Below are 56,377 nucleotides of genomic sequence, written 5' to 3'. Positions count from 1 at the left end.
ATATTTAGGCCAGACATAGCTTCTTTAAGTTGTGTTCTATCGTCGCCATCAATACGGCGAGAAATACCACCTGCGCGAGGGTTGTTTGGCATTAATACCAAATAACGACCAGCAAGACTGACAAAAGTTGTTAGTGCTGCGCCTTTGTTTCCACGCTCTTCTTTGTCTACTTGTACAACAACTTCTTGGCCTTCAGATAGTACATCTTTAATATTGATGCGCCCTTCACCGTGATTAGGCTTTTTAGAGAAGTAGGTTTTTGAGATTTCTTTGAGAGGTAAAAAACCGTGGCGGTCAGCACCGTAATCAACAAAAGCGGCTTCTAAACTTGGCTCGATTCGTGTGATGCGACCCTTGTAAATATTAGCTTTTGTTTGTTCACGAGAACCAGATTCAATGTCAAGATCGTACAGACGTTGGCCGTCAACTAAGGCCACGCGCAACTCTTCTTGTTGAGTTGCGTTAATTAGCATTCTTATCATTTATAAAACTCTGTATTGCTGAGTTAGAAAGCCAATTCCTCGTGCAGTGCTATGTCATGGTTGTTACACAACGCGTATTTAGTTGATCTTTTCTGTCTTTCATTTAGGCGCATAGAGGGTGCTTTTTACGTCCATTTTCCGCATACATATTCACGGGCTCTACTGGAGCGATTGAGTGCATTCATTGCCGTCATTCATAACAAAATCAATACTTATCAATGTTCTTCTACATATGAGCATAAGACCTGTTGATAAGTGTAAAAAATAGACACTTTCTACACTTGGAAGAGGAAATTTCCAAATCAAGTGGTTAAATTATTTAAGCTTATCTTTTACAGAGGTAAGATATAAACTGAAGTGTCGCTTCAGTGGGAGCTCTTTTTGGGGTTCTTTTTTAACTTCGAGGCGTTTTGTTTGCCTCTTACCCTCTGCGCATGTGAATATATCAGTAAAAACTAAGTGCTTCAATTATAAAGGAAACCATTCTTCAGTTATGTCAGATACGAAGAGTAATGAAAATGACCGTCCAAAGGTCAAAATTAATACAATCGATGAAAATAATCATGATCAAAGAATCGATAATTATTTAATGGCCCAGCTAAAAGGGGTGCCGAAAGGGCGTATCTATAACTTGTTAAGAAAAGGTGAAATACGTGTGAATAAAAAGCGGGTTAAGCCTGATACCCGAATTTATTCTGGCGATATTGTGAGGATAGCGCCTATTGTTGTTGAGCCACCTAAAGAGGCCTCAGCAGTTCCTCAGAAATTAATGCAAATAATTGAGTCTCGTATCGTGTATGAAGATGCAGGTTTGATTGTAGTAAATAAACCTTCTGGTTTAGCTGTTCATGGTGGTAGTGGCTTAAACTTTGGTTTGGTAGAAGTGGTTAGACAGCTAAGATCGAAAGAGAAAAGTGTAGAGCTAGTGCATAGATTAGATAGAGATACATCTGGGTTAATTATGATTTCTAAGAAGCGCTCTGTACTTAAGCAACTTCACGCTGCGCTGCGTGAAAAAGAAGGCGTTCAAAAAACCTATCAAGCTTTGGTTTATGGTTCTTGGCCTAAGCGTAAGCTGCAAGTTAATGCACCCTTGTTAAAAAATGAGCTTAAATCTGGTGAGCGTATAGTAAAGGTGCATACGGACGGTAAAGAAAGTCTGACTCGATTTAAATTACTGCGTCAGTTCGAAGGATACAGTTTGGTTGAGTGTGAGCCGGTAACAGGGCGAACTCATCAAATACGAGTACATACCTTGCATGCCGGTTATCCAATAGTCGGTGACGACAAATATTCACCATCAGAGCAAAATAAAGAGGCGAAGGCGCTTGGGTTTAAACGATTGTGTCTTCATGCTGCTAAGCTAGATATTATGCTTAATGATCAGCGTATTTTAGTTGAAGCGCCGATTGATGATGAGTGGCGTAATGCAATGAATCAAAATCTAACGGGTATTTATTAATAAATATTTAACACGTTATAAAAAAAAGACCGCGCTATAAAAATGAGTGCGGTCTTTTTGATTGGGATGCTAAGCTTTTGGAATCATAATGCAAGCTTCGCCTTTGATAACAACAGTATCACCGCATAAGCATTCGGTTTTTAGTGTTACACGGCGACGACGTTCATCTTTTTCAAGAACTGTGATGCGTGTCACAACTTCTGCACCGACAAAAACAGGAGCGCGAAATTTAAGTGCCTGTTCTAAATAGATGCTACCAGGCCCAGGAAGTTCGGATGCAATGGCAGCAGAAATTAGGCCAGCACCCAGCATTCCGTGTGCAATTGGCTTTTCGAATTGTGTTGTTGCTGCGAATTCAGCATCAAGATGAACTGGATTGTGATCACCTGTTAAATCTGCAAATGCTTGAACATCTTCAGGTGACACTACTTTAGTCACTTCGACACTTTGTCCTACCGTGATTTCTTCTAGGGTATAACCTTGGCTCATGTGAGACTCCATTTTTGTCTACCATAATAACTATATGGTGAATAATAAATTGTCAGAAATTGCGTCTGTGCATCTTCTTGATGTATCGAAATAAATTCTATCGGAAATGATGCTGTAAGTGGATAATTTATAGATAAATCCTATCTTGTTTCTTGTTATTTAGAGTATTTGTTGAACTGATAAGTGTTTTGTGAGTCTGTAGAGGAGGATTCACTCTTTAATGCTTGATATTTTTATGAGTGACCGCATATTCAAAAAGATATTGAATTTTAAATGCGATTGATAATTTATAGGGTGAAATTAGGTTATGGCTTGGACGGAAGATGAAGATAAGGTAATGAAAGTCCTTAATAAAGAGCAAGCTGATCAAGTAGATGAATCAAGTCGAACGTCATTGCAGGATGAAAAAAAGGCGGAAGAGAGTGTTCAAGTTTCATCATCTAAAGAAGGTGATAATAAAAGTACGGAAAAACTTTGGCAATTATTAGAAAGCACACTAAAAGAAAATCTAGTTGAGAAGCGTCGTGCGAGGCGCTGGAAGATCTTTTTTAGAAGTTTAACTTTTTCAGTGATTATTGCGATTTTTGTTGTGGCTATGAGTGAAGCTGATATTTCAGAGTTAGATGTTCAAGCTAATTATGTTGCTGTGATTCCAATGGAAGGGCAGATTGGGGCAGGGCAGCCTATTGATGCTAGTATCGTATTACCATTAATAGATGATGCTTATGCAAAGCCCGGTATTAAAGCTTTAGTATTAAAAATGAATAGTCCTGGGGGGAGCCCAGTTCACTCCGGTATTATTTATGATGCGATTCAGTTTAAACGTAAGCAGTATCCTAATGTGCCAACTTATGTAGTTGTGGAAGACCTTGCTGCGTCTGGTGGTTATTACATTGCTTCTGCTGCTGATCAAATATATGCAGATAAAGCAAGTTTGGTCGGGTCTATTGGTGTTATCTCAGCCGGTTTTGAGGCAACAGAGTTGTTGAAGAAAATTGGTGTTGAAAGACGTGTATTTACTGCGGGTGAAAATAAAGCTTTCTTAGATCCTTTTTTACCTATGGCACAATCTTCAATTGATAAATGGCAGGCCGTTTTAGATGAGACTCATGGGCAATTTATTAATGCCGTGAAAGAAGGCCGAGGTGACAGGCTTAAAGAGTCTTCAGACCTATTTACAGGAGCTGTGTTCACTGGTGCTCAAGCGGTTGACCTAGGTTTGGTTGATGGCCTTGCAAGTTTCTATCAGCTATTAAATACTGAGTATAAAGGGGTGGACGTTTTATATTTCACTGAAGATAAAGAGCCGTGGGAAGAAATTGTTAAGTCCTTTGGCGTCAGTGTCGCGAATACTTTCTTAGATTCTATGCGTCTACAATGATGATGTTTGGCTCTAGGCTATATGCTTAGAGTCAAATACCACCTTGTTTGCTTGTCTCTATTCCTACTACTTATTAGTTGGCTTGGTTTGTTAAAGGGTTAAGCCCAAAATTGCTAAGGGATTTACTTACTTTAATTAATGGCAGTCCTATTAATGAATTTGGGTCATCACCTTCCATTTTTTCAAATAGAGCCACGCCTAAACCTTCGCACTTAAAGCTACCTGCGCAGTCTAGTGGTTGCTCTGCGTCAATGTAGCCTTCAATTTCTACTAAATTTAACTTCCTAAAATAAACGCTATATAGGCTTGTTGAGAGATCAGCTTGTTTAGTTTTGCTATCAGTAACGCAAAGGCTTGTTAAGAACTCTACTTTTTTGCCGCTAAAAAGACTGAGTTGCTTAATTGCGTTATCTCTTGTTAAAGGTTTACCAAGAATTTGTCCGTCTAAACAGGCAACTTGGTCAGAAGTGATTATAATGCTTTCCTGAGTGTTTGGGATTTGCTCAAAAATGGCCTTAGCTTTTTCCTTTGCTAATCTTTCAACTAATGCTTTTGGTGCTTCTTTTACTAAAGGGGCTTCATCTATATCGGGACTGATGCACTCAAATGGGAGATTTAATCTTTCCAAGAGTGCTTTTCGGTAGCGTGAAGAGGAGCCTAAAATGAGTCTTTTTTGCACTGTTTATCCTAATAAAAATGAAAAACACGATTGATTTTAAAACTTTTTTAAGAAAGTTGAGGAAAAGTGTATAAAAACTGCTTCAAATAGCAATCAAACTTTGACAACTAGCATGCATATCCATATCATTTGCCGCCATGTTGAATAGCTCATTACCCATATATATAGACCCTCGCAAGTATGCCAATCACGAAATGGCACTTGAAGGACAAATTTCCCTTAACCAGCTTAAGGAGCTTTGTGCTGCCTTGGCGTCTGATGTTGGTGAAGTGACTGTTCATCTGAACTTTAAAGTTGATGAAGATAGGCGCTACATCGCGACAGGCAATCTTAAATCCCAGGTTCAACTCATCTGTCAAAGATGTATGGAACCGACCCCATATGATGTAGATATAGAATTGGCTTTGGCATTTGTTTATGACGAAGACCATGCTAAGAATATACCTGATGAATATGATCCGGTTGTAATGACTGAGGGTGAGATTGTTTTAGCCAAAATGATAGAAGAAGAGTTACTTCTGGCGCTACCAGTAGTTGCTTATCATGATCAAAGTGGTTGCAACCCAATAGCTTTAAAGTATGCATCGTCTACCGATGACGCCCCGGATGACGAAGAAAATCCGAATCCATTTAGTATATTGGCCCAATTAAAGGCCAAAAGTTAGGAGCTCCAAAATGGCAGTACAAAAAAGTAAAGTGACTCGTTCACGTCGCGGCCAACGCCGTTCTCATGATGCATTGACTGGTGCAGCTTTATCTGTAGAACAAGCTACAGGTGAAACTCATCGTCGTCACCACATCTCTGCAGACGGTTTTTACCGTGGTCGTCAAGTTATTACACCAAAAGGTGAGTAACTAGATACCCGTATGATTAGGGTAGCTATTGACGCTATGGGCGGGGACTTAGGTCCCTGCATTGCATTTGAATGTGCAAATAACCTCCTTTCAAAATACTCTGATATTGAGATTCAGCTCTATTATCATGAGTCTAGCTCTTGTAAAAACAACTCAACGAACCCATATCTATCAAAGTTCACCAAAGGTGCATCATCACGTTTAACTTTAGTTAATTGTCTTGATTATTATCGTGTGGATGAAGAGTTAGAGCGAAGTTTATTTAAACGAAAAGACGCTAGCTTATATCAAGCTTTATTAAGTATGAAGCAAGGTCGAAGTGATGTAGTGGTGACCTGTGGTAATACAGGGGTTATGGTTGCTTTAGCGCGTTATTTATTGGGGTTGATTAGGCCTAAGTTATATCCGGCTTTGATGAGAGAGCTTAGTGTTAAACCATTACGTTGCCTTGTAGATCTTGGTGCTAATGTGCATTGCCCGGCAAGTATGCTGTGCGGTTTTGCCGAACTTGGCTCGGCCTATGTTGAAGAAATGGGCAAAGAGACAGCGAAAGTTGGTTTGCTCAATGTTGGTGTTGAAGCAAGTAAAGGTAGCAACATAGTAAAACAGGTGGATAATTTACTTTCTAAAAGAGAGTGGCCGAACTACCTTGGATACGCTGAAGGGCATGAGCTTTTTACTGGCGATAAAAATGTCATAGTGTGTGATGGCATGGTGGGGAATGCTGTATTAAAAGCGTCAGAGGGTTTGTTGCACTTTTTGATGGGAAAAACAGCGCAATTGAAGGATTCGAATCAAGTACTTGAGTCTTTTTACCAAAGTGAGCGAAGGCATGGGGCTTGTCTCGTGGGAGTTCGTGGCAATTTGGTAAAAAGTCATGGGGATTCAGATGTGCCTGCCATGATGGGGGCGGTTGAATACGGAATTGATATAGCGCGAACTCAACTATCTAAAAAAATTGAGGCGCGATTGACTAGAGAGGAAATCGAATGAAAAACGAATTAGCTTTTGTCTTTCCAGGACAAGGTTCTCAGCAATTGGGTATGTTGGCAGATCTTGCAGAAACTCATAGTGTCATTGAAGAAACATTTGCTGAAGCATCTGAGGTGCTAGGTTACGATCTTTGGGCACTTGTACAAAATGATGCTGATAAATTGAATCAGACAGATAAAACTCAACCAGCCTTACTAACAGCAAGTGTTGCTTTGTGGCGTTTGTGGCAACAACAAGGTGGTGCGCAACCAGCTTATGTTGCAGGTCATAGTTTGGGTGAGTATTCAGCTTTAGTATGTGCAGGTGTAATGGCATTTGCTGATGCAGTAAACCTAGTTCGTTTACGTGGTGAATACATGCAGCAAGCGGTTCCTGCAGGTGAAGGTGCAATGGCTGCGATTATTGGTCTTGCTGACGATCAAGTTGTTGCAGCATGTGAAGGTATTGAGGGCGTTGTTAGCGCTGTTAATTTCAATTCACCTGGCCAAGTTGTGATTGCAGGGCATGTGGCGCCAGTAGAGGCTGCAATGGCTGCAGCAAAAGAAGCGGGTGCTAAGCGAGCTTTGCCACTACCAGTGAGTGTCCCTTCTCACTGTGAATTGATGATTCCGGCAGGCGAAAAACTTGCACTTGATTTAGAAAAAATTGAATTTAATGCACCTAATTTCACTTTGATTCAGAACGTTACAGCAAAAGCAGAGTCTGATCCTGCTAAATTGAAAGCGAATCTTTTAGCGCAATTAAGTGAGCCAGTTCTATGGACTCAAACTGTGGCTTTATTGTCTGACTTAGGTGTTACAGAGACATTGGAATGCGGTCCAGGAAAAGTATTGTCAGGTCTTAATAAGCGTATTGTTAAGGGCCTAAGTGCGGCAACAATTGCTGACCTTGCCAGCTTTGACGCAGCAATTTCAAAAAATTAATAATTGCTATTTTGAGTGTTTATGAATATAAACACTCCATATAACAACAATTTAAAAATTACGATAAGTAAACGACGGAGACAGTAATGAGTCTTGAAGGCAAAATAGCCCTAGTAACAGGTGCTACGCGCGGAATAGGTAAAGCGATTGCTTTGTTGCTTGGTCAACAAGGTGCAACGGTTATCGGTACGGCAACAAGCGAATCAGGTGCGCAAAGCATTTCTGATTACCTTGCTGACGCTGGTAATGCGGGTAAAGGCTATGTTTTAGATGTTGCAGATGCAGACTCAGTAACTGAAGTGGTTAAGGCCATTACAGCAGACTTTGCGGCGCCAACTATTCTAGTTAATAATGCTGGTATTACTCGTGATAACCTAATGTTGCGTATGAAAGAAGATGAGTGGGACTCTGTAATTAACACCAACCTATCTTCTGTATATCGTGTAACCAAAGCTTGTATGCGTGGTATGACAAAAGCAAAATTTGGCCGTGTAATTAGCATCAGTTCAGTTGTTGGCTCTATGGGTAACCCAGGTCAGGCGAACTATTCTGCTGCAAAAGCTGGCTTAGAAGGCTTTAGTCGTTCTTTAGCTTCTGAGATTGCATCACGTGGCATCACAGTAAACTGTGTAGCTCCAGGCTTTATCGAAACAGATATGACTAAGGTATTACCAGAAGAGCATAAAGCCGCTTTGACTGAAAAAGTCCCAGCGTCTCGTCTTGGTCAACCTGAAGAAATTGCGGCTGCAGTCGCATTTTTAGCATCTGAAGGTGCTTCATATATTACGGGTGAAACAATACATGTTAATGGCGGCATGTATATGGCGTAATTTGAGTTGAATTTTCTAACGATATCAACGAAAATAGCCATCCGGTTCATCTTGAGAATCACGTCGTAAAGACGGTTATACATTTTTATAAAGCTCAAATGAGCTAACAATGAGTAGAGTAGGAACTTCTAATGAGTAGCATTGAAGAACGCGTTAAAAAAATTGTTTGTGAACAACTTGGTGTTAAAGAAGAGGAAGTAGTTGCAACTGCTTCTTTCGTTGATGACCTAGGTGCAGATTCTCTAGACACAGTTGAGCTAGTAATGGCTTTGGAAGAGGAATTCGACACTGAAATCCCTGATGAAGAAGCTGAGAAAATTACCACAGTTCAGGCTGCGAATGATTACATCAACGCAAACCTGTAATTTGGTAAACTGAGTTTTTGGAGAAGCCGCTTGTCTTGTGCATAGCGGCTTTTCTTTTCTATAGCCCTTTTTAATAAACCCTCAGGGGTTGGGCGTACTTTTGGAGGAAGGATATGTCTCGTCGTCGTGTTGTTGTCACAGGTATGGGAATGGTTACCCCTTTGGGCAGCAATGTGAAAGATACGTGGGATAACGTATTGGAAGGAAAAAGTGGTGTATCTGACATTGATCTTTTTGATGCCTCGCAATTTTCTACACGCTTTGCTGCACAGGTAAAAGACTTCGATGTTGCTCAATACATGACAGCAAAAGAAGCACGTAAGATGGACCTCTTCATTCAATATGGCATGGCTGCTTCTATGCAGGCTTTAGATGATGCCGCACTTTTGAGTGATGATTTAGACTATAACCGAGTAGGCTGTGCAATAGGTTCTGGCATTGGTGGGCTTCCCATGATTGAAAAAAATGTGGAACTACTAAATAAGTCAGGCCCAAAACGAATTTCTCCTTTTTTTGTGCCAGGGGCAATCATTAATATGATCTCTGGACATGTTGCTATCAAATTTGGCTTTAAAGGACCAAACATATCAATCGTTACGGCTTGTACAACAGGTACGCACAATATTGGTATGGCAGGGCGTATGATCTCATATGGGGATGCAGACGTTATGATAGCGGGCGGTGCTGAAATGGCGATTACCCAGTTGGGAATTGGTGGTTTTGGCGCTGCAAGGGCATTATCTACACGCAATGATGACCCTAAAACAGCGAGTCGCCCTTGGGACAAAGACCGTGATGGCTTTGTCATGGGAGATGGTGCTGGCATATTAGTACTTGAAGAATATGAGCATGCTAAAGCCCGTGGTGCGAAAATTTATGCAGAGCTAGCTGGTTTTGGTATGAGTGATGATGCGCATCATATGACAGCGCCCCCTGAGTCTGGTATTGGTGCATTGTCTGCTATGTCTGCAGCATTAAAAGATGCCAAGTTAGAAGCGGCGGATGTGGATTACATTAATGCACATGGTACATCAACGCCAGCAGGTGATTTAGCCGAAACCAATGCCGTTAAATCCTTGATGGGTCCTGCTGCATCTGATGTGGCTATTAGCTCTACAAAATCCATGATAGGGCATTTGTTAGGCGCTTCTGGTGCTGTTGAGTCAATTTTTTCAGTGTTAGCAATTCGCGATCAACTGGCGCCACCGACGATAAACTTAGAAAACCCAGGTGAAGGATGTGATTTGAATTATGTCCCACATACACCGCAAAAGCGTCGTATTGATGTTGTTCTAAATAACTCATTTGGCTTTGGTGGAACGAATGGGTCGCTAGTGTTTAGTAAAGTATAGTGATTTCGTTAAGTATAAAAATAGGAGCAAGTGCTCCTATTTTTGTATCTTAAAGCTAAGCTGACCAGTTCAGTTAAAACAGATTTAGTGAGTGGTATTTGAATTATTTGTATCTAATTCTTGTCGCAAAGACTTGATTTGCTCATTTAAGTCCACATTAATGCCTTGGTTATCGAGTTGATACAAACGATCTTCTAGCTCCTGGTAAAAGCTAAGTTCTTCATCGCCAAGAAAATGTAAGCACTCGCCACCGATAAACCAAAGTAATTCGCGACGTACCAAAGGTACTAAGTTTGCGTAACAACGAATAAATCGAGACAAGATTTCTTGAGCGTCAAAACTGTAATCAGCCGCTTGATTTTCTATGTCCTGAAATAACTGATCCATTTTTTCGATTAGATCGGCTTCTTCTTCGTTTAAGGGTGTTTGATCAAAAGGGAAGTGCTCAGACATTCTACTTTTTAGATCTTTGAATGCATTCAATATGAAATCGTTACGAGAATCCACGTAATAGCCTTTTACAGTTAAATGTTCATGCCAGCCCAATGCTGGCAAAGATGAGTAATTATGACATATGCAATAGAAATTAGTGACTTAAAAAAACGTTATGATAATGGTTTTGAGGCCCTTAAAGGGGTTGACCTCAAAGTAGAGAAAGGGGATTTCTTTGCGCTACTAGGCCCGAATGGCGCAGGTAAATCCACAACCATAGGTATTCTTTGTTCTTTAGTGAATAAAAGTCAGGGTAAGGTCTCAATCTTTGGTGTTGATATCGATAAAGATTTTGCAGGTGCAAAACAATTTTTAGGTGTAGTGCCGCAAGAATTCAATTTTAATGTTTTTGAAACGCCTTTTAATATCATAGTTACTCAGGCAGGATTTTACGGTATTCCTTATGATGTCGCAGCGCCTAGGGCTGAAAAGTATTTAAAGCAGCTTGGATTATGGGAAAAACGCAATAATCCTTCTATGCAGCTTTCAGGTGGTATGAAGCGTCGTCTAATGATAGCAAGAGCGCTAATACATGAGCCTCAAGTTCTGATATTAGATGAGCCAACCGCTGGTGTTGATATTGAACTGCGTCGTTCAATGTGGGAGTTCATAAAAGAGCTAAATGATAATGGTACAACTATCATTTTGACAACTCACTATCTAGAAGAAGCAGAGCAGCTGTGTCGCAATATTGCCATCATTAATAAAGGCGAAATTGTTGAAAATACCAGTGTGAAGTCTCTGCTGAAAACACTTAGCCAAGAAACCTTTATTTTAGATTTGGCTACAAATATTGAATCCAACGTCAGTATTGATGGTTTTACCGTTAAAACACTGGCTGATGGTCACTCTATTGAAGTTGAGATTAACAAAGGCCAATCCATTAATGACATCTTTGTCGCATTGAATGAGCAAGGCTTGCAAGTGCAAAGTATGCGTAACAAATCAAACCGCTTAGAAGAGCTGTTTGTGAAGCTAACCAAGGGATAATTTAACACATGAAAAATACACAAATATTGGTGGCTTTCTTAACAATTGTTAGAAGAGAAATCCGTCGCTTTATGCGGATTTGGCCACAGACCTTATTACCGCCCGCAATTACCATGACTTTGTACTTTGCTATTTTTGGTAACCTAATTGGTTCACGTATTGGTGAGATGGGTGGCTTTAGCTATATGCAGTATATAGTGCCTGGTTTGATAATGATGTCTATCATTACTAACTCCTACGCCAATGTATCAGCATCATTTTACTCAGCTAAGTTTCAGCATAATGTACAAGAATTATTAGTTTCACCAACACCAAACTGGATTATTCTAATGGGATATGTGGTTGGTGGCGTTACTCGTGGTTTGTTTGTTGGCTTTATCGTGACACTTTTATCGCTCTTCTTCACGGATATGCACCTTGAAAATCTACTGATTACAGTTTTGGTAGTCTTCTTAACGGCTGTATTGTTTTCCTTGGGTGGTTTTGTAAATGCAGTATATGCAAAGAGTTTTGATGATATTTCAATCATCCCAACTTTTGTTTTAGTGCCTTTAACTTACCTTGGTGGCGTATTTTATTCGATTGATTTACTGCCAAGTTTTTGGCAAAACATGTCACTTCTGAATCCTGTTTTATACATGGTGAATGCTTTTCGTTTCGGTGTTCTTGGTGTGTCTGACATTAATGTAGGTTATGCCATTGTCATTATTCTGGCTTTTATCGCTGTTTTATTCACCTATGCGCTACGTTTATTGAATCGTGGGCATGGAATTAGAAGTTAATAGCAGCATAAGCAAGAAGCGAAAACTGCTGCTACAAAAAACGTTTTATTAGAATATTTCAACATTGTTAAGAGTTAAGTGAGGCTGTTATGGGTGCGTTACCGCTAGGTCAAAAAACCGAATACATTTCTGAGTATTCTGCAGAATTGTTATTCCCAATTGCCAGAGTCGATAAATGGCAAGAAATGGGTATAGAGTCTGAGCGCCTACCATTTTTTGGTGAAGATATTTGGAATGCTTATGAAGTATCTTGGTTAAACAGCAAAGGTAAGCCAATTGTTGCAATTGCTGAATTTAGGTTGCCCCATGACTCGCCAAATATTATTGAGTCAAAGTCTTTTAAACTGTATTTAAACTCATTAAATCAAATGCGTTATGAATCAGTTCAAGAGGTTGAGTCCATCTTGGTGAGAGATTTAAGTGCTGCTGCTGGTGCTGACGTTAGTGTTGTAATTCGTGATCTAGAAGCTATGCAAAACTTGGTTATTCAAACTGCGGATTACTGCATTGATGACTTAGATGTAGAGGCAAGCATTTATCATCCGGATGCTAGCTTGTTAGCCTTGGACGAAGATGCGGAGCAAGTCGAAGAGAAAGTTGTTAGTCATTTACTTAAGTCAAATTGCCCTGTAACAAACCAGCCAGACTGGGGATCTGTATTTATCGAGTACCGTGGTGCTAAAATTTGTCATGAGAGCCTACTTAAATATGTTATCTCTTTTAGAGAGCACACCGATTTTCATGAGCAATGTGTAGAACGTATCTTCATTGATATCATGCAAAAATGTGCACCAGACTATTTAGTTGTTAATGCGCGTTACGTAAGGCGTGGCGGATTAGATATTAACCCTTACCGTGCTTCAGAGCCGTTAACTTTGGGTAATGAAAGACTAAGTCGTCAATAAGTTATGACTAAAAAAACCAGCTAATTAGCTGGTTTTTTGACACTTGAATAAATTATTACTCTCCATACATTTTCTTACTGTTTTCAATTTGTTTTTTTTCTAAATCAATAATTGCTAATTGAAGCCTATCTAGTTCTAGATTTTTACGATTAAATTCATTTCTTAGTTCTCCAGTTTCGTCCTGATCAATACTTGCTAATAGTTGTTGCTTAACTTGGCTATGCTCAGTAAGTAGTTGCTGATGAATATTTTCGAGTTGCTGAAACTTATTATTTACATCGTCACTACTGTCTCTTCCAAAATCAGGGTTAACTGTTTTAATTGTATTAAGCATTTCAGCATTATTTTTTCTAGCTGTTTCTAGCTCAGACTCTAATAAAGTGACACAAGTTTCAGACTCTTTTAATAGTCTTTCAAGAGTGTCTGATTCCTTTTGTTGTTCAAGTATCAAGCCCTGCATTATATCGTTTTCAGGAGGGTTAGATAGATGGTTTTTCATATCATCTACATGAGATTGCTGGTTTTTTGTTGACTCAATAAATGAGTTCGCAGCTGTTTTTTTTGCGATAGATAACTGTTTTTCTTTTTCTACTAACTTTTTACTCTTTTGTTCTATTTCTGATTTAAGTGAGTTAATGGAGAGGTTTGTTGTGTTTAGTTCATTTTCAAGTTGTAGGATAAGGTTGTCAGATTCTTTAATCAGCTGTTCAATCCGGCCAATTGCAATCTCTTGTGATCCGTCGAACTCTAATTCACTCGATTTTTCTGTGTTACTTAGCTTCTCTCTCAATAAATCAATCACGATTTCTTGTCGTTTAGCAATTTGATTTAAGGCGCTGATTTGTTTATTGGCCTTGTGCTTAGCATGATCTGAATTTATGTCAGTGGTGTCTTCTTGTTTGGAACTTATTATTTCATCAAATTCATTATTATGTTCCAAATTTTGTAGAGCTTGTTTTAGTTGGTTTACATTTTTTTCAGCGCTAGCAAGTGTTTGTTCTAAGTTGTTATGTTCTCTTTGTTTAACTTTTAATCGATTAAGGTTTTTTTCAAGTTTCTCAATCTGAATTAATAACTCTTTTTTAATTGCGCTTTGTGCTTTTTCTAACTCTTCTTTGAGTTTTAGTACCTCATTAGACTGATTTGCTTCTTCCATTAGTTTTGCAAGCTTCTTTTTCAGTGCTTTAGTTTCCTCATTTTCTTTGTTGGCGCTAAAAATATTCGTTAAAATTTTAGAAAGTTGCTGCTGCAAAATTTTATCTGTTTCAGCTTTGTCAGGAGTATCTAATACTCTTGATTCAGCTTTTAGAAGTGTCCCCCAGAGTTTAATGAGCATTACTTTCTTTGGGTCTTCTCTTAACTCTGTTTTAGAAAGAAGTTTTTTTGCAAACAAAATTTGATTCTGGATGAAGCGTTTTAAGTCTTTAAGGCTAGAATCATCTGATTGGTTGGTTTTTATGGCTTGTTCAGGTTGGTCGTCAGTGCTGACTGGATCTGTATTGCCAGAGGGTGTGTTTTCAGGTTCATTATCTTTTTCTAGACGCCTTTTAAACCATATCAATAAGCTGCCAGAAAACACTAACAAGGTGATAATTTCTATGAGTGTCCATACTAATAGCTTCATGTATAAAAGGGCGCCTGTAAAAATCGAATATATGAGTACTGTGTTTACTAGAGAAAGCTTTTCTAACTAACTCTTAAATCCACCATTGATTAAGTTAATTAACTGTAAAGTCACCTGTTAACTTAGTGTAAATTGTTTGCTTATCCATTTCCAAAATTCTCTATCCCTAATGAGGTAGATTATAACTTCATGCTAACATGAGTAAATTGAATTAATGTAAAGCAACTCAATGACTTACTTATTTAAGTATGGCCTAGGTAAAAAAATATGAAAGAATTTATCCAATTTATGCGTGAAAGAAGCTCTCAGAATGCATTGTTAGCGCCAGCACCGTCAAAAGATGAATGGCAAAACGTTTTAGAGGCAGCAAGTAGGGCTGCTGACCACGGTGCGATGAGGCCTTGGCGTTACCGTGTTTATTCAGGAAAAAGCTTGGATATTTTAGGTGAGTGTTATTGGCAGCACGCATTAGCAACTACACCTGAGATGCCAACAGCCAAAAAGGATAATTTCATCCAAAAAGCACATAGGGCACCTGCTGTTCTTGTGGTTACAGCGGCATTAGTGGAACATCCAAAAGTACCCGCTATTGAACAAACAATGGCTGTTTCAGCGGCTACCCAACAGGCTCTGCTTGGTCTTAACGCATTGGGTTATGGTGCCATTTGGCGTACTGGTCCTGTTGCTCATAGTGATTTAACGAAAGAGCTTTTAGGCATAGATGCACATCACCAAGTGATTGGCTTTATTTATGTGGGTACCCCTAAAGCAATCGAAAAAAGAGTGAAAGAAGTAGATCTAACTCAGCACCTAGAATGGTTTGATTGATCTTTGAACAAGGGGGAGTCAAAGCTGAATTTCTCCTAAAAAAGGGCTTGCGTTTCAATCACTTCGACATTAATATACGCGCACTCTTTGATAGGCGACGCCTTCAAAGTGGCCTGTGGTGAGCTGTCCGAGTGGCCGAAGGAGCACGCCTGGAAAGTGTGTATGTCGAAAGGCATCAAGAGTTCGAATCTCTTGCTCACCGCCATTATTCTAAAAAACCGCATCTTACGAGATGCGGTTTTTTTTCGTCTATAAAAAAGGCCTGAATGTTTGGTTAAAGTGTTCTTAAGTAAAGAGTGACTAAGATCGCTTTCTCTCGCCTTTCATTTCGAGTCTTTTATTCAGGTAAAAACTACTTAATCCTAAGCATGCAAATCCAATCATGGTAAATGCCATGGCGCTAATGGGGTTAAAGTTCAAAATCCCGATAATGCCACTGGCGATGATAGCGCCTAAAGTGTGGTAAACCCCGTATACAGAACTAATCACACCGACTTCTTTTATAGGGCTGGAAAAAGCACCTGCCAAAGCGTTAGGAAAGACCATTCTAGAAGAAAGCATAAGCAAGAACACATTAGCGCTCATGATAATAAGGTGGGGTCCGAATAGCTTTAAGCTCAAATAAATGCTCATACCTGTAAGTAACATTCCAATTAAAGCCCATAAAATGACTTGATTCGGGCTTAGATGCTTTAGCAACCAGTTATTAAAGAAGCAGCCAATAATGTAAGACAAGGTGATAAGCCCAGCAAGCCAGCCAAACTCAATCATGCTTAGCCCAAAGATATTAAGAAAGATGAACGGCGCAGACACCATATAGGTCACAGCACAACCAAAAGCGCAGAGCGTTGCTGTGCCATAAGTAAATACGTCTTTATCTTTTATTACGCGGATAAAGAGTCTGCAAAGATGCTTAGTCTCAATCACTTTAGGGTCAAGTTTTTGATTTGTTTCTGGAAGAAAGTAATAGGTAAGAGCTAATACAAAAAGCGTTAATAGAAGGAGTAGCTGAAAGATAATTTGCCATACATAAAAGCTAGAGAGATAAGCGCCAATCAATGGCGTAATAAAAGGCATCAAGGCAAACACCATATTAATGCTTGAGGCTGCTTTTGATAGCTCAACACCTGTAAACAAATCTTTTAAAACCGCTCTAGCGACTGGAATGCCTGATGCCATCCCTATACCTAAAATAAACCTGCCAATAAAAAACTGCCAGATAGATTGTGCGCTAAAGCAAATTACGGCGCCAATCGCACCAATCACTATGCCTAATAGAATGACCTTTCTACGGCCTTTAGCATCGGATAAAGGGCCAAAGATAATTTGTGCAAAAGCAAAACCAATAAAATAAGCCGTGACACTAAACTTCAGCATACTATCGCTAGTTTGAAAGTACTCAGTTAATAATGACAAGGCAGGCAAATAGGCATCAGCTGCAAACGGTGCCAAAGAACCAACGAGTATGAGTAAAACGAGAATATGGTTTTTCTTATCGACCGTAAGCAAGCGACTTCCTTTTTGCTAAATACAGGGAGGTTCCCTAGATAGTCAGATGCTAAAGGGTTGGCAGTTAAATGGATAGATGCACTAAACTAGTGGTCGCATTTTTGATGCTAAAAAATAAAGAATTAAGGACGATATATGATTTATCCAGCCTCATTGGAACAAGGAAGTGTTATTGCTGTTACCGCCTTTTCATCTGGAATAAATGATGCTGCAAAGATAAGGTACCAGCATGTAGTGACAGACTTAAAAGAGAAAGGTTATGTTATTATCGAAGGCAAGTGTCTGATGGGTAATAGCAAGCATGTTAGTGCACCTGCAGCACAAAGAGCAGATGAGTTAATGTCATTTTTACTAGATGACACTCTTGATGCTATTGCTGCGCCTTGGGGTGGTGAACTTGCCATGGAGATATTACCTTTTTTAGATTTTGACCGCTTAAAAGAGGCTAAGCCTAAGTGGCTCTTTGGCTTTTCAGATATTAGTACGCTCATGGTTGTTATAAGCTCAAAGCTAAATTGGGCCACGGCTCATAGTCCAAATTTAATGAACCTAGTGGCAAATGAAACCGAAACCTTAACCGCTAATTTTCTAACTAACATGGCGACAAAGCCAGGTGCAAGTTTTACTCAATATGCATCTCAAAAGCATACGGATAAATGGCCTGATAGCCGCATCAATCCTGCTGCTGTTTTAGAGCCTTATTTGAAAACAAACTGGCGTTGGTTAGTGCCTCCCCAAAACGGATCATGTTTAGAAGGGCGTTTAATAGGAGGTTGTTGGGATACCCTAATACATCTATTTGATACCCCTTACTTAGATTTGAAGCGTTATGCTAAAGAATGTGATGAAGGGGTAATTCTTTATTTAGAAAATGTCGAAATGTCACCTGCCGACTTGGTCCGAAGCATTCTCAGTATGAAGTTTAAAGGCGTTTTTACCCATCTTAAAGCCGTATTGCTTGGGCGCTCAGCATATTCAGATACTCAAGACAAAGATGATTTAACTTATCATGAAGTGATAAAGCGGCACTTATCTGATCTTGGTATTCCTGTGTTAATCGATATGGATATTGGCCATGTACCGCCAAACTTAACGTTAATTAATGGCGCACTAGCTAGGATAAGTTGCGAAGAAGGTAGTTGGAAACTCACCCAAAGTTTAACTTAATGTAAATTACTTTTAAGTTGTTTTTACTCTGGTTGAAGCTTTTATCAGAGGGCTTAATACCAATTTTTAAATCAGGGTTAAACTAAGACGAATCTGTTCTTAATTCAATTAGCTGAACTACACTTATCTTTGGTATTCTAATTAGCAAAGTAACAAAATGGATTCTTTTTTAGGGACAGTGATTTATAGGTGCTTGTTAGTGGTGCCATGTACTTGTTGGTAGAAATATGCTGAATCGAAAAGAGGAAGCACTTCTTAAAAAGCTTAAAAGAAGTGAACAAAGGTTAATTGCTGCGTACAAATTGGTAGCCTTAGGTACTTGGGATTGGGACCTTGTGACCAACGAGCAAGCTTGGTCTGATAAAACCTATGAAATTCTTGGGGTAGACTCAAGTGCTGAGGTAACACGAGAGTTATTTGAATCCTTATTGCACCCAGACGACCTTGACTATGTAAGAGAAAAACTAGAGCAGGGCATAGCACAAGAAGACGATATTACTTACGGATTCCGTATCCTCCGACCAAACGGGGAAGAGCGTTATATCTACTCCCACCTTACTTTTGAAAAAGATGCCCATGGTAAAAAAGTAAGAGTATTAGGTACAAACCAAGATATTACAGATCAAAAAAGAGCTGAACATGCATTGCGTGAAAGCGAAGAACGCCTTAAAGCCGCTCAGTCGTTAGTTAATCTAGGCTGCTGGGATTGGGATCTCAAGACAAATAAGCAAGTTTGGTCAAACGAAACCTATCGTATATTTGGAATAGATTCGGGTATAGAGCCAAGCCGTGAATTATTTGAAAACCTGATCCATCCCGATGATCTAGAGCGTACCCAGCTTGCAACACAAGAAGGAATAGAGGCAGGCATAGACTTCAACTTTGAGTTTAGAATCATCCTACCAAATGGCGTAGAGCGCTATATTTCAACCCATGTTGGTATTAAGTCCGATGATAAAGGAAATAGTATTCGCCTGTTGGGTACTAACCAAGATATTACAGAGCAAAAAGAGATTGAGTTGCGCATCATCCATCAAGCCTATCATGATCCTCTGACTCAGCTCCCAAACCGTATGAAGCTAAATCAAGAGCTAGAATCTCTATTAGAACAAGGTAAAGAAACAGGGAGTCCTTTTGCTATCTTGTGGGTGGATCTTGATTATTTTAAGCAAATTAATGATAACCACGGGCATCTAGCGGGCGATGCTGTTTTGCAAGAAGTGGCTAAAAGGCTAAATGCTCAAATACAGCGAGGTGATCTCGTGGCCAGAGTCGGTGGCGATGAATTTATCATCATGCTGCAAAGTGCGGGTAATGCACAAAAACTTAATACCTGTGCACAAAAGATACTAAAAGAATTCCAACAACCTATATTGTTTGAAAACCTATTACTCAAAGTGGGTACCAGTATAGGAGGGGCTATTTACCCACTTCATGGGCAGAGTGTTGAAGGCTTATTTAGAGCGGCAGACACTGCCTTGTATCAAGTGAAAGAAGGTGGACGAAATGCCTATACATTAGCTCAATTAGACAGTTGAGCTAATGAGAAAAGGGCAATAGGATTTAACCTTGCTTGATGACTTTAGCGACAAGCCTGTGTAGCTCGTCGCTTTCTTCTGGTGTTAAAGCAGATAAAAATTCTTGATTACACTCATTTGCACGGCTTGTGCCTTCTACTTCTAAGCTTCTACCTTTTTCAGTGAGAAATATTTGAAAAGCGCGCCTGCTAGTTGGATGTGCTCTTCTTTCTACTAGCTCTAATTTTTCAAGAGAGTCTAATACGCGAGTGGTAGTGTAATGGGCTGTCTGGCATCTATGGGCCAGCTCTGTCTGAGTTAAACCTTCTTCTTCCCAAAGGGCAAATAAGGTAGGCCATAAACCAATATGAAGACCTATTTCTTTTAATCTGGTATCTAAACCGTTCGCCATTTGGCCGCCTAAAACAGCGATTAACCAACCAAAGCTAGTATGTCTAGGGAGTTTGGTTTTTGGTGCTTCTTTGCTCATTAATATGGTCTCAATTCATTTAAATGTATTTGGCCATTTAAATGTCTTTAATAGCTTAAAAAATACAGCGTAATAATTAAGCTAATCGTCACAAGCTGGCTTAACAATAATGTTAAGCCAGCTCGGAGATTGCTTTTTAAAAAAGGCTGTTTCTGATTACTGCTACTATACCCACTAATCATTGCCTTTACCAAAAAAATGCCTTTTGATCGGTAGATAATAATGGCAAGAATATGAATGAAAATAAGCACTAATAACAAGATAGCATTCAACTTATGCAGATTTTCTAGGGTATTTAGTTTGTCTATTCCCACCAGAAAAACACCATCGATGAAATCTGTTGTCATAAGTCCAGATGTAGTCTGAAACATTAGCAGTATCAGCATCACTATCACCATAATAGCGCCTGCAGGGTTATGACCAACATGCTCACTTTTGCCGCTACTTAGATACTTTATTATGGCTTGTGGTCCTGCTAAAAAGTGAGTGAAACGGGCTGTTTCACTGCCAATCACTCCCCATGAAATGCGCCAAAATAACAATGTCATTAAGAATAATCCAGCGCCAATATGAATGAGAGTAGACCCTTTCCCGCTAAAACCAGATAAGAGTAAAAGCACTACTAATATGGCTTGAACCCAATGATAAAGCCTAATTGCTAGATCCCATTTTTTAATCATGCCAACTCCAAAATATCTAAAAACCTTAATTTAGCGACAGTATAATGATAAAAAACAAAATATAGCAAATGCTATTGTTGCATTTGCAAATAAATTTTCTTCATGCTACCTTTTGATCAATCTCAGCAATAAATTGGATAAGTGAAAATGCAAAAGCAACTTCTAGCAGGACTCATTTTTGGTTTTCTTACCTGTGCCATTGGGGCAGAGGAAGCAAAGGTTGAACAAAGGCAAACCATTTTTAAAAAGGTTGAAAAAGGCACTGAATCGTTAGAGATATTAATCGATCATGGTGCAATGTCTGATGTGGTTGTTAAAGCGGATGCTTTATCGAAGCAGATTGCTCAACTGGTTAATTTGTTTCCAGAAGATACACGTGGAAAAGGAAGAAGTAGCAGCAAAATTTGGAAAAACTGGGATGACTTTAGCGCTCGTTTATCGCGTTTTGAAAGTGCATATGTACAAATGTCCAACGCGGCTTCTAATGAGGATTCAAAAAGAGTTAAGCAAGCTTTTAAACTCGCAGACTCTTCTTGTCGCTCCTGCCATATGAAATACCGATCACTTTGGTAATTCAGTTTTTGAAAATCAGTAATAGAGTAATGAATTAGCACACTATTAAGTGTCTGATTTAAATATTAATTAGGTTGAAATCCAATAGGATAAAAGCCATTTAGAGGTAATAGCGATGAAAAATTTAGTTCTATCTATGATGTTTCTTGTATCAAGTGTTTTCTCTACATTTGTAGTAGCAAGCGAAAATGTAGTCTTGATCAATTCTTTCAAAGTACCAGAGCACCAACTTGGAGAGACCATTAACATGTGGGAAAAGGCTCGAGATTATTTACAGCAACAGCCAGGCTATATTTCGACAGCATTACACCAATCCTTATCTTCAGATGCACAATATAGGCTGATTAATGTTGCCCAGTGGCGCACTGTCGAGGAATATACAAAAGCAACTCAATCGATGCGTGCGAATGCAGGCCTTCCTCGAATAGAAGGCGTAAAGCCATCTCCAGCTTTGTATCATGTGATTCGCAGAGATTAACCAAGATAAAATGGGGTTTCTCTAGTAAACACAAGCTTAGAAACAGAATAAAAGCCTGATAACCAAAAAAGGTTAATCAGGCTTTTATAGGGAACTTTTTTCAAAGAACCTTAGAAGATATTAAGCAATTTGGCTCATTTCGTTAAGAGTAAACTCAACAACAGCGCCTTCGGTAGCGACCATATAATCTTGTAAGTGTTGGTTGCCCATATGCGCTTGCCAAAGTTCGCGTGTTTCCCAGCTTTCATAAAACATAAAGTGAGCAGGGTTCTCGTTATCTTGGTGCAGGTCATAGTTAATGCAACCTTCTTCCGCACGAGTGGCGTCAATCAATTTTAAAAGCTCTGCTTTTACTAATTCAATTTTATCTTCATGTGCTTTGATATTGGCAACAATCGTTAGCTTAGCCATTTTTAATTCCTTTCAATTTAATTTTAAATAATTGTAAAACGTTTTGATCAAACAGGTTTAGAAGCCTTCCAGAACAATCTTGCCGATAGATTGGCCTGACTCAATTGCTTCATGAGCTGCTCTTAGGTTTGCTGCATTAATCGGGCTTAATTGCTTATTCACTGTGGTTTTAATAAATCCTTGATCTACAAGGTCTGCGACTTTATTAAGCAACAGGTTTTGCTTGTTCATGTCTTCTGTTTGGAACATAGAGTGGGTGTACATAAACTCCCAATGAAGTGACAAACTTTTGCGCTTCATCTTGGAAACATCAAGGATTGCTGGGTCATCAATGAGAGCAATTTTGCCAAAAGGTTTTAAAATTTCGGTATAGGTTTCAAAGTAGCTATCCGTGCTATTTAAACTAGCAACATGGGTAACAGGGCCAATTTCAAGATTATTAATTTGATCTGCTAGATCTTTCGTATGGTCAATCACATAATCAGCGCCTAACTCTTTCACCCAAGCTTTAGAGGATTCACGTGATGCGGTACCAATAATGGTTGCACCAGAAATTGCTTTAGCCAGTTGAATCAAGATAGAACCCACACCGCCTGCCGCTCCAACCACGAGAATAACTTCGTCAGATACTGTATTTGTGCCAGGTGCTTGGGTTTTGATTGCAAGGCGATCAAATAGTAATTCATAGGCTGTAATGGCGGTTAATGGTAAAGCGGCAGCTTCAGCATTATTCAAACTTTTCGGCTTATGGCCAACAATACGTTCATCAACAAGTTGGAATTCAGAATTACTACCAGAACGAGTGAGATCGCCGGCGTAAAACACTTTATCACCGGGTTTAAAAAGGCTAGTGGCTTCGCCTGTTGCAACCACTTCACCGACAGCATCCCAACCAATAATTTTATGCTCATCACCTTCTGGCGCAACATTCTGACGTATCTTGCAATCAACAGGGTTCACTGCAATTGCGTCAATTTTAACTAATAAATCATGACCTGTAGCCTTAGGTTGTGCTACTTCAATATCTACCAAAGAGTTCGCATCTGAAATAGGTAAAGACGCTTTATAACCGATCGCTTTCATTGTGTTTCTCCTTCGAATTTTGAGTTCGTTTACTGAACTGATGAGCACATGATAGGGATTGCATATTGATAGATAAACAGGATAATAATTGAATCTTTTTCTAATAATTTTGGATAATATGCTTTTAGAAGATTTACATGTGGTCCTGAAAGTGGCGGAATTTCGTAGTATAACCGCAGCGGCAACCAGCCTAGATATGCGCACAGGCACAGCAAGTGCGGCATTAAAACGAGTAGAGGCTGAGCTCGGTGTGTCTTTGTTTGTGAGAACAACAAGGCAGCTTAGAATCTCAAGTGCGGGTGAAAAGTATATTCCCCAATGTCAGCAGGCTTTACAGATATTGTCCCAAGCTAAGCAAAATATGAAAGATGGCCAAGATATAGTTGAAGGCGAGCTAAGGCTTGCTGTCTCATCGGATTTAGGTCGTAACCTTGTGATTCCTTGGCTTGATGAATTTATGGATGATTACCCAGATTTAAGCTTGAGAACAAATATTAGCGACTCTAATATCGATTTCTACCGAGACTCTGTTGATATTGCTTTGCGTTATGGCTTTCCTGATGATTCTAACCTTTACGGCTTTAAAATTTGCAATGTGCCAAGGCTAACCTGTGCAACTCATGAATATCTCACTCAACACGGCACACCCAAACATCCCCATGAGCTCTCTGAACATAATAGTTTGCATTACCAGTTACAGGATGTAGTTTATGATGTCTGGAATTTTAGGCATGAAAATAACGACATTAAAATGAAGGTTAAAGGTAACCGTATCTCTAACGATGGTGACCTTGTAAGGCGTTGGTGTGTGGCAAGTAAGGGTATAGCGGTTAAATCTAGTTTAGATATGGCGGCAGATTTATTAGCGCAAAGAGTGGTGAATATCATGCCTGAGTATCATCCGACGCCAACAGAGCTTTGGCTCATTTGCCCAAGCAAGCAATCTATTTCACCCGCAGTCCGGTTACTAAGAGACAGGCTAAGAGAAAAGAGTCGTGACTTATTAAGCCAGTTAGTGGAAAAAAAGATTCTTGATGAGAGCGTGCTTAGCTAATTTTTAGTTTGATTTTTAGCTAAGCACGGCTAACTCTTGTCTTGGGCTATTGCCAAACTTACGAGAGTATTCTCGACTAAATTGAGTTGGGCTCTCATAACCAACTTCAAATGCCGCACTAGAGACAGAGGCTTGTTCCTCTCTAATCAAACGTTGTGCTTCTATTAGCCTTAATTCTTTTTGATACTGTAAAGGGGTTGATTTAGTGATTTGCTTAAAGTGCTCGTAAAACGAAGAAGTGCTCATTCCCACCTTTTTAGCCAACTCTGGGACAGATAAGGTAACTTTAAAATTGGTGCGGATTTCCTCAATAGCTTGAGTGACTTTGCTTACGTGGCTGTCTTGCCCTGCCAGGTGTCGTAACATATTGCCATTGGATGACTTTAATAATAAAAAGTGAATTTCTTTTAAAATTAATGGCCCCATCACCTTCATTTCTAAAGGTTTACCTTCTAAGGCCAAATAGCGGCCCATGGCATCAATTAGTTCATTGGTGGATTGCGCTGTACTTAAAGGCTTGAACTCTTTATCGAGAATCTCAGGTTCGCCCATTTCACGCTGCAAGCTGCGAAGTATGCCCAAATCTAAACAGATGGCGAGGCCAATATAAGGAGCTTCCTCGCTCGCTTCAACAATACGAGAAAAGGCGGGTACGCTATGGCTAGCAATTAATGACATGCCAGCCCGATAAGATATTTTCTCATCCCCAACAATAGCTTCCTTACTCCCTTGCAGAATGATGCAGGCAATAGGGTGATAAAAGCAGGCATTTAATTGAGTTGGCTTTTTCGACTGATGCACAAAGAAATCAGGGATAGGTGATAGCAGCTCATCGTTACCCATTGACTGAGATTCCATGTAATTCGTCGCTAATGCTAACAGCTCGGTTAATGTCATTTTGGGCCTGTTTCATCTGTGTTAGGAAATAAAAAGTATATTGAAATTTTTGCCATAAAGCACACTGGACACAATCTCTCTGGAGAATTAGGCAGGTGTTTTAGAGTATTTGATAAGTTCTCTTCAGCTAAAGCCTCTAGTATGAACTAAGTTGTAATGGCGCTCTTTATAAGGGACGAGCATTTCACATAACAGACACTTATTAAACATCACCAAAATAAAGAACGGGCAGGTTTGGGTGGTATTTGGTTAAACAGGCATGGGAGACGGTATGTTATACAAATTAAAAGTTAACGGAAAAGCACAAGAAGTCGAAGCAGAACCAGGGACACCTTTGTTATGGGTTATTCGTGATGAGCTAGATCTAACGGGTACAAAATTCGGTTGTGGTGTGGCTGCATGTGGCGCCTGTACTGTGCACTTCCAAGGTGCGCCAATTCGCTCTTGTTCTTTCCCGATTGATGCAGTTGGCGAAAATGAAATCACCACAATCGAAGGCCTAGAAGATAAAACCGCCAAAGTAGTACAGGCCGCATGGAATGAAAAAGACGTTGTGCAATGTGGTTACTGCCAATCTGGTCAAATCATGTCTGCTGTGGGTTTACTAAAACAAAACCCATCACCATCAGATGCCGAAATAGAAGCTGCAATGCAAGGTAATGTGTGCCGTTGTGCCACCTATGTGCGTATTAAAGACGCGATTAAAACCGCAGCTAAAAACTTGGAGGCATAAGATGAGTCAGACTATTTCAAGACGAGGTTTCTTAAAGTCAGCAGCAGCGGGTTCTGCTGTGATGATGGTAGGCTTAAATGCTGGTGGACTGCTGGCCGTAGGTTCAAGTGATATTGTGGTAAACCCTTTTGTTAGTATCAATCAAGATGGCGAAGTCACGGTTGTTATCAAACATTTTGAAATGGGCCAAGGAACAACAACAGGCCTAACGACTTTGGTAGCAGAAGAATTAGATGCCGATTGGCAAAAAATGAAAATAGACTTCGCACCAGCTGACGGCATTCGTTACAAAAACCTTTTCTTTGGTGCTCAGTTAACTGGGGGCTCTACTGCCATTGCGAACTCTTACATGCAATATCGTGAAGCCGGTGCCATGGCAAGAGATCTATTAGTGAGATCTGCAAGTACCGCATGGGGTGTTAGCCCAAATCAAATTCAAATCCGTAATGGTGTGATCAGTGCTGGCAATAAAACGGCTCACTTTGGCGAGTTTATAAAAGAAGCTATGGCGCTTAAGCTAAATGATAAACCTGTTACTAAAACGCCTGATCAGTTTAACCTGATAGGTAAGCTCAAACTGCCACGTAAGGATTCTCAAGCAAAAACCACTGGCCAAGCTATGTTTGCCATGGACGTGAAACTACCTGGCATGCTGTATGTAGCGATTCATCGTTCACCTAAATTCGGTGGCAAGGTAAGTTCATTTAATCTAGATGACGCTAAAAAAATAGGTGGTTTTGTCGATGCTAAAGTACTTGCTAACAAAGCAGGTGTAGCTGTTTATGCGAAAAACACTTGGGCGGCTTTCAAAGCAAGAGATGCATTGAAAGTAAGCTGGGACTTCTCTGGTGCAGAAACCCGTGGCACAGAAGAAATGCGCGCTGAGTATAAAAAACTTGTCGACGAACCCGCCATGTTTAATGGTTTACCGACAACGAAAGAAGCTGCCAATACAGCCATGCAAGATGCCGAGCATTTGGTTGAAGCGGATTTCCAATTTCCTTTCTTATCCCATGCCCCAATGGAGCCTTTAAACTGTGTCATTGAAAAAACAGCTAATGGAGTGAGATTCCATGATGGTTGCCAAGGCCCAAGTTTAGTACAAGGTGTAGTTGCTTATGTCTTAGGATTAGAGCAGTCACAAGTTGAGGTGAAAACCTTCTACGCGGGTGGTTCATTTGGTCGTCGTGCCAATGTAAATTCGGATTACCATGTAGAAGCTGCATTGGCATTCCAAGCTTATGGTGGACAAACGCCGGTTAAACTTGTTTGGAGCCGTGAAGACGATATCCGTGGTGGTTATTACCGTCCTATGTCTATGCACAGAGCGAAAATTGGTCTGGATGCAAACGGTCAGCTACTAGGCTGGGACCACCACGTTGCTGCTCAACCTATTATGAAGGGCACACCGTTTGAAGCCATGGTGGTTCATAACGGTATCGACCATACCAGTGTCGAAGGTCTATCAGACACCTTATACCAAGTGCCTAACATGTCTATGGGTGTAAGTGACTTTAAGTCTGTGATTCCTGTGCTTTGGTGGCGTTCAGTTGGCCATTCTCATACGGCGTTTGTCATGGAAAGCTTGATAGATATGGCAGCAGCAAAAGCTAAGCGTGACCCTGTTGAGCTTAGATTAAGTTTGCTTGATCAGGCAGACGCAAAAGGTCAACGAATGGCGAACACCATTAAAACAGCTCGCGACATGGCGAATTGGAAAGAGGGCGATAAACGCGGTTTTGCATCCCACTTCTCCTTTAATACCTATGTTGCGGTAGTGGCTGATGTCAGTGTAAAAGCCAAGCAAGTTCATGTTGATAAGCTTTACATCGCCGTTGATTGTGGTGTTGCCATTAACCCAGATGTCATTAAGGCTCAAATGGAAGGGGGCGCAGGCTTTGCGCTAGGTGCCATTGCTCGTAATGAGGTAACACTGGATAAAGGCGAAGTAATTGAAGCTAACTTCCCACAATATCAACCGACCCGCTTTGGCGATATGCCAGAGATAGAGGTTGAGATTGTTCGCTCGAACGAAGCACCAACGGGTGTAGGAGAACCTGCCGTTCCACCAACAGGACCAGCGATTGCTAACGCAATTTATGCTGTCACGGGTGTGCGAATTACGGATCTTCCTATGACAAAAGCAGGTTTCACATTTAGCTGAGGTACCTTCCTATGAGCAACCAACTGACTGCCATGCTACAAGCATGGCAAAAAGGCCAAGATGAGGCTGATTGGGTGCTGGGGACGGTTTATAAGACACAAGGTTCCTGCTATCGAAAAGCAGGGGCCTTGACTCTTATAAACAGTCGAGGAGAGCAATACGGTTTGTTAAGCGGTGGCTGCTTAGAGGCCGATATTGTTCGCAATGCCAGAAAAGTACTGCAATGGGGTAAACCCTTATTACTCAGCTATGATGCAACCGATGAAGACGATTGGTCTTATCAGTTAGGCATAGGCTGTGGCGGTAAGGTGTATATCATGCTGCAAGCTATCACCAAGGAAAATGACCTAGGTCTAAGTGCTATGTTAACGGCGTTAGAGAATCGTCAGCCAGGCTTGTATCATCAAAAAATTAATGCGAATCAGGCTTATTTTGAACCGCTGGCTGACAAGCCTTTTCAAAAGGTGGTTATTCAACACAGCAGTGACGAAAGCTGCAATGCCGAAAAACCTATTGAAGAAAGCTGGTTAGTGCAGCCAGTTGTGCCAGAGCCACATTTAGTTATTGTAGGTGGTGGTGTGGATGCTAAACCTTTGGTGAATATGGCCAAAGAAATGGGCTGGAAAATCACACTTGCGGATCCAAGAGCCAGTCATGCCAGAGCAAAGAACTTCCCTAATGCTGATGTGATATTGGACGATGTGGGTGAGCCTTTGTCTGAGTATCTGCTTAATCAAGGTGTGGATGCCATGGTGATCATGTCTCACAGTATGGAGATTGACGCTAAAGCATTAAAAAGTGCACAGGTTAAAGTAATTGATTATGTAGCCATGTTAGGTCCTAAGCATAGGTTTCAAGAGGTACTGGGTATCGCGAAACTCAAACCCTCTCAGCTTGTATCAAAAGTCGCTTCGCCAGCAGGGTTTGATATTGGCGGACAGTTGCCTGAGAGTATTGCCCTGTCTATTCTGGCCCAGTGTCATAGCGTGCTGCATCATAGCAATGTGTCCCAAGGTGAGCAGAATGAAGAGACGAGGATAGCCAGCTAATGAAAATAGCTTACGTGCTATTAGCGGCTGGCAATGCGAGTCGCTTTGGCAGCTGTAAACAGTTGGCAGAAGTGCATGATAAGGCCATGATACTTCATAGCCTTGAGACCTTAACTGCTTTAGCTGAGCAGACTCAAAACCAGCCGACTCAATCCCAGCCGAATAGAATCAAGCCCTTTGTTGTATTAGGTGCCTATTATGAGCAGATCAAACCAATCATAATGGATAAGGCCGAGGTGATTTATAATCCAGATTGGTCGCTCGGCTTGGGTGCGTCTATCGCCAAAGCAAGTGAGGTTATTCAAGGATTAGGCGATTATGATGCGGTGCTTTTTACCTTGTCTGATCAAGTAAAGGTCAACCTTGATGACCTTGAAAACCTCATCAAAGGTTACGATGGACAGACAATTCGAACCGCTTATTATGCCAATAAACCCGGTGTGCCTGCGATTTTTCCAGCCAGCCAATTTACTGAGTTAAAAGGTCTTAAAGGCAAACAAGGGGCAAAACCCATCTTGATGGCAGCGAAAGATAACCTAAGTCTGCAAGTGATGGACAACGCACTATTTGATATCGATTACCCAGAAGATCTCGAACAATACCTGTCTACTATCAAAGCTTAAGGCGTCACTAAAATACAACTTAGAGTGTCGCTCAAGCTTTTAATAAACCGTCACCCTGTGTAGTTTTCTCGGCTCATCACCATAATCAATCACAGCATAATGTTGCGTGCTACGATTATCCCAAATAGCGAGAGTATTTGGCTGCCATTTAAAACGCACCTGATACTCAGGCTGTCTTGCTAAAGCGAAGAGCCGATCAAGCAGTGCTCGGCTTTCGGTGTCGTTCAAGCTAATGACAAAGCGGGTGAACTGCTCGTTGATAAAGAGAATTTCTTCGTCTGTTTCAGGCAGTTTAGTGACCATAGGGTGCTCAACAGGTGGATTCGCCGCCGCTGTTTTAATCACATCTTTATGCCAGTCGGCATTTACCTCGTCTGTTTTTATGTTTTCAAATGCATGCAGTGAGTGCATCGTCTTAAGCTGGCGAGCGCTGTTTTTATCCTCTTCAGACAACGCATTAAACACGGCTCTCATAGAGCACCAAAGAGTATCGCCACCCACTTCTGGTAAATGCTGGGCATGTAGTAGCGAGGCTTTAGATGGTCTTGTTTGCCAAGTTAAATCCGTATGCCAAAAACTTTCTAGAGGTGCTTTGCCTCTCACGGTTTCTATAACACTCACTTGCGGTGCCTCTTTTATATTCGGGAAGAAAGGATGAACTGGTGCAAGTTCACCAAAACGGCTGGCGATTTTGAGATGCTCTTCAGGCGTCATTTTCTGATCTGGCAAGAAAATAACCCCGTTTTGATACCAAGCTTGATAAACCGACTCGAACTCAGCGTAACTGCATTTTGTGAGGTTAACCCCATGAATCATGGCGCCAAAATGCGGTGTTAATCGTTCGATATGCATCTGGTGTTTTCCCTTGTATCGATAATGCTTTATTAGAAAATTCTATATTAAAGTGTTGAGGCACTTTTTACTTTTTGCTTTTTACTTTTTAAGAGCCACTTTCTAAGAGACTGTTTTAAAGATAAAGTTCACTCTCTAAAACGAGGCATCTTATTAATGTCTCAAGTTTACCTATTACTGCTTTAGCAAAAGAGAAGAGACTATGATCACTGCCGCAATTTTTGATATGGATGGTTTATTGTTTGATTCAGAGCCCCTTTGGCAAGAAGCAGAGTATCAGGTGTTTAGTCGCCTTGGGGTTAGAGTAACACCAGAGTTAAGCGCCATCACAGCGGCAATGACAACCAAAGAAGTTACAGAATTTTGGTATCAGCAACACCCTTGGCAAGGTGATTCTTTAGCGTCTGTCGAGCAAGCGGTAATTGATCAAGTCGAATTGCTTATCAAACAAAAAGGTGAAGCCAAACCCGGTGTAAAAGAGATTCTTAATTTCTGTAAAGAACAAGGCTTAAAGATAGGCTTGGCAACTAATTCACCCTATCAATTAATCCCAGTGATTTTAGATGCCATAGAGGTGAGACATTACTTTGATGTGATTACTTCGTCTGATCAAGTAGAGAAGGGGAAGCCCGCACCCGATGTTTACCTTAAAACCGCGCAAAGGCTCAATGTTGAGCCAGAGCAATGCATGGTATTTGAAGATTCCCCATCTGGGCTAGCGGCTGGCGTTGCAGCGGATATGAAGGTAATCGTTGTGCCCCAGAAGGAACACTATGACAATCCTAAGTTCGAATTGTCACAGTTTAAACTGGCTAGCCTGCTCGACTTTACGACGCTTCACCTTGCGGCTCTTGCTTAGGCCAGTATTTGTGTTTGATAACGTCGTAGGCCCAGTTATAGGCGATGGCATAAATGATGAAGAAAACTACTGCGCCAATATCAAGCATAAACACAGTCCAAAAGCTCATTTTTGTGACCCACATAATCACAGGGAAAGAGGCTAAAATCATACCTCCTTCAAAGCCTAAACCATGACCCAAGCGTAATTTAAAACTTCTTTCTAGCCTATCGCCCGGGAAAAAGCGGTCAAAGATCACGTTATAAATATAGTTCCAAGCCATTGCGATCACAGAAAGGGCAATGGCAAGCCCAGTCATTGCTGAGGTTTCTTGACCTGGGAGCAAAGAGGCGAGGCTAATTAATAAAATGAGCGCCAGCGCTTCAAAAAGCAATGCATGGAAAATACGTTCTTTAGTTTTCATTTCAAACTCCTAATAGAAAATCTCAGCTTGTTAATGAGTATTCTATTATTTATATTGATTAAACCAAGTTAATAACTATCACTTTTAATGATATGAATAATCTCGATCAGCTACGCATGTTTCTCGAAACAGTAGAGCAAGGCTCTTTTTCTGCCTGTGCGAAAAAGTTAGGAAAAGTGCAATCTGCGGTAAGCCAAGGTATTGCTAATCTAGAGATAGATTTAGATGTGCAGCTCTTTGATCGATCCACAAGAAAGCCAAGCCTCACACCAGAAGGAGAAAGGCTAAAACCCTATGCAGAGGCTATCTTGCATCAGGTCAATGAGTTTCAAGCCGTGGTGGATTCCATCAATAAAGAGGAGGAGGCGCTAGTCCGTATCACCTTTGATAACGCCTTATTGATGCCTGCTCTTACTAAAATTTTGGCCGAGTTTGATCAGAAGTTTCCAAATACCTCCTTAGAAGTAAATACAACTTCGAGTCTACAAGTTGCGAATGAAGTGCGTTTAGGTCGTGCTGATATTGGTATTATGTTGGCCAATCCAAGTTTTAATAAGCTGGTGGATTTGTGCTTTATCGGCCATTTGCCTTTTTATGCTGTGTGCCATGCAGAATACCCACTTGCCTGCATGGCTAAAATCAATGTGGGAGATCTAACGGCTCATAAACAAATCGCGTTAAAAGAGGATAGGGTTGAAACCAACCAAAGTACGCCACTTTTATCAGCAAATTTATGGTGGGCGAATGACTTTCTTAATATTAAAGCCATGATAATACAGGGTTTAGGTTGGTCTTATTTGCCAGCTCACCTTGTGAAGCAAGAGATAGAGGCTGGTAAGCTTTGTAAATTAGATTTAACTTTCGACCATAAAATCTGGAGTCCACCAATTGATATGGTGACAGAAAAAAACCACTCAAGAGGCCCTGCTCAAGAGTGGTTGTTTGAAGCCCTAAAAGGCCTTTTCGACTAGTTTTTAGTTATGTTTTTAGCCATGTTTTAGTTATGTTTTTAGCCATATTTATAGTTGATCTAGCTATAAAACAGCAACAAACTGATAAGCCACAAACCAAAGTAGCAGTGCCATTACACGATTTATCCAAGCCATAACTCTGGGGTTTAACGCAAAGGTTTTAAGTTTGTGTCCTGCCAATAAATATAGGCTAGGCGCGCCACAAGCCATCATGCCCAAAATAAAAGACCATACTGCAACCTGGTTGCCTTCGATCGCAGCGCGTGGGAACTGAATCGATACAATAGGAATGATGGCAACCAAGGCTTTTGGGTTACAGATTTGCAGCACAAAGCCTGTTTTGAAGAAGAGCTGAGTATTATTTGTTTGCAGGGACTGGCTAGCAAAGCTCGACTTCATAATCTTAAACCCCAAGTAACTTATATAGAGAGCGCCTAAGATGGCGATTCCAGCTTGATAATGTGGCGGTATGATATTGCTACCCAAATAACCGACCAGCAAAAATAAGATGAGCATGGCAAAGCCAACCCCAACGCAAAACAGCAAGGCTTGTTTGCCTTGGTTATTAACCCCAGCAAACAGAGCAAGCATGTTCATAGGCCCTGGACTGTACATGATGCCAAAGGCAAAGATAAGAATTTCGAGCATAGTGATCCCTCAAACTGAATTTGATGATTAAAAATTAAAAGGTGGATAAGGAGGTTGTTTAGCTACTTACTTTCGAAAATCATTTCTCTTGAAGCTATTTGCTTTGTAACTATTTCTCTTGAAGCTATTTGCCTTGTAAAAAGTCCCTTTGGAACTGATAAGGTGTTTTGCCATAAGTGGGTTTAAAGCGCCGATTAAAATGGCTTAAATCATTAAAGCCATAATCGAACACAATATCCGCCAAAGGTGAGCCAGCTTCTAACGCATCTTTCGCACGGTTGATACGATAGTTAAGCCAATATTGGTGGGGCGTCATGCCAAAATAGTCTTTAAAGCGACGCAGAAAGTGAAACTTGGACATATGCACCTCAGCACTTAACGCATCAAGAGAAACTTCTTGGTTAAGGTGAGCGTGCAAGTATTCTCTGGCTCTTTCTAATGCGGAATCTTTGCGACGATAAATTTGCCCTTGGTGTATGCCTTCTTGTCTTGCCAGTAAAACAGCAAACTCATAAAGAGCGGAAGAATAGGCCATCGCAGGGGTATCTGGGTTTTCGACGAGAGCAAACAAACGCAAGATATGCTGTTGCATAGCTGGATTGTCTTGTACTGTTTCTTTAATGCGAAAGCTTTCTGGTTTTTGAATGCCAGCTTGCTTTAGCATAGGGCTAAGCTGATCTGGGTGAACATAAAGCATCTTATAACGCAGAGTATCACTGGTGCCCACATGGCCATCGTGAGCATCACCTGGATTAATTGCCATCACGTTACCAGCATGGCTTTTGTGATGCTTTCCTAGAGAAAAGAAATCCTGCCTTCCAGCCAAAGTAATACCAAAAGAGAACTCTTCATGGGCATGTTTGCAAAAAGTGAAGTCTCGCATAGAGGCTTCCAATAAAATGATGTCATTGTGACTTTCACTTTTAGCAAACTGAAAATGGTTTTCTACTGACATGGTCTCACCTAAGAAGTAACGCAACTCAATTTAATTCAATAAGAGTGATTAGAGTATACAAGCTTCTTAGGTAAGACTTGGATAAAATTGCTTTATCTTCCTTTCTTTAGTAATTGAGGCCTGCTTTTACTGCTTGGCTATTTATTTTTATCTTTAACTCTTGGCTTTTTAATTTCTGGTAAGCACTAAAAAGTTGCAGCCAAATCGGGCCGGGGTTTTCTGAACCTATGTTTTTACCTTCAATGGTGACAATCGGCTTTAGCTCCTCATAAGAGTTAGTTAGCCAAACCTCGTCAGCATCCAATAGCATTGCTTTACTTGGTGCAATTTCTTCAAGCTCAAAACCTGCTTCATGAATTAGCTTAATCACCAAGTCACGAGTAACGCCCGCTAAAATGTTATTAAGTGGTGGCGTATAAATAACGTTATCTTTCGCCATGAAGAGGTTGCTGCTGGGCGCTTCTACGACTAATCCATCCCTAACTAACAAGGCTTCATCATTCTCATGACCTTGCTGATAAAGTTGCTGATAAGCCAAAATGTTGCCCATTAAGCTGGTGGATTTAATATCACACTTCTGCCATCTCAAGTCCTCATGGAAATGGCCGTGACAACCTTGATAGTCAAGACCAAAAGCCGCTTCAACAGGCTGAGAATACATCAAAATAGTGGGTTCAGCTGTCACAGGGAAACGATGCTTTCGTGTTGCTTCTACACCGCGCGTAATTTGCACATAAATAAAAGCAAAAGCAGGTTTTTGAGCTAACAAAGCATGGCTAATACTGATCAGATCATCAATCGAGTAGGGCAGGCTAAGGCCAATGCTCGCCAAGCTATTCATTAATCTTTGGTAGTGTTCTACCTCGCCTAAAAGTGTGCCATGAAAAGCAGGAATCACCTCATAAACACTGTCGCCAAATAGGAAACCTCTATCCATGGGGGAAATGCTAACCTGACTCAGAGTCATGAAGTCGCCATTGTAAAATGCAGGTAATGACTTATCATCTAACATGATTTTTCTCCTAATTTGTCCTCAATATAGGGAATATATTGAATAATGATGAAATATATTGAGAGGTTAGAGACTTAGCATGTCATCAACAAACGAGTTCTGGTTCTTATAGTATGACTGAAATTCATGGTAATAAGCGTTACCCAAGGCTGCCTGCACAGCAATCTATCCGCGTATTCGAAGCCGCAGCTAGGCATTTAAACTTCACCAAAGCAGGTGACGAACTTGCACTCACTCAAAGTGGCGTGAGTAAACAAATTAAAGGGTTAGAAGCTTTTTTAGGCTCAGCACTTTTTGTAAGAGAAGGGCATCAACTTGCGCTCACAGAATCAGGCACAATACTGCAACAAAGGGCCAGCCAAGCTCTCGATTTATTGCAACTTGCAGTGGATGAAATACAAGGCAGCCAGCCTCTATTAAGGTTACAGGTGCCGCCTACTTTTGCGGCGAGATGGCTTATCCCTAAAATGGGCGAACTTAAGCAGTCCAAGCCTGAGTTAGATTTGCATATTGAAACCACCTGGATGAGGAAGATCACAGATACCGTCAACCTAAAAGGGGATGAGCTCGCTTTACATGCTTGTCTAGATTACACAGACAAAGACGCCTCAATAGTAAAACTAAGGCAAGAGTGGCTTTGCATATTAGCGTCACCCGCTTACCTTGAGAAAAGTGAGCCAATAAATTCAGCTAAGGATCTTATCGGGCAAACCCTGATACACACTCGCTTAGATGGACATATACACTGGCAAGCTTGGAATGAGTTGCTAGGAGGGCCAGCCCTCGAAAGAAAAGGGCAAAAAGGAAAAGGGCAAGAAAATGAAGCGTTTGATGTTAGCCAAGGTTATGAGTTTGAAACGCTAGATATGGCCCTGTCAGCTGCAGAAAATGGCATAGGGTTAGTGGTGTGTGATGTGTTTTATGCGATCAAAGCTTTAGCCGAAAAACGCCTAGTGATCCCTTTTAATATGCCGATTTTATTAGGACTGGACTATCTTTTAATCTCTAAGCAGCCCAGCAAAGGGGCCATGGCGAAATACCAAGATTGGTTAGTACAGCAAGTTCAAGAAGATGAAACGCAATTAGTGCAAGTATTAAGCGAATTAGGCATTGATGCTAACCAGAGAATCGAGGCCTTTTCTAAATAGAAGAGAAGCCTTTATTAAAGAGAAGATTTTTCTAAAGAGAAACTTTTTCTAAAGAGAAACTTTTTCTAAAGAGAAGTTTAAAAAAGTGTCCAAAACTCACGAGCTCACACGTTTATAGAGTATCAGAGGTAATTAAGCCCTGATCTAAGGTCAAACTTTTGGAGCAACTATGTCAGATAAAACAATGTCAAATAAAGTAGCGTCAGATAAAACAATGTCAGATAAAAAAACGTCTAACAAAACCTATATGTGCATTTTACGCAGTGAATCAGAGCAAGGCTGTGATAGCTCATCCTCACCCTCTCCTTCCGAAATGGAAGCTATGTATGCCAAGTACCAAGCATGGCAAGAAAAGTTCGCAGATAATATTAAAGACATGGGCGGTAAATTGAGCGGCAGTGCCAGTGTTGTACGCCAATCTGGTGTTGATGATGGTCCTTTTATCGAGCTCAAAGAAATCGTCGGCGGTTATATGATGATTAGTGCAGCAGACATGGAAGAGGCCGTAGCGGTTATTAATCAAAGCCCTAGGATAGAAAGCCCTAACGTGAGTATCGAAATCAGAGAAATCTGGACGCCAGAATAGTCCCATGAATTCAAATGGTACTAACTATCAACAAGAGAAGCAGCACCAAGTTGATCATCTTTTTCGACATCATTATGGTCAACTTGTCGCAAGCTTAAGTAAGCGGGTAGGCATAGAGCATCTCAGCCTAGTGGAAGATGCTGTGCAAGAAGCCATGCTGACTGCCTTAGATGCTTGGCCTGTGAGTGGCAAACCAAAGCAGCCAAGTGCATGGCTTTACCAAGTAGCTTATCGCACGCTGATGTCTGAGTTTCGCACTGATAAACGCAAACAAACCTTGCTCATTCAGCAGGCGTTAATTCAAGCGGATGAACAAGAAAGTAAACAAGAAATGGGCTTGCAAATTCCCTTATCTAAAGAGATGAGTGACGATATGCTGTCCCTTTTGTTTATCTGTTGTGATTCCTCCTTACCAGCGCAATCACAGTTAGTTTTTACCCTTTAAAGCGTGTGCGGCTTTAGTACTAACGAGATAGCTAAACGCCTTTTCATCTCAGAAGCCAATGTTTATAAACGCTTTAATCGAGCTAAGTCGTCTCTACAAACGAGTGAGTTAGATATTGCTAATTTCAGTTTAGGTGAGCTTAATACTCGCTTTTCAAATGTACTGAATGTTATTTATCTTATTTTTACCGAAGGGTATTTATCATCTCATCCAGATAAGGCCATTCGGCTAGATCTGTGCCAAGAGGCGATTCATCTTGCCAGTGTTTTGTCGGAACATCCTAGTGGTAATAAACCCGAAACCTTTGCCTTATTGGCCTTAATGTTCTTTCACCTCGCAAGAATGAATAGCCGCCAAGAGGGCAGTGGTGAACTGATATTGTTCTCGGATCAAGACAGATCACTCTGGCATGATAAATACATTAAAATCGGCATGAGCTACCTTCTTGACTCAGCAAAAGGTGAGCATTTATCTCGATATCATCTAGAGGCCAGTATTGCCGCAGAGCATTGTTTAGCCCCTAGCTTTGAACAGACCAATTGGCAAAGCATCTTATCGGCATACGATAAACTACAACAGATTAGCCCTTCGGCATTATTAGGTTTAAACCGTGCCATAGTAGTATCTCATCTAGATGGCCCAGAAGCGGCTCTCACTTTTTTAGCTAGCCTCACACCACCCAATTGGCTTGCATGCTCTTACCACTGGTATGCAGTCAAAGCGGATTTACTTTTTCAGATCGGGAAGTCTCAAGTTGCAAACCTTGAAATGCAAAAAGCAATCAATGCTGCTCCAACAGAACATATTAATGCGCTCCTTAGAAAGCGTTTTAATCGCTATTTAGTCTAGTTTTTTACTTAAGAGTGTTAATTAATTTCACTATTATCTTATTGTTTTAATTGTACTAATTTAGTCCTAAATCACTCATTTGTTAGACTTCTCAAAAATTGAGACAAACCTTTTGATCTCTCTCCCCGTTTCATGCAGTATCCCGTACGATTTTATGGAACTTGAATATAAGGATGATTATTCATGAAACGGATTTTGTTGAGTTGCCTACTAACGGCGGGTGTTTCTATATCGGCAATGGCCTATGACGAGTCTCAGGAGTTCAGAATTCAATCTGAGCAATACGAGTCAGTGATGACCCTGTCTGACATGATGGACATATTCAAAGTGCAATCCTTTACCGTCTACGATGTGTCTTATCATGAAGATAAAACATATGAAGGCATTTCACTAAAAGCCATGCTAGAACATAATAACTATTCATTAGACGACATAGCAGAAATTACCGTTGTTTGTGCCGATGGATACAAGGCGGTACTGGATGGCGACATTCTGCGTAAATACCCAGATGCCCTGATCAGCTATCGTCAGTTGGATCAAAACGGTAAAGGCATTGCCGGTGATTTTGAGCCAATGCGAGAGGGCAAGAAAATTGCTGATCCTTCGCCTTTTTATATGGTGTGGCCTCAAAAAGAAACATTCGGCATTTTCCCTTGGCCTCATCAAGTGGTTGCTTTAGAAATATCTGCCAAAGATAGTTATCAGGTGATTAAGCCAGAGCAATCTGCATCCGCTTCTGTTCACGAAGGTTACAAGTTGTTTAAAGGCGCTTGTTTGGCCTGTCACTCAGTCAATTTAGTGGGTGGCGTGATTGGACCAGAGTTGAACATTCCGCAAAATATTACCGAATATCGCACGAAAGAGTATATGAAGCAGTTTATCCGTAACCCAGATAGCTTTAGAGCCAGAAGCAGAATGACAGGGCTGCCTGATTTATCCGATGAGGATATAGACAACGCTATTGATTACCTTGTGTATATGAAGGAACACAAGAATACGAACAAGCTCTAAACAGCAGAAAAGTAATCGACACGTCATTGGCTTAATCATCTAGCCTCAACTGCAGGTATTAAAACGCTAATTACTAAGCGTTTTAATACCTGCTAAATCAGTAAACTTTTAGCTTTATCTAGCTCCCATTCTTGCTCTAAAATGCCTGCTCTTGCAGATCATACTCATTATGATCAATAAGCATATCAACCCGAACCCAATTACAAGGAAGTGAGTAAATGGAATGGTTTACCGAGATAGATCTATACTGCGAACGAGTCGGAACGGCATTTTGGGCCGAACCAATCAATGCAATATCTAACCTAAGTTTTGTGATTGCTGCACTTTGGGCTGCATCAAGTGCTCGAAAAAGAGGGCCGTTTGATATCAGCACAAAGGTATTATGTCTACTCGGAGCTTGTATTGGTTTAGGCTCTTTCCTATTTCATACCACAGCTAATCTTTGGTCATCCTTTGCGGATGTTATCCCTATTTGGAGCTTTGTCGCTCTTTATATACTGGTGGTGTTTTTGAAACTTACGGGCCGCCAAGGCTTAACTGCCACTCGTTTGTTAATGTTTTTACCACTTCTCTTCATCAGCCTAGGTTGGATCTTTATCTCAGGCAGTGCTACTCAAGTGAGCGCCTCAACAGATGCCTTAAATGGATCGGGCCAGTATACGCCTGCTCTTATAGGACTTTGGGTTTTTGCCCTAATCAGCTTAATAAAAAAGCGTCCTGTATGGCCTTGGGTAATGAGTGCTGCAGCTGTCTTTAGCTTATCCCTTGTCGCAAGAACCTATGACCTCGCTTTGTGCTCCAGATTTGCTTTAGGTAGTCACTTTCTCTGGCATTTATTGAATGGCCTAATGATTGGATTCTTGTTGCAGGCTTTGATACGTATTGAACCCGCTAGCAGTCTAAAAGAAAGCAGAGTTTAGCCGTTCTGGGCTATGACATATTTGCAATGAAAGATTAGCGATAATGTTATAAATTGTATGTTTTTTGCTTGATCATAGCGAAATAAATTGAAATGTGAAGGGAAATGAGTAGGATTCTAGTAATTTATATATGAGATAGACTGTTAGTGGTTTTTGACCATTTATCAATAAATGAGATTTTAAATTTCAGCTTGTAGGGCTAAGGACGGCTTTTCAAACTGCTTATCTTTTGGTTTTAATGATCTTTTCATACCTTTTTATTGTAAAATGACTAGATAGAAAAGCTAAATCTTAAAATGTAAGAAACTAGTCATTTTTTAGTATAAAAATCAAACTTAAGTTTGTTTCCTTAAAATATTTTATATTAAAAAAATTAAGATATGAGGATTGTTTTAAGTGAATATATAAAAATATTAGTTAACAGGGATACTAAGCTTAGGCATGATGTATTATATAAAAAACATATATTTTAGCTCTAGAGAATAATATGCGCGATTTTAAAACAATACAAAATTTAATGGGTGATCTACCAGAGGAAGTCACAAAAGCTTACTTGATTGGTAGCACAGGGGCAGGTAAAAGCTCATTAGTTCAGCAAATACTTGGAACAACGGAAGTTAACTTTCCAACTACAACTCAACGCAGAACGACTGTTGCACCAACTGAATATGTAATTAACAGTTTATTACCTTTTAAAAGTACTATTTTATTAAAGAAAAAAGAAGACCTTGTTTTTGCAATTGAAGATTTGATTTTTGAAGCAATAAAAAAAACCTTGGATAAAAACTCTAATTTAAGTGATGTTATTTATGAATTTGAGCAGTCACCTGATGAAAGGTTTAAATTAAAACATATAGTTTCAGATTCAATTATAGAGAAACAAGCTGAAACATTAATAAATAAGCTAAGGCCTTTAAATTTAGATGTAAATGATGATGGTTTTTTTGATAACTTAAAAGTTAACAATATTGTTGATGATATAAAAAATAATCTTATTGGTGAAATTGAATTTAATTTTTCAAAAACATGTCCTGATTCGGGAAATCTTTTCGAACAAGAAACAATAGAAATAATAGGGATAAATGATAAAGATAAATTTATTATTAAAAATAAAGATTTACTCAAAAATGAATTTGGCTCCATATCTGCATTAGTTGAATATGTTAGAATTGAAGGTGACTTGTTATCTTCAAAATTTCATAACAGTTCAAATTTTGTTTTAATTGATGGAGAAGGCATTGGCCATTCTTACAGTGAGAAACGTGATACGCTGTCCACAAGGCACTATGACTATTTTGATTTTTGTAATCATATTATTCTTATTGGTGATGCAGAGGAAGCTTTTGCAACAGGTGGGCAAGGTGTAATTGAAAGTATATGCTTAAATGGCTATCAAGATAAATTTCAACTAGTGTTTTCTAAAACAGATAAATTGGATAATACTGATGTAAACGGTTATATAAGAAGGAATTTACATAATTTATCATCAGCGCTTAGTAAGCAAAGTATAGAGTTTAGTGTAGAAAATAAAGACACCTTTAAATTTGGAGAGTTAAATAAAAAAGAACTCAGTCACCATACTTCAGGGCAGATAATAAAATTACTAAAAGTAATAAATAGTAAAATTGAAAGAAATATTATTGATTTAGAGTATGATTATTCAGTTTTTTATTCAACTATTAATAATAATGAATTTCATGAAGAGTTTATAAATCGGCTCGATAATGAACACTGGGCAGTGTTAAAAGCTTTCAGTAAAAGGCTAAGTTGGAAGGATTTTGAATATCGCCATCTAAAACCTTTAAGCTGGGTTCTAACTTTTATCATGAGAGATATAAATTTATTTTTGACCAAAAATAATTTGGTTTCAGAAATATGTGACTCACAAAATAAAATCAAAAGAACTTTCTCTAAAAACTTGAGAGATTTTATTTTCAAAGAACTGATTATAGAGAAATCTCACTTATGGAAACAAGCCTATGAGATGAGAGGAAGAGGTTCTCATCAAAATAGAAAAAATTTCATTTTCGATAATATTATAACAAATTTTTTGCCTAAAGAAAGTTCAAAAAACTTTCTGAATTTTAGAGAAAAACTTAAAAAATTATTGATAAATTCAGGTGCTTTGGAAATGAAAGAACCAATACGAACAACAATATGTAAAATTAAAATAACAAATATATTTGGTAATCGTGATATAGAGTGGAATTTACAGGACGATATTAATCTTCTGGTTGGTAAAAATGGATCAGGAAAAAGTACTGTATTAAATTTGCTTAGTGCATGTATATCTAATAATAAAGAAATACTTGACTATTATAACTACCCATATGTTGAATTAACAATAAAAAAAGAATTTGAAAATGGTCAAAATTCAGAACAAGTATTAAAAGCAAATACACCTTCTTTAAACTTAAACCCAATAATTATTCCTTCACTTAATGATTTAAGTCGGTTTTCTAATAAAAATGAAAGTTTAACTTTGGATTTAGTAATTGAGAATTTGACAAATAAATTTAGTAAGTATCAACGAAATGTTAAGCAGATTATAAGTAATAGATCAGAGGAGTTAGAAAGTAAAAGAAATAAAATACTTGAAAATATTACCGACAGTACTCCTGAATCTTTGTTAGAATTTAAGAAACTTTCTGTTGAAATTAATAGTATTATAGATAATGAATCAAAAGTTTTACTTAAATTTAAAAAAGTAATGGATAAATATTTCTTAGATACTGAGAAAACCATAATAATAGATGACGATAATGATGCGCTAGTAATTGAATTGTCATCACCGGAAAAGAAGAGAATAAGATTAAATCAACTCTCTTCAGGTGAAAAACAATTACTGATTATATTTCTAAATGTGATTTTAAACTCTGGAAAATCATCTATTTTAATCATGGATGAGCCAGAAACATCTCTACATGTTGAGTGGCAGTCTTCTTTTATTGACAATGTAAAAGAGTTAAATCCAAAAATGCAAATTGTATCAACTACACATAATCCACTGATTCTATTAAATCGTAATCAAAATGAGATTGGAATTATAGATTATAAAAGTACTTGCATTGATACTAGTAAAATAGGGACGAAATACCTAGATATTTCGTCAGTTCTTCTTGAACACTTTAATTTATCGTCTCTAATTGGAAAAGATATGAGAGATAAAATAAAAGAGTACTCATCGTTGCAAATAATAAATTCGCCTAATGATGAAGAAGTAGAACGAATTGAAAAGATAAAGTTAGAACTTGATAATAGCTTCTCTAGTGAAATTCTTTATAATAGAAATTATTATAAGTTTTTAAAGTTTTTAAGAGATAATAAAGAAATTGATTTTAATAGATTTGAATCTATTGAACCTGAAGATATGGAAGAATTTCTTGAAGAGTTTGGAGAGTTTTTCAATGATTAGTATGAAGGATCTTTATGAACATAGTGACTACGAAAATACCAAGAAAGAATTTCTCGCTTCGAATAATGCGAAACGGTGGTCAATTTTTAAACCTGTTCATTTAAAGGTTACTAAGAATAAGTGCCCTATATGCGAATGTCGTTTAGATGGTTCATTAACTCGACCAAGTAATAATAGTCAAAGTATTTCTATTGAGGCTACAATTGATCATTATAGACCGAAAAAAAATGGCTTGTATCCATTCCTTAAATATGAGGATAAAAACTATATTGTGATGTGTTCTGATTGCAATAACTTATATAAAGGATGTGAATTTCCCCTTTTTTCTCCTGCTATTCGAGGCACATGTTCAGAATCTATCGAGAAAGAACAACCATTAATAGTTAATCCATTAACAGACAACCTTAGTGAATTATTTAATGTCCGATTCGTTATGTCACAAACAGGGCGTAACTTATTAGAGCTGACTCCTAGAAACAATAATGGCTATGAATATGAGAAAGCTTTGAAAACAATTAAAATGTTCGGGATTGGTCATTATGATGAATTTCTTCATTCAAACAATAATGCTAAATTACTTAGGCTTGAAATTTTATCTTCACATTATCAAAAGTTTAAAAATTTTATAAGGGCTTTGAAAACTGGAGATAAAGAAATGGCTTTATTAGAATATAAAAACAATAACCTTTCTGAATTTGGTTTAATTGATCTTATAAAAAAACAGCAGTTCTCAGACTTTACATAATAGTGATAAAAATCACAAAGCAGCCATGATAAAACCTAATAATTTATCATGGCTTTTTATTGTCCAAGAAAGCCACTAAAACCCAATCCTCACCCACAAATCTGCTTTGTATCTCTTTCTATTTAATATATGATTTTTAACTGAATCTCATTTCAACTTTTCTGTTCCTAAATTCAGATATTGGTAGCCTTTACAAGGATTTTTATGATTACGAGTACTAGCATCTATTATCAATCCATAGAAACAAATAGCTCTGACCCGACAAGCTCGTATTCTTGGAAAGAATGTATGCATACCCGTACCACGGCTAAGCGCGCTGTGAGTAGCGGTACTGTTAGGTTTCGTGAAAAGCTGCTCAGAGCGTCTAAAACCATTGCTATATTTGCATGGACAGGCATGCCAATTTTTAATCTATTTCAAATATTCGCATTAATTTTCTAGTGGCTGTTTTTGTTAAAAGTGCTAATATTTTTAATGATTTTTAAAAATAACTTGAATTTATATTTTATCTGTGAGGTTTGAAATGAGTGTTTTACCAGAAGATATTGATCGAATTTCATTAGCAGTTCAAAAGAAGAATTATGTTTTTCTTTTTGTATTAATTGTATCTTTAATTTTCAGTGTGGGTAGTTTTTACTTGCAATGGAAGCAAGAAAGGTTATTAAAATTAGAGATGTTAAGGCAAATAGATATAGACTTTGATAATAAAATAATGTTCGACACTATAGATGCTAAAGGTACGAAGCAATTACAAGCTAAATTAGAAGTTGGTCGAACATATTTGATTGATCAAGATTCGACTGACCCTTATATTAGAAGTAGAATGGTAAGGTGGTGTAAAGTTGAACGAGCAGTTTTAGGCACAGCTGCCAAAAAACTAGGGACAAATTGTGAGAAGTTGCTAAAGGAAAAATGGTTTAAAGAAAAGTATAATAATGGAATGACTCAAATTGAGCCAATAACTGAATAAAACCATTTAACCGAAAGAAGTTTCTAACACCAAACCCTCACCCATAAATCTGCTTTGTATCTCTTGCTATTTAATATATGATTTTTTAACTGAATCTCATTTCAACTTTTCTGTACCTAAATTCAGATATAGGTAGCGTTTACAAGGATTTTTATGACTACGAGTACTAGCATCTATTATCAATCCATAGAAACAAATAGCTCTGACCCGACAAGTTCGTATTCTTGGAAAGAATGTATGCATACCCGTACCACGGCTAAGCGCGCTGTGAGTAGCGGTACTGTTAGGTTTCGTGAAAAGCTGCTCAGAGCGTCTAAAACCATTGCTAAAAAAAGGGTTAAGCTAGACGTTAAAGTGAGAGAGTATAAGCCACTAGTAAACAGGGATAAGGACAGAATGCTTAGAAGGCGATACATAAGGCGTTTGATCCTGAATGGTCAAAGGCAAATGCGCCGAAGTATTAAACAGCATGTAGATATTACTTGTGTCGGGGAGTTAAACGCTCAGATTACTTCGGATGATATCAGTACCTTTAGGGATCTAGGGAAAAGCGTCAGAGTGGCTTCTGCAAAGAAACATTGTCAGAATTTCAGCTTGTTCACACCTTTTATAGATACCAACTTAAGCTTGAATACACACTTTCTAAGTGACACCGGCTTTGTTGCATTCATCAAAAACAACTTATTGATCGTCTTTTTACATGTGCCAAATAGCCATGCTTCTTCAAGCACAGGTATGCAGAGCTTTTTCACCAGTTTAAAAGACAAAATTAACGCTTCTAGCTTAATTAAAAAAATACCCGATATCATCATGGGCGATACGAATCAAAGCGGCATTTCTACCGTGGTAAATATTTTGAATGCCATGAGTTCTGGTGGTAATAGCTATAAACTGGCGACAAAAGTCGTAACTGATTCAACTTTAAAACACTCATTCGGTAACCTCCACGGAACTAACTCTACAGGAGAGAAGTTCTACGACATTGCTTTATATAATGAAAATACCGTTCACCTCCCTTGGATAGAGTATACCAATCAGTTTGTTTACCACGGCGTAAATGATGATGGAGACGATGGCTCAGACAGTGACGACGACGATGCAACCTATGAAGGGCGCACGGATCATCAACTAAGTAATATAGTGAGTAATGGCGCTGTTGCGGTAACAGACCATAAAGGGATCTTGCTGCATGTTAGGTTGAAGTAGGACGTATTTTAGATTTCGTAGAAATTACAATGGAAAATCACGAAAACAGCCATGATAAAAATTAAATAATTATTAATGAATGTATTATAAAAAAGTATTTTATGATGGCTGTTTATATGATTCTTTTAGAAATCTTCTGTTTATATTTAATGCCTATTCATTAATCTGAGCTGCCATATTGGCATTATTACGTAGTTTACTCATGATACTATTACCAATATGTTCTGTGTGCACTGCATGATAAAGCACGTTGATCATATTTTGCGTAATATTAACAGGTAATGTGTATTGTCCGCGAGAAGGGTGACTTGCTGCCACATTTGCACCATTGGCCCAAAGCTCATACACATATTCGCCAACTCGTGGTGGATTATTCCAACCATTATTTGTCATAAATAACCTCGTTGCAACGATGCCTTCTCTCAGCTTTGCACGATTTGGTTTCGCCGCATCAACATTCGTATGCGTATAGACTTCAACAGGGTTAACATGCGACTCCACTGCAGGCCCTGATGGATGATTAAGGCGTATGCGGCCATTATTGCCTGCTGCATCGTCAAAATAAATACTGCCTACAATCCCATTACTAACAGACACATATTGTAAATTCGCTAAACTAAACAACGCTGGCGCATTATTATTCTGGTAGGTATTCCAATAATAATCCGTATCGGGGTTATTGCACAGTCGCGTGCTTGCTATCCAGCCTACTTGGCCACCATAGCTAGCCCAACGGTGATCCCGAGGAATGAGTTTAACGGCAAAATTATTCACTCTGTTATCTAAAATCTTAACTGGAACCCCATTGGGTACTGCAATAATTTCAGCATGAGGCGCTGCAGTTTGCCTAAGACTAGTTGCTTCTTTTGTTCGATACCAGCCCTCTGCTCTTTGTCGTTGAATGATGGCAGTTAAAGGGTTGACTTGACTAGGCTGGTACGACAACTCATATCTTGGTGAATTGGTTGTCTTGTTCATAGAAAGTAGTCTGTTTTGTTGTGTGCCTTTCTGTTTTTGAGCATACATATTACTCTCCCAATTTAATTAACATTCAATAGATATAGACTTAATTGATATTTATTAGATATACACTCACAACAAAACGTGAGTTAAATCGAAGCCGGTTATGCTTAATCAAAAAGCAATTAAGAGGATCAAGAAATTAATATGGCCGCCGTTAAAAAAATAACTATTTAATTTCCTACCATTACTTAAGGGCGCTAAGTAAATAATCGTTTCATTTATTTAATATTACCCACTTGAATGAATTAACCTCTGTCTAGTCGACGAAGTATTCGGCTTTAACTATGTAGTACTTGCAGGAAGTAATAGGTTTCTTGGTCAGGTTTAGAGAGAAGCTTTTATAAAAGAGAAGGGGAGTGAATTGGTATGATAAAAAATTTCACCTCGTTCCCAGAGAAGGAAGGTCGTGGGAACGAGAAGTGGTGGCTTGGTGTAACTGATTTTTATTCACTTTGTTCAATTATTGCTTTGGTATTCGTTTTATGGCTGCTTTGGCTTAGGTGTGTGCCTAATAAAGACAATAAGCAATAGCCTGTAAAATAGTAAAAACCTGCGCCTGCTGCAGAAAGGGTTTGACTGCTGATGAGTAAATCAATGTTTAAACCAAAGGCAGAGATAGCTTCTCTATTTACGGTTTCACTGTGGTTAGTCGATAAGATAGCCAGAAAAATAGCGACAGTGAAAACATCTGCCATGGACCATTTACCGATACTGGCGACAAACTTTAAGATCTTGGCTTCTTTATCGGCATTTTTAATGAAGTATGAAAAGCTAACCAATGAAGTTTTTAATAAGGGAATACAAACTGAAAATAAAAAAATCAGTACTGCCACGATAAAACGTTTATCTAGCCATAGCTCTTCAACTGTGGCGATAATGGATAACTCTTTATCGATCAAATTGGGTGTGAAGTTAGAGCCCATGACATTGATGCCCATTTCCATGGATAAAGACAGCATGGGCAACATTATCCCAGGGATGAAGAGGCCAATAGCGATAATGTTAAGAGCAAATCCTAGATGTTTTTTCATTCTTTATTAGCGAGTCAGTATTAAGGTGGGCTGATTATGTCGCAGCTGCACTGAGAGACTCAAGTTAATTGGCTATTTATAGTCCTTCTTTACGTTTATAAGAACTTAAGGAGCCTGCGATTAAGTCACCTCTTCTCAGTCTTTTCAGAAAAAGTACCAATCAAGGCATCTCTTTGAAGTAATGTAGGTACCTTTCAAGAAGGGATAACGCAGGGTGTTACTTTTTCTGAAAGACCCGAAGGGAGTGGTCTAAAAGCCCTATTTTGACGTTGAGGAGCTTATCAATAGAATGACTATTAAGTTGCGCTCCTCGCCATAAATCTAGGCGCTTTTATCCACACGCTGAGGCGGGTGGATTTATTCGCAGGTTCCTTAACCAGATTGATTAGCATCTGCTTTTCTTAGTACCTTTCTGTGTTAAAGCTCTTTTAGCAATTTTTCCAGCTTAGGCATTTGCGCCATCATGGCTTTGTAACCTGCATCGATCGCATCTTTTTTCGAGTTAAAATTTCGATTATCATCTGGTTCATAATCAGGTCTGATAACTATGTCTGCACGATTGATTTCTGCTTCACTAAGTTTGCAGGCAAGTAACCTAAAGGTTGATAGCTGCATGCTTAAAGAGGTGTTTTTAGCTGGTTTTTGGTTGCCACAATATATGTCCACTGCAATGACTAAATCTGCCCCCATCGCTTTGGCATAATCTACTGGTACGACATTCAATACTCCTCCATCAACTAGAAGGTGATCTTTATGTTCAACAGGGATGAAAGCACCAGGAATAGTGGAAGAGGTTTGTACTGCTTCTCCTGGGTTTCCATCTCTAATTAGAACAGACTCTAGGCTAGTCATATCGGTTGCAGTGATCCCAATTGGGATGACCATGTCAGACAGTTTTTGCTGTGGTACTGAATTATTGATCCATTGAGCTAGGTTTTGGCCGTTCATAATCCCTTTACGTGATAAAACGATATCCATAATATCTGTTTCACTAAAATCACTGATGATCTTTTCTAATTCGTCATAGGTTTTTCCCGATGCATAAAGGGTTGCTGCAATGGAGCCAGCAGAAGAACCTGTGACTATATCTGCTTTTATTTTGGATTCTTCCAAGGCTTTGATCACGCCAAGGTGCATATAGCCTCGAATGCCACCACCGCCAAAGGCAATACCTATTTTCTTTCTTTGAATAGCTTTTTGGCCTTTGGGTTTGCTTTCAACCCTTTGGCTTGCAGCCATTTGCTTTTCTTTCGAATGAGCTTTCAATTCAGAAGCTTTAACTAACTCTAATTGTTGATAGTTATTATTCTGGGCACAGCCTGCCATCGTTAGCATGAAGAGGGTAATAAGTAAGAGCCTAATTCTCATTTCAGAACGACCAAGTAAGGCCGGTTTTTTCCTCTGACAAGCGCCAAAGTTTATTAGCCATGCCTTGATTTAACGCGACTTCGTTTAAAGAGCACTCTCCAATAGGACCAACGGTTTCGGCTCTTTTAGTTGGGCCATATAAACGCTTTAGAGCGAGTCCATCTTGAGTCGCACACATAACTTCTGGCCAAGCGCCTTTTTCGGCAGATTGCGCAATGATTCGAGAAAGTAGTGACCAAAGCACTTTGTTAAAGGTGCTTGCTGTGTCCATGAGTAAGTTAGTTCTGGATGCGCCTGGGTGACATACAAATACCTTTGTTCTTTTACCTGCTGCTTCGATACGATCTTGTAGCTGGTAGGCAAACATCATTTGAGCGAGCTTACTTTGTGCGTAGGAGTCCCAAGCTGTATATTTTCGATCAAAATTAAGGTCGTCAAATTGGATTTTCTTTAAACCCATTTTGTAAGCATTGCTGCCTACAACAACGATACGTCCTTGGGACGCTTCTATTCGATCGAAAAGCATGCCACATAGGAGAAAGTGACCAAAATGATTTACACCAAGCTGGCTTTCGAAGCCATCAAGTGTGATTTCTTGTTTGGCAACTTGGGCAATGGCTCCATTACAGAGTAGGGCGTCTATTTGTTTTGTAGTTTCTAATACTTTCGTGGCGGCTTCTCTTACCGAATCTAATATAGCGAGATCCATTCGAATAAAGGTAACTTCTGCTTTATCGCCAAATTCCTGTTTCAGAGCTGTGATGGCTGCTGCGGATTTTTGTGTATTACGGTTAAGCATGATGACTCTCGCTCCTTTGCTTAACAGAGTGCGTGTTGCTTGGAAACCTGCGCCACTATTAGCTCCAGTAATCACATAGGTTTTGTCTGTTAAAGAGCCAAGTTGTTCTGGTGTCCAGCCTTTAGGGCCAAATGTGTTTATTTGCTTCATTGTTTATGATCCAAAAATTGTCTGTCTTTGAAGGTCTGTAAATCTGTGTTTTTCATCGCAGACAAATATAACTCTCAGCATTGAGCGCAAATAGGCGAAATAATCTCTAAAATATGCCTATTTGTATCGCTGAATTGAGTTCGTGAATCCCTGGTGCTAATTTGGAGGTGTGTTTTCTAGATGTTTTATTTGCGTCTAATTGACCTGTTTAGTTATTCGTTAATAGAAGGTTTGTAAAAAGCTAAGCCACATTAAAAGATAATTGAGTTGTGTAGCCATTATGAGTAAAGAATTAATCAAACAACTCGTTGAAATGAATGTTCGTGACGATGGTATGGTGGAAACGGGTGTGAAGGGGGTTCAGCTCTTTCGTGTTACTAGTCCAGTTCGCTGTGCGCCCGCTATTTACGAGCCGACAGTTGTTGCCTTAGTGAACGGATCGAAAGAAGCTATCGTCAATGGTCAAAGGTATGCTTACGATAGTAGCCAATTTATGTGTTGCCCTATTTCTATGCCGGTAGAAGCGGGTACGCCAGAAGCTTCACCTGAAAACCCTTTGTTAGGTGTTTATATCTCTTTAGATACAAAAGTCATGACTGAGCTCGCAATAGAAATGGACACAGGTATAGGCGCTATTCGTCAGCCTCAAGCAAGTCGCCTATCATCTAGCTTGACACTTTCTCACTGGGATGAGCCTTTCACTGAGGCACTTGTGCGTTTACTTAGATTGCTGGAGAACCCTTCTGATATTTCGATCTTAGGAGAAGGGCGACTGCGTGAATTGTATTATGCCGTGTTAAAAGGAGAAGCTGGCGTATCTGCAAGACGTGCATTTGGGGTGGGCAACGATATTGCCAGAGTCATTGAATACTTAACAGCTAACTTGGACAAGCCGATAAACATAGAGGTGATGGCTACTCAGATGGGGATGAGCAGAGCTGTTTTGCATCGTAAATTTAAGCAAGCCACCATGATGTCGCCGATTCAATTTGTAAAATCCATGCGACTCAACACTGCTGCAATCAAGATAGTTGGTGGCATGAACGTAAATACAGCCGCGATGGAAGTTGGTTATGTCAGCTCTTCTCAATTCAGCAGAGAGTTCAAACGTATGTATGGACAGTCACCTAAGCAGTGGATTCATTCAAGGCAAACTGACACTGATTAGCGTTACTTTTAAATCAATCATCAGCATGAATCAATTCATATAAAGTGTCTTAAAATGCTCATTTCATTTTCAGCCTTCAATGACTGATGAGACACAAACTAATCTGCGAATAAGTCCTCCGACTCAGCGTCTGGATAAAAGCGATTAGATTTATGGCGAGGGTCGTTACTTAATAGTTGTTCTATTAATAAAGCACAAAGTGATGCCTTATTTGCCATTTCCCCTCATGCATTGCAAGTGCAGACTGAGAAGAGGTGACTTAATCGCAGGTTCCCTTGTTGTCTGGCGAATATTTGGTATTCTTCAATAAGCGTCAGTGCTGAGTTAAGGCTAATTGTAAGTATTTTAAATGACTTGCCTTACTTGGTGGAACCAAACTCGGTACAGGCTAAGCATGAGGTTTTGTTTCCTAGGTTAATTTAGCGGGTGAGCAACAACTGTTTTAATGATTAATGAGATATCTAAGGTTTAGGACTCATCTTTGAACAAAATTCCAGTGATAATTTTTACTATCCTATTTTCTGCTAGCGCTATGTCAGAGGTCTCTATTGATTTAGCAAACGGTGAGTGGCCGCCTTACCATTCAAAAAAGTTAAAGCATGATGGTGTGGCTTCTCATATTGTTAAAGAAGCTTTCGCTTTAGAAGGTATTAAAGTGAATTATCACTTTCTCCCTTGGAAGCGAGGGATGAAGATGGCCGAGCATGGCAAGTTAAATGGTACGGCTGTTTGGCGCTATCAGTCCGATATCCAAGAGACGTTTTATTATAGTGACCCTGTGATAACAAGCGAAACTGTCTTTTTTCATCTGAAATCTTTCCCATTTGTATGGAATGAATTTACCGACCTTAAAGGGCTTCATATAGGCGGGACTCTTGGTTATACCTATAATGAAGATTACCGCAAAGCAGAGGCCTCTTCTGACTATAACATTCATCGTATCTCAAACGATGGGCTAAACTTCACTATGCTTCTTCGAAATAGAATTGATATTTTTCCAATAACAAAAGAGGTTGGACACTTTTTGCTGCAAACTCAATACGAAGAAAGTCTGGCTAACTTAATTACTTATCATCCTAAAAGTATTACTCCAATGAGTGAAAAGTCATTGCACCTCTTGTTATCAAAAAATGATAAGCAAAATGAGCAATTTATGGCTTCTTTTAATAAAGGGCTTAAAAAGTTAAAAGCCAGTGGGCTTTATGAGCAATTTTTAAGAGATCTTGAGAGTGGTAAGTATTTGCCTAATTCGAAAGCTGATTAGCTTTTTCAGTTTGCATAATAAAAATACTCAATTTAAACATTATTAAATTATGTTTTTGGAGTGATGAGTAAATGTTTTAAATAATTGATTGAGCTGGTAGCTAGTTCTACCAGCTCAATCATTTCAATGGTTAATAATCTTTTACTTCAAATTGATCATCAGCAGGGTCAGCAGTATATCGGCCTTCAACCTGGTCCCATTCATAACTATTGCCCATCATGAACTTTATGCGGTTGTCCGATGTTGAAGCACTTGCTGCGTCATAGCCTGTTTCGCTGCGTGTTCCCCACCAATTAATACTAACTTCTTCTGGCGCGTCTGAATCCATAGATTGAAAGTACCATCTACGTGCATGGTTATGTTTGGATGTAATATCCCAAGCATTGAGATACCAAAAGCGGTTATTGATGAGGGCTACATCACTTTCTAAAGCAGTATTTTGATCACCAATCCAGACATCAAAAATAAGAGAGGTTTTATACCATTCGACGGCAATGTCTTGATCGGCAATCATCTCATTGATGGCCCAGCGAACTCTTTCACCTGTCCAGTCATTTTGGCCGTCGCCATTTTTATCACCTAAATAGCTTTTTCCATCTTGAGACCAAAAAGGGTCTAATAAAGCAATTCTTTTGGGCATGAGGTTGTTAGCTAAGGTACCGTTATTTATTCCATCATTGATTTGCTGGGCGACAAAAACGGCGAGTTGATTACCTAAAGAGTGGCCTGCAAAGCGTAGGTTATTGGATGTGTTGTTGGCTAAAACAGAACTGATTTGTTGAAAAGCAATTTCGCCAACAGATATGGCCGGTGATTGGGTTGTACTATAGCTGCCATCGCTTAAGCGATAACGCATGCCTTTATTGCCATTTGCGCTCCACATTTTTGCTTCTGCATCTTTCACTTCGCTTTCGTCTGCAAACTGATTCCAATGGAATATGCCTACATTCCAGCCTTGTTCCTTCCAAGTTTCCATGGTGTTTTCATTAATATCTGAAAATTCGAAGTCTTCTCGGCTATATCCTTCTTCAGCTGATCCACTTTGCCAACCATGGAAGTAGATCACTGTTGGTTTGCTATCGTCATAGTAGCTAGTATCTTGGGTGATGAGAGAGCCGTCATGATTAACGGCTTTGACTTGACTTTCATTGCCGCTCACCATTTTGGCCCAATGTAAGCCATAGTCGAGATAGTCTTGTGCGGCATAGGTTAAGCCTGACATTGAGATAGACATAGAGATAGATGAAAGGCACAAAAAGCGTTTTAGTGGTTTGCTAAATGCAGTCGAATTTTCAAACATATTATTTCCCTTAATTGAGAAAACGCACCTCATGGATGATTTGTTAAATTAAATATCCTTAAAGTGCATTTTTATGCGTTTTATTTTTATTGAAATTCGAGAATATGAAACTATTATGCATAAAACAAACAATTACAGATATGAGTTTCTGTTATTTCTTTTGGATTAAGATATTTTTATTTGGCTATATCTAATATTAAAAGTTCATAAGGCTTTTTTTGATTGATTTATTAATCATTTATTTCTTTGTTAATCAGTGATTTATATAAAAAGCATTTTTTTACGAGGAATCATTTATCAATCATTTATATGTGATTTTCACTCTTTCTAAAGAAATAATTAAATTTTCTCTGACAAGATTCTATCAATAAACCAGCGGGCAGCTTTGCCTTTGTTGTTACTTTTCCAAGAACAGTATTGAGGCGTTATTGCAGTAGGTTCTGTGGTTTCTAATGTGACTAATGTGCCTTCATCTAGTTTGTTTTGAATCTTGTGCTTGGGCAAAAAACCTACACCAATACCAGCCTCGATCAGACTTATTTTTTGTTGCATTGAAGCGACTTTAATCTGCTTTTGTTTATCCATAAGGCGATGGGACTTGATCGGAGAATGTCTGGATGAATCTTTAATCACAATGGAAGTATATGGAGCAATCATTTCATTCGTTAATGGAAGGTTTGTTTGAGTAAGAGGATGATGATTTGCGGTCACAAAACACCATTGGCTTTGTATCACTTCTTTAAACTGTAAGCCTTGAATGGGCGTGTTTGGTGCTGGACCACCAAGGACAATATCCGCTCTGTCTTCTATCAAAGCTTCTAAACTGCCACCCATGACTTCTTCTAAGAGATTGATTTCAACACCTGTATTAAGTTGCTGAAACTCAGTCAGAATAGGTAAGAACTGCTGTGTATCCCAAACTGTATCTAGTGCAATATTGAGACGAACCTCCCAGCCTGAATCCACCTGATGGGCTTTATCTATCATGGCTTGGGTCGCTAGTAGAAGGCTCCTTCCTTCCTCTAATAAAACTCGACCCGCTGGTGTGAGTACAGAGCGTCTGCCTTCCTTTCTGAAAATAACAAAGCCTAAATCCTCTTCGAGCTTTTGTATTGTATAGGTCAGGGTGGAAGGAACACGAAAGAGGGCATTCGCTGCGGCGGCAAAACTGCCTTTTTTATCTATCGCGTCGAGTACTTCAAGTGCATCTAATGTGAGCTTCATTTTTTGCCTCCTTGCCTCAAACTAAAACTATTCAGTTTTTTCGAACAAATTGGTTAATTTATTCTGATTATTTAATTTTATTTCTTTATTTACAATGTTTTTAGCTTCAAAAAAACAAACAAATATAGATAAAAGGAAATGATTATGAAGATTTTACACAGAGATTCTCTTAAACGTGGTGGTTTTGCTGGACTT

At 39.3% G+C, this 56,377-nt stretch carries 61 protein-coding genes and 1 tRNA gene (2 of these 62 only partly in view); 39 read left to right on the top strand and 23 right to left on the bottom strand.

The window, feature by feature from the left end; genetic code table 11:
- A protein-coding gene (gene rne / locus OA91_RS19955; protein WP_063337685.1) for a ribonuclease E crosses the window boundary here: on the bottom strand, positions 1-482 show its 5' end (the start). Its footprint begins 2,620 nt before the window's first position; 482 of the gene's 3,102 nt are visible here — the first part of the coding sequence; it begins with the start codon at positions 480-482; its stop codon lies beyond the left edge, outside the window.
- A 493-nt stretch (positions 483-975) separates the two neighbouring features.
- Between rne and OA91_RS19950 the strand changes: the two genes are divergently transcribed.
- A complete protein-coding gene (locus tag OA91_RS19950; protein WP_063337684.1) occupies positions 976-1,944 on the top strand; it encodes an RluA family pseudouridine synthase in 969 nt (322 codons plus the stop codon).
- A 69-nt stretch (positions 1,945-2,013) separates the two neighbouring features.
- On the opposite strand, the gene OA91_RS19945 is transcribed toward OA91_RS19950, so the two are convergent.
- Positions 2,014-2,433: a MaoC family dehydratase gene (locus OA91_RS19945; protein WP_046019779.1), complete on the bottom strand. Its 420-nt coding sequence runs from the start codon at positions 2,431-2,433 to the stop codon at positions 2,014-2,016.
- A gap of 307 nt (positions 2,434-2,740) precedes the next feature.
- Here OA91_RS19945 and OA91_RS19940 point away from each other — a divergent pair, with 307 nt between their 5' ends.
- Positions 2,741-3,814 carry a S49 family peptidase gene (locus tag OA91_RS19940; RefSeq protein ID WP_082828042.1) on the top strand — a complete coding sequence of 358 codons (1,074 nt, stop codon included), beginning with the start codon at positions 2,741-2,743 and terminating at the stop codon, positions 3,812-3,814.
- Between the two features lie 73 nt (positions 3,815-3,887).
- On the opposite strand, the gene OA91_RS19935 is transcribed toward OA91_RS19940, so the two are convergent.
- Positions 3,888-4,493, bottom strand: coding sequence for a Maf family protein (locus OA91_RS19935; RefSeq protein WP_063337683.1), 606 nt, complete (start codon positions 4,491-4,493; stop codon positions 3,888-3,890).
- A gap of 194 nt (positions 4,494-4,687) precedes the next feature.
- Between OA91_RS19935 and OA91_RS19930 the strand changes: the two genes are divergently transcribed.
- The 7 genes from OA91_RS19930 to fabF all read left to right on the top strand — a co-directional run bounded on the left by OA91_RS19930 (position 4,688) and on the right by fabF (position 9,811).
- Entirely contained in the window at positions 4,688-5,158 is a 471-nt protein-coding gene (locus OA91_RS19930) for a YceD family protein (RefSeq protein WP_231870419.1), read from the top strand.
- Positions 5,159-5,168: 10 nt separating this feature from the next.
- On the top strand, positions 5,169-5,348 hold the full coding sequence (gene rpmF, locus OA91_RS19925) for a 50S ribosomal protein L32 (protein ID WP_009831529.1): 180 nt from the start codon (positions 5,169-5,171) through the stop codon (positions 5,346-5,348).
- A 12-nt stretch (positions 5,349-5,360) separates the two neighbouring features.
- Complete coding sequence (locus OA91_RS19920; protein WP_063337682.1) at positions 5,361-6,341, top strand: fatty acid synthesis protein; 981 nt, start codon at positions 5,361-5,363, stop codon at positions 6,339-6,341.
- A complete protein-coding gene (gene fabD, locus OA91_RS19915) occupies positions 6,338-7,264 on the top strand; it encodes an ACP S-malonyltransferase (RefSeq protein ID WP_063337681.1) in 927 nt (308 codons plus the stop codon). Before OA91_RS19920 ends, fabD begins: the two co-directional genes overlap by 4 nt.
- Positions 7,265-7,350: 86 nt before the next feature.
- Positions 7,351-8,094: a 3-oxoacyl-ACP reductase FabG gene (gene fabG, locus OA91_RS19910; protein ID WP_063337680.1), complete on the top strand. Its 744-nt coding sequence runs from the start codon at positions 7,351-7,353 to the stop codon at positions 8,092-8,094.
- A gap of 131 nt (positions 8,095-8,225) precedes the next feature.
- Positions 8,226-8,459 (top strand): acyl carrier protein, encoded by a 234-nt coding sequence (acpP, locus tag OA91_RS19905; RefSeq protein ID WP_046019785.1) that lies wholly within the window; start codon positions 8,226-8,228, stop codon positions 8,457-8,459.
- A 113-nt stretch (positions 8,460-8,572) separates the two neighbouring features.
- Entirely contained in the window at positions 8,573-9,811 is a 1,239-nt protein-coding gene (gene fabF, locus OA91_RS19900) for a beta-ketoacyl-ACP synthase II (protein ID WP_063337679.1), read from the top strand.
- Positions 9,812-9,895: 84 nt separating this feature from the next.
- Here fabF and OA91_RS19895 read toward each other — a convergent pair whose 3' ends face one another.
- Positions 9,896-10,318 (bottom strand): PA2817 family protein, encoded by a 423-nt coding sequence (locus tag OA91_RS19895; RefSeq protein ID WP_046019787.1) that lies wholly within the window; start codon positions 10,316-10,318, stop codon positions 9,896-9,898.
- 60 nt (positions 10,319-10,378) lie between these two features.
- Between OA91_RS19895 and OA91_RS19890 the strand changes: the two genes are divergently transcribed.
- The 3 genes from OA91_RS19890 (at position 10,379) to queF (ending at position 12,980) form a co-directional block, all read left to right on the top strand.
- Positions 10,379-11,293 carry an ABC transporter ATP-binding protein gene (locus OA91_RS19890; RefSeq protein WP_046019788.1) on the top strand — a complete coding sequence of 305 codons (915 nt, stop codon included), beginning with the start codon at positions 10,379-10,381 and terminating at the stop codon, positions 11,291-11,293.
- An 8-nt stretch (positions 11,294-11,301) separates the two neighbouring features.
- Complete coding sequence (locus OA91_RS19885) at positions 11,302-12,075, top strand: ABC transporter permease (RefSeq protein ID WP_046019789.1); 774 nt, start codon at positions 11,302-11,304, stop codon at positions 12,073-12,075.
- An 89-nt stretch (positions 12,076-12,164) separates the two neighbouring features.
- Positions 12,165-12,980 (top strand): NADPH-dependent 7-cyano-7-deazaguanine reductase QueF, encoded by an 816-nt coding sequence (gene queF / locus OA91_RS19880; protein ID WP_063337678.1) that lies wholly within the window; start codon positions 12,165-12,167, stop codon positions 12,978-12,980.
- A gap of 55 nt (positions 12,981-13,035) precedes the next feature.
- Here queF and OA91_RS19875 read toward each other — a convergent pair whose 3' ends face one another.
- Entirely contained in the window at positions 13,036-14,565 is a 1,530-nt protein-coding gene (locus OA91_RS19875; protein ID WP_157203807.1) for a hypothetical protein, read from the bottom strand.
- Between the two features lie 306 nt (positions 14,566-14,871).
- Between OA91_RS19875 and OA91_RS19870 the strand changes: the two genes are divergently transcribed.
- Complete coding sequence (locus OA91_RS19870; protein WP_063337676.1) at positions 14,872-15,432, top strand: nitroreductase family protein; 561 nt, start codon at positions 14,872-14,874, stop codon at positions 15,430-15,432.
- Between the two features lie 117 nt (positions 15,433-15,549).
- A tRNA-Ser gene (locus OA91_RS19865) sits at positions 15,550-15,637 on the top strand.
- A gap of 95 nt (positions 15,638-15,732) precedes the next feature.
- Here OA91_RS19865 and OA91_RS19860 read toward each other — a convergent pair.
- Positions 15,733-16,941, bottom strand: a complete 1,209-nt coding sequence (locus OA91_RS19860) for a Bcr/CflA family efflux MFS transporter (protein ID WP_063337675.1) — start codon at positions 16,939-16,941, stop codon at positions 15,733-15,735.
- A gap of 135 nt (positions 16,942-17,076) precedes the next feature.
- Between OA91_RS19860 and OA91_RS19855 the strand changes: the two genes are divergently transcribed.
- Positions 17,077-18,108, top strand: a complete 1,032-nt coding sequence (locus OA91_RS19855) for a S66 family peptidase (RefSeq protein WP_063337674.1) — start codon at positions 17,077-17,079, stop codon at positions 18,106-18,108.
- A 227-nt stretch (positions 18,109-18,335) separates the two neighbouring features.
- Positions 18,336-19,646, top strand: a complete 1,311-nt coding sequence (locus OA91_RS19850; RefSeq protein WP_063337673.1) for a sensor domain-containing diguanylate cyclase — start codon at positions 18,336-18,338, stop codon at positions 19,644-19,646.
- Between the two features lie 25 nt (positions 19,647-19,671).
- On the opposite strand, the gene OA91_RS19845 is transcribed toward OA91_RS19850, so the two are convergent.
- Together OA91_RS19845 and OA91_RS19840 are read right to left on the bottom strand one after the other, a co-directional pair.
- Positions 19,672-20,115, bottom strand: coding sequence for a MarR family winged helix-turn-helix transcriptional regulator (locus OA91_RS19845; RefSeq protein WP_063337672.1), 444 nt, complete (start codon positions 20,113-20,115; stop codon positions 19,672-19,674).
- A 47-nt stretch (positions 20,116-20,162) separates the two neighbouring features.
- Positions 20,163-20,795 (bottom strand): cytochrome b/b6 domain-containing protein, encoded by a 633-nt coding sequence (locus OA91_RS19840; RefSeq protein ID WP_197477854.1) that lies wholly within the window; start codon positions 20,793-20,795, stop codon positions 20,163-20,165.
- A gap of 147 nt (positions 20,796-20,942) precedes the next feature.
- On the opposite strand from OA91_RS19840, the gene OA91_RS19835 reads away from it, so the two are divergent.
- Both OA91_RS19835 and OA91_RS19830 read left to right on the top strand, forming a co-directional pair.
- Positions 20,943-21,368: a c-type cytochrome gene (locus OA91_RS19835; protein WP_063337671.1), complete on the top strand. Its 426-nt coding sequence runs from the start codon at positions 20,943-20,945 to the stop codon at positions 21,366-21,368.
- A gap of 115 nt (positions 21,369-21,483) precedes the next feature.
- A complete protein-coding gene (locus tag OA91_RS19830; RefSeq protein ID WP_063337670.1) occupies positions 21,484-21,846 on the top strand; it encodes an antibiotic biosynthesis monooxygenase family protein in 363 nt (120 codons plus the stop codon).
- Between the two features lie 120 nt (positions 21,847-21,966).
- Here OA91_RS19830 and OA91_RS19825 read toward each other — a convergent pair whose 3' ends face one another.
- Positions 21,967-22,257 (bottom strand): putative quinol monooxygenase, encoded by a 291-nt coding sequence (locus OA91_RS19825; protein WP_063337669.1) that lies wholly within the window; start codon positions 22,255-22,257, stop codon positions 21,967-21,969.
- Between the two features lie 57 nt (positions 22,258-22,314).
- Positions 22,315-23,340 (bottom strand): zinc-binding alcohol dehydrogenase family protein, encoded by a 1,026-nt coding sequence (locus OA91_RS19820; RefSeq protein WP_063337668.1) that lies wholly within the window; start codon positions 23,338-23,340, stop codon positions 22,315-22,317.
- A 118-nt stretch (positions 23,341-23,458) separates the two neighbouring features.
- On the opposite strand from OA91_RS19820, the gene OA91_RS19815 reads away from it, so the two are divergent.
- On the top strand, positions 23,459-24,394 hold the full coding sequence (locus tag OA91_RS19815; RefSeq protein ID WP_063337667.1) for a LysR family transcriptional regulator: 936 nt from the start codon (positions 23,459-23,461) through the stop codon (positions 24,392-24,394).
- A 15-nt stretch (positions 24,395-24,409) separates the two neighbouring features.
- On the opposite strand, the gene OA91_RS19810 is transcribed toward OA91_RS19815, so the two are convergent.
- On the bottom strand, positions 24,410-25,291 hold the full coding sequence (locus OA91_RS19810; protein WP_063337666.1) for an AraC family transcriptional regulator: 882 nt from the start codon (positions 25,289-25,291) through the stop codon (positions 24,410-24,412).
- Positions 25,292-25,562: 271 nt separating this feature from the next.
- Here OA91_RS19810 and OA91_RS19805 point away from each other — a divergent pair, with 271 nt between their 5' ends.
- The 4 genes from OA91_RS19805 to OA91_RS19790 are packed head-to-tail and all read left to right on the top strand — an operon-like array spanning position 25,563 to position 29,860.
- Positions 25,563-26,024 carry a (2Fe-2S)-binding protein gene (locus tag OA91_RS19805; RefSeq protein ID WP_063337665.1) on the top strand — a complete coding sequence of 154 codons (462 nt, stop codon included), beginning with the start codon at positions 25,563-25,565 and terminating at the stop codon, positions 26,022-26,024.
- Position 26,025: 1 nt separating this feature from the next.
- Positions 26,026-28,188 carry a xanthine dehydrogenase family protein molybdopterin-binding subunit gene (locus tag OA91_RS19800; protein ID WP_063337664.1) on the top strand — a complete coding sequence of 721 codons (2,163 nt, stop codon included), beginning with the start codon at positions 26,026-26,028 and terminating at the stop codon, positions 28,186-28,188.
- Between the two features lie 11 nt (positions 28,189-28,199).
- Positions 28,200-29,237, top strand: coding sequence for an XdhC family protein (locus tag OA91_RS19795; protein WP_063337663.1), 1,038 nt, complete (start codon positions 28,200-28,202; stop codon positions 29,235-29,237).
- A complete protein-coding gene (locus OA91_RS19790; RefSeq protein WP_063337662.1) occupies positions 29,237-29,860 on the top strand; it encodes a nucleotidyltransferase family protein in 624 nt (207 codons plus the stop codon). The genes OA91_RS19795 and OA91_RS19790 overlap by 1 nt, the downstream gene beginning before the upstream one ends.
- A gap of 39 nt (positions 29,861-29,899) precedes the next feature.
- Here OA91_RS19790 and OA91_RS19785 read toward each other — a convergent pair whose 3' ends face one another.
- On the bottom strand, positions 29,900-30,712 hold the full coding sequence (locus OA91_RS19785; RefSeq protein WP_063337661.1) for a TauD/TfdA dioxygenase family protein: 813 nt from the start codon (positions 30,710-30,712) through the stop codon (positions 29,900-29,902).
- Between the two features lie 202 nt (positions 30,713-30,914).
- On the opposite strand from OA91_RS19785, the gene hxpB reads away from it, so the two are divergent.
- Positions 30,915-31,571 carry a hexitol phosphatase HxpB gene (gene hxpB, locus OA91_RS19780; protein WP_063337660.1) on the top strand — a complete coding sequence of 219 codons (657 nt, stop codon included), beginning with the start codon at positions 30,915-30,917 and terminating at the stop codon, positions 31,569-31,571.
- Here hxpB and OA91_RS19775 read toward each other — a convergent pair.
- Positions 31,540-31,974 (bottom strand): PACE efflux transporter, encoded by a 435-nt coding sequence (locus OA91_RS19775; RefSeq protein WP_063337659.1) that lies wholly within the window; start codon positions 31,972-31,974, stop codon positions 31,540-31,542. The genes hxpB and OA91_RS19775 overlap by 32 nt on opposite strands.
- Before the next feature lie 92 nt (positions 31,975-32,066).
- On the opposite strand from OA91_RS19775, the gene OA91_RS19770 reads away from it, so the two are divergent.
- A complete protein-coding gene (locus tag OA91_RS19770) occupies positions 32,067-32,945 on the top strand; it encodes a LysR family transcriptional regulator (protein WP_063337658.1) in 879 nt (292 codons plus the stop codon).
- A gap of 63 nt (positions 32,946-33,008) precedes the next feature.
- Here OA91_RS19770 and OA91_RS19765 read toward each other — a convergent pair whose 3' ends face one another.
- From OA91_RS19765 to OA91_RS19755, 3 genes are all read right to left on the bottom strand, one after another.
- Positions 33,009-33,593: a LysE family translocator gene (locus tag OA91_RS19765; RefSeq protein WP_063337657.1), complete on the bottom strand. Its 585-nt coding sequence runs from the start codon at positions 33,591-33,593 to the stop codon at positions 33,009-33,011.
- A 124-nt stretch (positions 33,594-33,717) separates the two neighbouring features.
- Complete coding sequence (locus OA91_RS19760) at positions 33,718-34,548, bottom strand: AraC family transcriptional regulator (protein ID WP_063337656.1); 831 nt, start codon at positions 34,546-34,548, stop codon at positions 33,718-33,720.
- 106 nt (positions 34,549-34,654) lie between these two features.
- Positions 34,655-35,560: an aminotransferase class IV gene (locus OA91_RS19755; RefSeq protein WP_063337655.1), complete on the bottom strand. Its 906-nt coding sequence runs from the start codon at positions 35,558-35,560 to the stop codon at positions 34,655-34,657.
- A 113-nt stretch (positions 35,561-35,673) separates the two neighbouring features.
- On the opposite strand from OA91_RS19755, the gene OA91_RS19750 reads away from it, so the two are divergent.
- From OA91_RS19750 to OA91_RS19710, 11 genes are all read left to right on the top strand, one after another.
- The gene (locus OA91_RS19750) at positions 35,674-36,708 is read left to right on the top strand and encodes a LysR substrate-binding domain-containing protein (protein ID WP_063337654.1); all 1,035 of its coding nucleotides are present in this window, start codon (positions 35,674-35,676) and stop codon (positions 36,706-36,708) included.
- Between the two features lie 169 nt (positions 36,709-36,877).
- Positions 36,878-37,294, top strand: a complete 417-nt coding sequence (locus tag OA91_RS19745; protein ID WP_082828041.1) for a YciI family protein — start codon at positions 36,878-36,880, stop codon at positions 37,292-37,294.
- Between the two features lie 4 nt (positions 37,295-37,298).
- Positions 37,299-37,739, top strand: coding sequence for a sigma factor (locus tag OA91_RS24100; protein WP_082828040.1), 441 nt, complete (start codon positions 37,299-37,301; stop codon positions 37,737-37,739).
- Positions 37,740-37,742: 3 nt separating this feature from the next.
- Positions 37,743-38,588, top strand: coding sequence for an RNA polymerase sigma factor (locus OA91_RS19740; RefSeq protein ID WP_082828039.1), 846 nt, complete (start codon positions 37,743-37,745; stop codon positions 38,586-38,588).
- A gap of 183 nt (positions 38,589-38,771) precedes the next feature.
- Positions 38,772-39,599, top strand: coding sequence for a c-type cytochrome (locus tag OA91_RS19735; RefSeq protein ID WP_063337653.1), 828 nt, complete (start codon positions 38,772-38,774; stop codon positions 39,597-39,599).
- Between the two features lie 218 nt (positions 39,600-39,817).
- Positions 39,818-40,519, top strand: a complete 702-nt coding sequence (locus OA91_RS19730) for a ceramidase domain-containing protein (RefSeq protein ID WP_063337652.1) — start codon at positions 39,818-39,820, stop codon at positions 40,517-40,519.
- A 487-nt stretch (positions 40,520-41,006) separates the two neighbouring features.
- Positions 41,007-43,934 (top strand): AAA family ATPase, encoded by a 2,928-nt coding sequence (locus OA91_RS19725; protein WP_063337651.1) that lies wholly within the window; start codon positions 41,007-41,009, stop codon positions 43,932-43,934.
- Positions 43,927-44,679 (top strand): hypothetical protein, encoded by a 753-nt coding sequence (locus tag OA91_RS19720; RefSeq protein WP_063337650.1) that lies wholly within the window; start codon positions 43,927-43,929, stop codon positions 44,677-44,679. The genes OA91_RS19725 and OA91_RS19720 overlap by 8 nt, the downstream gene beginning before the upstream one ends.
- Positions 44,680-44,883: 204 nt before the next feature.
- Positions 44,884-45,120 carry a hypothetical protein gene (locus tag OA91_RS24335; RefSeq protein WP_157203805.1) on the top strand — a complete coding sequence of 79 codons (237 nt, stop codon included), beginning with the start codon at positions 44,884-44,886 and terminating at the stop codon, positions 45,118-45,120.
- A gap of 82 nt (positions 45,121-45,202) precedes the next feature.
- A complete protein-coding gene (locus tag OA91_RS19715; protein ID WP_063337649.1) occupies positions 45,203-45,649 on the top strand; it encodes a hypothetical protein in 447 nt (148 codons plus the stop codon).
- A gap of 153 nt (positions 45,650-45,802) precedes the next feature.
- The gene (locus OA91_RS19710) at positions 45,803-46,855 is read left to right on the top strand and encodes a hypothetical protein (protein WP_157203804.1); all 1,053 of its coding nucleotides are present in this window, start codon (positions 45,803-45,805) and stop codon (positions 46,853-46,855) included.
- Positions 46,856-47,008: 153 nt separating this feature from the next.
- Here the strand turns inward: OA91_RS19710 and OA91_RS19705 are convergent, their stop codons facing one another.
- The 4 genes from OA91_RS19705 to OA91_RS19690 all read right to left on the bottom strand — a co-directional run bounded on the left by OA91_RS19705 (position 47,009) and on the right by OA91_RS19690 (position 51,226).
- Positions 47,009-47,881 (bottom strand): hypothetical protein, encoded by an 873-nt coding sequence (locus tag OA91_RS19705; protein ID WP_063337647.1) that lies wholly within the window; start codon positions 47,879-47,881, stop codon positions 47,009-47,011.
- A 440-nt stretch (positions 47,882-48,321) separates the two neighbouring features.
- Entirely contained in the window at positions 48,322-48,909 is a 588-nt protein-coding gene (locus OA91_RS19700; protein ID WP_063337646.1) for a paraquat-inducible protein A, read from the bottom strand.
- A 417-nt stretch (positions 48,910-49,326) separates the two neighbouring features.
- Positions 49,327-50,277, bottom strand: coding sequence for a patatin-like phospholipase family protein (locus OA91_RS19695; RefSeq protein ID WP_063337645.1), 951 nt, complete (start codon positions 50,275-50,277; stop codon positions 49,327-49,329).
- 1 nt (position 50,278) lies between these two features.
- Positions 50,279-51,226, bottom strand: coding sequence for an SDR family oxidoreductase (locus OA91_RS19690; RefSeq protein ID WP_063337644.1), 948 nt, complete (start codon positions 51,224-51,226; stop codon positions 50,279-50,281).
- Between the two features lie 280 nt (positions 51,227-51,506).
- Between OA91_RS19690 and OA91_RS19685 the strand changes: the two genes are divergently transcribed.
- Complete coding sequence (locus OA91_RS19685) at positions 51,507-52,394, top strand: AraC family transcriptional regulator (protein WP_063337643.1); 888 nt, start codon at positions 51,507-51,509, stop codon at positions 52,392-52,394.
- A 98-nt stretch (positions 52,395-52,492) separates the two neighbouring features.
- On the opposite strand, the gene OA91_RS24635 is transcribed toward OA91_RS19685, so the two are convergent.
- Positions 52,493-52,612, bottom strand: a complete 120-nt coding sequence (locus OA91_RS24635) for a malate:quinone oxidoreductase (protein WP_231870418.1) — start codon at positions 52,610-52,612, stop codon at positions 52,493-52,495.
- Between the two features lie 263 nt (positions 52,613-52,875).
- Between OA91_RS24635 and OA91_RS19680 the strand changes: the two genes are divergently transcribed.
- Positions 52,876-53,658, top strand: a complete 783-nt coding sequence (locus OA91_RS19680) for a substrate-binding periplasmic protein (protein ID WP_231870417.1) — start codon at positions 52,876-52,878, stop codon at positions 53,656-53,658.
- 130 nt (positions 53,659-53,788) lie between these two features.
- Here OA91_RS19680 and OA91_RS19675 read toward each other — a convergent pair whose 3' ends face one another.
- Together OA91_RS19675 and OA91_RS19670 are read right to left on the bottom strand one after the other, a co-directional pair.
- Positions 53,789-54,958: a hypothetical protein gene (locus tag OA91_RS19675; protein ID WP_063337642.1), complete on the bottom strand. Its 1,170-nt coding sequence runs from the start codon at positions 54,956-54,958 to the stop codon at positions 53,789-53,791.
- A gap of 339 nt (positions 54,959-55,297) precedes the next feature.
- Positions 55,298-56,182 (bottom strand): LysR substrate-binding domain-containing protein, encoded by an 885-nt coding sequence (locus OA91_RS19670; RefSeq protein ID WP_046019339.1) that lies wholly within the window; start codon positions 56,180-56,182, stop codon positions 55,298-55,300.
- A 144-nt stretch (positions 56,183-56,326) separates the two neighbouring features.
- Here OA91_RS19670 and OA91_RS19665 point away from each other — a divergent pair, with 144 nt between their 5' ends.
- Positions 56,327-56,377: the 5' portion of a pirin family protein gene (locus tag OA91_RS19665; RefSeq protein ID WP_063337641.1), read on the top strand. The gene runs 624 nt beyond the window's last position; the window shows 51 of its 675 coding nt (coding positions 1-51); its start codon is at positions 56,327-56,329; its stop codon lies off the right edge, out of view.

It is taken from the genome of Marinomonas sp. SBI8L, from assembly GCF_001624705.1.
Classification (GTDB): Bacteria; Pseudomonadota; Gammaproteobacteria; order Pseudomonadales; family Marinomonadaceae; genus Marinomonas.
The sequence above is the reverse complement of the archived record's forward strand: the minus strand, read 5'-3'. Positions and strand labels throughout refer to the sequence as shown.

Excerpts from the sequence above, each read along its gene's own strand:
- OA91_RS19950 (WP_063337684.1), top strand. The coding sequence starts at position 976 with ATGTCAGATACGAAGAGTAATGAAAATGACCGTCCAAAGGTCAAAATT.
- OA91_RS19945 (WP_046019779.1), bottom strand. The coding sequence starts at position 2,433 with ATGAGCCAAGGTTATACCCTAGAAGAAATCACGGTAGGACAAAGTGTC.
- OA91_RS19940 (WP_082828042.1), top strand. The coding sequence starts at position 2,741 with ATGGCTTGGACGGAAGATGAAGATAAGGTAATGAAAGTCCTTAATAAA.
- OA91_RS19930 (WP_231870419.1), top strand. The coding sequence starts at position 4,688 with ATGGCACTTGAAGGACAAATTTCCCTTAACCAGCTTAAGGAGCTTTGT.
- rpmF (WP_009831529.1), top strand. The coding sequence starts at position 5,169 with ATGGCAGTACAAAAAAGTAAAGTGACTCGTTCACGTCGCGGCCAACGC.
- OA91_RS19920 (WP_063337682.1), top strand. The coding sequence starts at position 5,361 with ATGATTAGGGTAGCTATTGACGCTATGGGCGGGGACTTAGGTCCCTGC.
- fabD (WP_063337681.1), top strand. The coding sequence starts at position 6,338 with ATGAAAAACGAATTAGCTTTTGTCTTTCCAGGACAAGGTTCTCAGCAA.
- fabG (WP_063337680.1), top strand. The coding sequence starts at position 7,351 with ATGAGTCTTGAAGGCAAAATAGCCCTAGTAACAGGTGCTACGCGCGGA.
- acpP (WP_046019785.1), top strand. The coding sequence starts at position 8,226 with ATGAGTAGCATTGAAGAACGCGTTAAAAAAATTGTTTGTGAACAACTT.
- fabF (WP_063337679.1), top strand. The coding sequence starts at position 8,573 with ATGTCTCGTCGTCGTGTTGTTGTCACAGGTATGGGAATGGTTACCCCT.
- OA91_RS19890 (WP_046019788.1), top strand. The coding sequence starts at position 10,379 with ATGACATATGCAATAGAAATTAGTGACTTAAAAAAACGTTATGATAAT.
- OA91_RS19885 (WP_046019789.1), top strand. The coding sequence starts at position 11,302 with ATGAAAAATACACAAATATTGGTGGCTTTCTTAACAATTGTTAGAAGA.
- queF (WP_063337678.1), top strand. The coding sequence starts at position 12,165 with ATGGGTGCGTTACCGCTAGGTCAAAAAACCGAATACATTTCTGAGTAT.
- OA91_RS19870 (WP_063337676.1), top strand. The coding sequence starts at position 14,872 with ATGAAAGAATTTATCCAATTTATGCGTGAAAGAAGCTCTCAGAATGCA.
- OA91_RS19855 (WP_063337674.1), top strand. The coding sequence starts at position 17,077 with ATGATTTATCCAGCCTCATTGGAACAAGGAAGTGTTATTGCTGTTACC.
- OA91_RS19850 (WP_063337673.1), top strand. The coding sequence starts at position 18,336 with ATGCTGAATCGAAAAGAGGAAGCACTTCTTAAAAAGCTTAAAAGAAGT.
- OA91_RS19845 (WP_063337672.1), bottom strand. The coding sequence starts at position 20,115 with ATGAGCAAAGAAGCACCAAAAACCAAACTCCCTAGACATACTAGCTTT.
- OA91_RS19840 (WP_197477854.1), bottom strand. The coding sequence starts at position 20,795 with ATGATTAAAAAATGGGATCTAGCAATTAGGCTTTATCATTGGGTTCAA.
- OA91_RS19835 (WP_063337671.1), top strand. The coding sequence starts at position 20,943 with ATGCAAAAGCAACTTCTAGCAGGACTCATTTTTGGTTTTCTTACCTGT.
- OA91_RS19830 (WP_063337670.1), top strand. The coding sequence starts at position 21,484 with ATGAAAAATTTAGTTCTATCTATGATGTTTCTTGTATCAAGTGTTTTC.
- OA91_RS19825 (WP_063337669.1), bottom strand. The coding sequence starts at position 22,257 with ATGGCTAAGCTAACGATTGTTGCCAATATCAAAGCACATGAAGATAAA.
- OA91_RS19820 (WP_063337668.1), bottom strand. The coding sequence starts at position 23,340 with ATGAAAGCGATCGGTTATAAAGCGTCTTTACCTATTTCAGATGCGAAC.
- OA91_RS19815 (WP_063337667.1), top strand. The coding sequence starts at position 23,459 with ATGCTTTTAGAAGATTTACATGTGGTCCTGAAAGTGGCGGAATTTCGT.
- OA91_RS19810 (WP_063337666.1), bottom strand. The coding sequence starts at position 25,291 with ATGACATTAACCGAGCTGTTAGCATTAGCGACGAATTACATGGAATCT.
- OA91_RS19805 (WP_063337665.1), top strand. The coding sequence starts at position 25,563 with ATGTTATACAAATTAAAAGTTAACGGAAAAGCACAAGAAGTCGAAGCA.
- OA91_RS19800 (WP_063337664.1), top strand. The coding sequence starts at position 26,026 with ATGAGTCAGACTATTTCAAGACGAGGTTTCTTAAAGTCAGCAGCAGCG.
- OA91_RS19795 (WP_063337663.1), top strand. The coding sequence starts at position 28,200 with ATGAGCAACCAACTGACTGCCATGCTACAAGCATGGCAAAAAGGCCAA.
- OA91_RS19790 (WP_063337662.1), top strand. The coding sequence starts at position 29,237 with ATGAAAATAGCTTACGTGCTATTAGCGGCTGGCAATGCGAGTCGCTTT.
- OA91_RS19785 (WP_063337661.1), bottom strand. The coding sequence starts at position 30,712 with ATGCATATCGAACGATTAACACCGCATTTTGGCGCCATGATTCATGGG.
- hxpB (WP_063337660.1), top strand. The coding sequence starts at position 30,915 with ATGATCACTGCCGCAATTTTTGATATGGATGGTTTATTGTTTGATTCA.
- OA91_RS19775 (WP_063337659.1), bottom strand. The coding sequence starts at position 31,974 with ATGAAAACTAAAGAACGTATTTTCCATGCATTGCTTTTTGAAGCGCTG.
- OA91_RS19770 (WP_063337658.1), top strand. The coding sequence starts at position 32,067 with ATGAATAATCTCGATCAGCTACGCATGTTTCTCGAAACAGTAGAGCAA.
- OA91_RS19765 (WP_063337657.1), bottom strand. The coding sequence starts at position 33,593 with ATGCTCGAAATTCTTATCTTTGCCTTTGGCATCATGTACAGTCCAGGG.
- OA91_RS19760 (WP_063337656.1), bottom strand. The coding sequence starts at position 34,548 with ATGTCAGTAGAAAACCATTTTCAGTTTGCTAAAAGTGAAAGTCACAAT.
- OA91_RS19755 (WP_063337655.1), bottom strand. The coding sequence starts at position 35,560 with ATGTTAGATGATAAGTCATTACCTGCATTTTACAATGGCGACTTCATG.
- OA91_RS19750 (WP_063337654.1), top strand. The coding sequence starts at position 35,674 with ATGACTGAAATTCATGGTAATAAGCGTTACCCAAGGCTGCCTGCACAG.
- OA91_RS19745 (WP_082828041.1), top strand. The coding sequence starts at position 36,878 with ATGTCAGATAAAACAATGTCAAATAAAGTAGCGTCAGATAAAACAATG.
- OA91_RS24100 (WP_082828040.1), top strand. The coding sequence starts at position 37,299 with ATGAATTCAAATGGTACTAACTATCAACAAGAGAAGCAGCACCAAGTT.
- OA91_RS19735 (WP_063337653.1), top strand. The coding sequence starts at position 38,772 with ATGAAACGGATTTTGTTGAGTTGCCTACTAACGGCGGGTGTTTCTATA.
- OA91_RS19730 (WP_063337652.1), top strand. The coding sequence starts at position 39,818 with ATGGAATGGTTTACCGAGATAGATCTATACTGCGAACGAGTCGGAACG.
- OA91_RS19725 (WP_063337651.1), top strand. The coding sequence starts at position 41,007 with ATGCGCGATTTTAAAACAATACAAAATTTAATGGGTGATCTACCAGAG.
- OA91_RS19720 (WP_063337650.1), top strand. The coding sequence starts at position 43,927 with ATGATTAGTATGAAGGATCTTTATGAACATAGTGACTACGAAAATACC.
- OA91_RS24335 (WP_157203805.1), top strand. The coding sequence starts at position 44,884 with ATGATTACGAGTACTAGCATCTATTATCAATCCATAGAAACAAATAGC.
- OA91_RS19715 (WP_063337649.1), top strand. The coding sequence starts at position 45,203 with ATGAGTGTTTTACCAGAAGATATTGATCGAATTTCATTAGCAGTTCAA.
- OA91_RS19710 (WP_157203804.1), top strand. The coding sequence starts at position 45,803 with ATGACTACGAGTACTAGCATCTATTATCAATCCATAGAAACAAATAGC.
- OA91_RS19705 (WP_063337647.1), bottom strand. The coding sequence starts at position 47,881 with ATGTATGCTCAAAAACAGAAAGGCACACAACAAAACAGACTACTTTCT.
- OA91_RS19700 (WP_063337646.1), bottom strand. The coding sequence starts at position 48,909 with ATGAAAAAACATCTAGGATTTGCTCTTAACATTATCGCTATTGGCCTC.
- OA91_RS19695 (WP_063337645.1), bottom strand. The coding sequence starts at position 50,277 with ATGAGAATTAGGCTCTTACTTATTACCCTCTTCATGCTAACGATGGCA.
- OA91_RS19690 (WP_063337644.1), bottom strand. The coding sequence starts at position 51,226 with ATGAAGCAAATAAACACATTTGGCCCTAAAGGCTGGACACCAGAACAA.
- OA91_RS19685 (WP_063337643.1), top strand. The coding sequence starts at position 51,507 with ATGAGTAAAGAATTAATCAAACAACTCGTTGAAATGAATGTTCGTGAC.
- OA91_RS24635 (WP_231870418.1), bottom strand. The coding sequence starts at position 52,612 with ATGGCAAATAAGGCATCACTTTGTGCTTTATTAATAGAACAACTATTA.
- OA91_RS19675 (WP_063337642.1), bottom strand. The coding sequence starts at position 54,958 with ATGTTTGAAAATTCGACTGCATTTAGCAAACCACTAAAACGCTTTTTG.
- OA91_RS19670 (WP_046019339.1), bottom strand. The coding sequence starts at position 56,182 with ATGAAGCTCACATTAGATGCACTTGAAGTACTCGACGCGATAGATAAA.